50 protein-coding genes (1 of these 50 only partly in view) are annotated in these 56,856 nt (G+C 65.1%); 33 read left to right on the forward strand and 17 right to left on the reverse strand.

Annotation, left to right across the window (positions count from 1 at the left end):
* Window positions 1-461 precede the first annotated feature (461 nt).
* The 3 genes from hslV to AC13HB_RS07800 form a co-directional block, all read right to left on the reverse strand.
* A complete protein-coding gene (hslV, locus tag AC13HB_RS07790) occupies window positions 462-1,028 on the reverse strand; it encodes an ATP-dependent protease subunit HslV (RefSeq protein ID WP_482949182.1) in 567 nt (188 codons plus the stop codon).
* A 111-nt stretch (window positions 1,029-1,139) separates the two neighbouring features.
* Window positions 1,140-3,182, reverse strand: coding sequence for a putative bifunctional diguanylate cyclase/phosphodiesterase (locus AC13HB_RS07795; RefSeq protein WP_482949183.1), 2,043 nt, complete (start codon window positions 3,180-3,182; stop codon window positions 1,140-1,142).
* A gap of 216 nt (window positions 3,183-3,398) precedes the next feature.
* Complete coding sequence (locus AC13HB_RS07800; protein ID WP_482949184.1) at window positions 3,399-4,406, reverse strand: adenosine kinase; 1,008 nt, start codon at window positions 4,404-4,406, stop codon at window positions 3,399-3,401.
* A gap of 109 nt (window positions 4,407-4,515) precedes the next feature.
* Here AC13HB_RS07800 and AC13HB_RS07805 point away from each other — a divergent pair, with 109 nt between their 5' ends.
* Window positions 4,516-5,412, forward strand: a complete 897-nt coding sequence (locus AC13HB_RS07805; protein WP_482949185.1) for an ATP-grasp domain-containing protein — start codon at window positions 4,516-4,518, stop codon at window positions 5,410-5,412.
* Between the two features lie 3 nt (window positions 5,413-5,415).
* On the opposite strand, the gene nth is transcribed toward AC13HB_RS07805, so the two are convergent.
* Window positions 5,416-6,156 (reverse strand): endonuclease III, encoded by a 741-nt coding sequence (nth, locus tag AC13HB_RS07810; protein WP_482949186.1) that lies wholly within the window; start codon window positions 6,154-6,156, stop codon window positions 5,416-5,418.
* A gap of 116 nt (window positions 6,157-6,272) precedes the next feature.
* Between nth and AC13HB_RS07815 the strand changes: the two genes are divergently transcribed.
* From AC13HB_RS07815 to AC13HB_RS07830, 4 genes are read left to right on the forward strand one after another with little or no spacing between them, the layout of a single operon-like run.
* A complete protein-coding gene (locus AC13HB_RS07815) occupies window positions 6,273-6,824 on the forward strand; it encodes a DUF2244 domain-containing protein (RefSeq protein ID WP_482949187.1) in 552 nt (183 codons plus the stop codon).
* A 10-nt stretch (window positions 6,825-6,834) separates the two neighbouring features.
* Window positions 6,835-7,683 carry a methylated-DNA--[protein]-cysteine S-methyltransferase gene (locus AC13HB_RS07820; RefSeq protein ID WP_482949188.1) on the forward strand — a complete coding sequence of 283 codons (849 nt, stop codon included), beginning with the start codon at window positions 6,835-6,837 and terminating at the stop codon, window positions 7,681-7,683.
* A gap of 10 nt (window positions 7,684-7,693) precedes the next feature.
* Window positions 7,694-8,272 carry a hypothetical protein gene (locus AC13HB_RS07825; RefSeq protein WP_482949189.1) on the forward strand — a complete coding sequence of 193 codons (579 nt, stop codon included), beginning with the start codon at window positions 7,694-7,696 and terminating at the stop codon, window positions 8,270-8,272.
* A gap of 4 nt (window positions 8,273-8,276) precedes the next feature.
* Entirely contained in the window at window positions 8,277-8,741 is a 465-nt protein-coding gene (locus tag AC13HB_RS07830) for a VOC family protein (RefSeq protein ID WP_482949190.1), read from the forward strand.
* A gap of 15 nt (window positions 8,742-8,756) precedes the next feature.
* Here the strand turns inward: AC13HB_RS07830 and AC13HB_RS07835 are convergent, their stop codons facing one another.
* A complete protein-coding gene (locus AC13HB_RS07835) occupies window positions 8,757-9,431 on the reverse strand; it encodes a helix-turn-helix transcriptional regulator (RefSeq protein ID WP_482949191.1) in 675 nt (224 codons plus the stop codon).
* Window positions 9,432-9,632: 201 nt separating this feature from the next.
* Window positions 9,633-10,466, reverse strand: a complete 834-nt coding sequence (gene dapB, locus AC13HB_RS07840; RefSeq protein WP_482949192.1) for a 4-hydroxy-tetrahydrodipicolinate reductase — start codon at window positions 10,464-10,466, stop codon at window positions 9,633-9,635.
* A gap of 147 nt (window positions 10,467-10,613) precedes the next feature.
* Between dapB and AC13HB_RS07845 the strand changes: the two genes are divergently transcribed.
* Window positions 10,614-14,195, forward strand: a complete 3,582-nt coding sequence (locus tag AC13HB_RS07845) for a P-loop NTPase fold protein (protein ID WP_482949193.1) — start codon at window positions 10,614-10,616, stop codon at window positions 14,193-14,195.
* A 3-nt stretch (window positions 14,196-14,198) separates the two neighbouring features.
* On the opposite strand, the gene dnaJ is transcribed toward AC13HB_RS07845, so the two are convergent.
* The 3 genes from dnaJ to dnaK all read right to left on the reverse strand — a co-directional run bounded on the left by dnaJ (window position 14,199) and on the right by dnaK (window position 18,238).
* Window positions 14,199-15,389, reverse strand: a complete 1,191-nt coding sequence (gene dnaJ / locus AC13HB_RS07850) for a molecular chaperone DnaJ (RefSeq protein WP_482949194.1) — start codon at window positions 15,387-15,389, stop codon at window positions 14,199-14,201.
* On the reverse strand, window positions 15,386-16,258 hold the full coding sequence (locus tag AC13HB_RS07855) for an FkbM family methyltransferase (RefSeq protein ID WP_482949195.1): 873 nt from the start codon (window positions 16,256-16,258) through the stop codon (window positions 15,386-15,388). Before AC13HB_RS07855 ends, dnaJ begins: the two co-directional genes overlap by 4 nt.
* A 63-nt stretch (window positions 16,259-16,321) precedes the next feature.
* Window positions 16,322-18,238 (reverse strand): molecular chaperone DnaK, encoded by a 1,917-nt coding sequence (gene dnaK, locus AC13HB_RS07860; protein ID WP_482949196.1) that lies wholly within the window; start codon window positions 18,236-18,238, stop codon window positions 16,322-16,324.
* Between the two features lie 363 nt (window positions 18,239-18,601).
* On the opposite strand from dnaK, the gene AC13HB_RS07865 reads away from it, so the two are divergent.
* From AC13HB_RS07865 to AC13HB_RS07875, 3 genes are all read left to right on the forward strand, one after another.
* Window positions 18,602-19,222: an alpha-ketoglutarate-dependent dioxygenase AlkB gene (locus AC13HB_RS07865; RefSeq protein ID WP_482949197.1), complete on the forward strand. Its 621-nt coding sequence runs from the start codon at window positions 18,602-18,604 to the stop codon at window positions 19,220-19,222.
* Between the two features lie 151 nt (window positions 19,223-19,373).
* Entirely contained in the window at window positions 19,374-19,721 is a 348-nt protein-coding gene (locus AC13HB_RS07870; protein ID WP_482949198.1) for a hypothetical protein, read from the forward strand.
* Window positions 19,722-19,868: 147 nt separating this feature from the next.
* Window positions 19,869-20,333, forward strand: a complete 465-nt coding sequence (locus AC13HB_RS07875; RefSeq protein WP_482949199.1) for a hypothetical protein — start codon at window positions 19,869-19,871, stop codon at window positions 20,331-20,333.
* 27 nt (window positions 20,334-20,360) lie between these two features.
* Here AC13HB_RS07875 and AC13HB_RS07880 read toward each other — a convergent pair whose 3' ends face one another.
* The gene (locus tag AC13HB_RS07880; RefSeq protein ID WP_482949200.1) at window positions 20,361-21,878 is read right to left on the reverse strand and encodes an FMN-binding glutamate synthase family protein; all 1,518 of its coding nucleotides are present in this window, start codon (window positions 21,876-21,878) and stop codon (window positions 20,361-20,363) included.
* 314 nt (window positions 21,879-22,192) lie between these two features.
* On the opposite strand from AC13HB_RS07880, the gene AC13HB_RS07885 reads away from it, so the two are divergent.
* Complete coding sequence (locus AC13HB_RS07885; protein ID WP_482949201.1) at window positions 22,193-23,548, forward strand: serine hydrolase domain-containing protein; 1,356 nt, start codon at window positions 22,193-22,195, stop codon at window positions 23,546-23,548.
* Window positions 23,549-23,610: 62 nt separating this feature from the next.
* Here AC13HB_RS07885 and grpE read toward each other — a convergent pair whose 3' ends face one another.
* Together grpE and hrcA are read right to left on the reverse strand one after the other, a co-directional pair.
* Window positions 23,611-24,258: a nucleotide exchange factor GrpE gene (grpE, locus tag AC13HB_RS07890; protein WP_482949202.1), complete on the reverse strand. Its 648-nt coding sequence runs from the start codon at window positions 24,256-24,258 to the stop codon at window positions 23,611-23,613.
* 6 nt (window positions 24,259-24,264) lie between these two features.
* Entirely contained in the window at window positions 24,265-25,344 is a 1,080-nt protein-coding gene (gene hrcA / locus AC13HB_RS07895) for a heat-inducible transcriptional repressor HrcA (protein WP_482949203.1), read from the reverse strand.
* 117 nt (window positions 25,345-25,461) lie between these two features.
* On the opposite strand from hrcA, the gene rph reads away from it, so the two are divergent.
* Complete coding sequence (gene rph, locus AC13HB_RS07900) at window positions 25,462-26,178, forward strand: ribonuclease PH (protein WP_482949204.1); 717 nt, start codon at window positions 25,462-25,464, stop codon at window positions 26,176-26,178.
* 184 nt (window positions 26,179-26,362) lie between these two features.
* Here the strand turns inward: rph and AC13HB_RS07905 are convergent, their stop codons facing one another.
* Window positions 26,363-26,596: a helix-turn-helix domain-containing protein gene (locus AC13HB_RS07905; RefSeq protein ID WP_482949205.1), complete on the reverse strand. Its 234-nt coding sequence runs from the start codon at window positions 26,594-26,596 to the stop codon at window positions 26,363-26,365.
* Window positions 26,597-26,609: 13 nt separating this feature from the next.
* Window positions 26,610-27,158, reverse strand: coding sequence for a DUF2975 domain-containing protein (locus AC13HB_RS07910; RefSeq protein ID WP_482949206.1), 549 nt, complete (start codon window positions 27,156-27,158; stop codon window positions 26,610-26,612).
* Window positions 27,159-27,544: 386 nt separating this feature from the next.
* On the opposite strand from AC13HB_RS07910, the gene rdgB reads away from it, so the two are divergent.
* Window positions 27,545-28,144, forward strand: coding sequence for an RdgB/HAM1 family non-canonical purine NTP pyrophosphatase (gene rdgB, locus AC13HB_RS07915; protein WP_482949207.1), 600 nt, complete (start codon window positions 27,545-27,547; stop codon window positions 28,142-28,144).
* Entirely contained in the window at window positions 28,137-29,312 is a 1,176-nt protein-coding gene (gene hemW / locus AC13HB_RS07920) for a radical SAM family heme chaperone HemW (protein ID WP_482949208.1), read from the forward strand. Before rdgB ends, hemW begins: the two co-directional genes overlap by 8 nt.
* A 3-nt stretch (window positions 29,313-29,315) precedes the next feature.
* On the opposite strand, the gene AC13HB_RS07925 is transcribed toward hemW, so the two are convergent.
* Entirely contained in the window at window positions 29,316-30,752 is a 1,437-nt protein-coding gene (locus tag AC13HB_RS07925; RefSeq protein ID WP_482949209.1) for a penicillin-binding protein activator, read from the reverse strand.
* On the opposite strand from AC13HB_RS07925, the gene rsmI reads away from it, so the two are divergent.
* From rsmI to AC13HB_RS07960, 7 genes are all read left to right on the forward strand, one after another.
* Complete coding sequence (rsmI, locus tag AC13HB_RS07930; RefSeq protein WP_482949210.1) at window positions 30,751-31,647, forward strand: 16S rRNA (cytidine(1402)-2'-O)-methyltransferase; 897 nt, start codon at window positions 30,751-30,753, stop codon at window positions 31,645-31,647. The genes AC13HB_RS07925 and rsmI overlap by 2 nt on opposite strands.
* Window positions 31,644-32,027, forward strand: a complete 384-nt coding sequence (locus AC13HB_RS07935; RefSeq protein WP_482949211.1) for a YraN family protein — start codon at window positions 31,644-31,646, stop codon at window positions 32,025-32,027. Before rsmI ends, AC13HB_RS07935 begins: the two co-directional genes overlap by 4 nt.
* 70 nt (window positions 32,028-32,097) lie before the next feature.
* Complete coding sequence (locus tag AC13HB_RS07940) at window positions 32,098-32,775, forward strand: BON domain-containing protein (protein WP_482949212.1); 678 nt, start codon at window positions 32,098-32,100, stop codon at window positions 32,773-32,775.
* Window positions 32,772-33,725 carry a glutathione synthase gene (gshB, locus tag AC13HB_RS07945; RefSeq protein WP_482949213.1) on the forward strand — a complete coding sequence of 318 codons (954 nt, stop codon included), beginning with the start codon at window positions 32,772-32,774 and terminating at the stop codon, window positions 33,723-33,725. Before AC13HB_RS07940 ends, gshB begins: the two co-directional genes overlap by 4 nt.
* Window positions 33,726-33,959: 234 nt before the next feature.
* Complete coding sequence (locus AC13HB_RS07950; RefSeq protein ID WP_482949214.1) at window positions 33,960-35,498, forward strand: YifB family Mg chelatase-like AAA ATPase; 1,539 nt, start codon at window positions 33,960-33,962, stop codon at window positions 35,496-35,498.
* A gap of 179 nt (window positions 35,499-35,677) precedes the next feature.
* On the forward strand, window positions 35,678-37,561 hold the full coding sequence (locus AC13HB_RS07955) for an ATP-binding protein (RefSeq protein WP_482949215.1): 1,884 nt from the start codon (window positions 35,678-35,680) through the stop codon (window positions 37,559-37,561).
* Window positions 37,562-37,587: 26 nt separating this feature from the next.
* A complete protein-coding gene (locus AC13HB_RS07960; protein WP_482949216.1) occupies window positions 37,588-39,216 on the forward strand; it encodes an MFS transporter in 1,629 nt (542 codons plus the stop codon).
* A 9-nt stretch (window positions 39,217-39,225) separates the two neighbouring features.
* Here AC13HB_RS07960 and AC13HB_RS07965 read toward each other — a convergent pair whose 3' ends face one another.
* A complete protein-coding gene (locus AC13HB_RS07965) occupies window positions 39,226-41,511 on the reverse strand; it encodes an NADP-dependent malic enzyme (protein ID WP_482949217.1) in 2,286 nt (761 codons plus the stop codon).
* A gap of 98 nt (window positions 41,512-41,609) precedes the next feature.
* Here AC13HB_RS07965 and mutS point away from each other — a divergent pair, with 98 nt between their 5' ends.
* The 5 genes from mutS to AC13HB_RS07990 all read left to right on the forward strand — a co-directional run bounded on the left by mutS (window position 41,610) and on the right by AC13HB_RS07990 (window position 50,477).
* The gene (mutS, locus tag AC13HB_RS07970) at window positions 41,610-44,303 is read left to right on the forward strand and encodes a DNA mismatch repair protein MutS (RefSeq protein WP_482949218.1); all 2,694 of its coding nucleotides are present in this window, start codon (window positions 41,610-41,612) and stop codon (window positions 44,301-44,303) included.
* 35 nt (window positions 44,304-44,338) lie between these two features.
* Entirely contained in the window at window positions 44,339-47,149 is a 2,811-nt protein-coding gene (locus AC13HB_RS07975; RefSeq protein ID WP_482949219.1) for a [protein-PII] uridylyltransferase, read from the forward strand.
* A gap of 2 nt (window positions 47,150-47,151) precedes the next feature.
* Complete coding sequence (gene murJ / locus AC13HB_RS07980; protein ID WP_482949220.1) at window positions 47,152-48,696, forward strand: murein biosynthesis integral membrane protein MurJ; 1,545 nt, start codon at window positions 47,152-47,154, stop codon at window positions 48,694-48,696.
* 61 nt (window positions 48,697-48,757) lie between these two features.
* Window positions 48,758-49,798, forward strand: coding sequence for a tryptophan--tRNA ligase (gene trpS, locus AC13HB_RS07985; protein WP_482949221.1), 1,041 nt, complete (start codon window positions 48,758-48,760; stop codon window positions 49,796-49,798).
* Between the two features lie 103 nt (window positions 49,799-49,901).
* Complete coding sequence (locus AC13HB_RS07990; protein WP_482949222.1) at window positions 49,902-50,477, forward strand: copper chaperone PCu(A)C; 576 nt, start codon at window positions 49,902-49,904, stop codon at window positions 50,475-50,477.
* 13 nt (window positions 50,478-50,490) lie between these two features.
* Here AC13HB_RS07990 and AC13HB_RS07995 read toward each other — a convergent pair whose 3' ends face one another.
* Entirely contained in the window at window positions 50,491-51,054 is a 564-nt protein-coding gene (locus tag AC13HB_RS07995) for a hypothetical protein (protein WP_482949223.1), read from the reverse strand.
* Window positions 51,055-51,129: 75 nt separating this feature from the next.
* Here AC13HB_RS07995 and AC13HB_RS08000 point away from each other — a divergent pair, with 75 nt between their 5' ends.
* The 8 genes from AC13HB_RS08000 to AC13HB_RS08035 all read left to right on the forward strand — a co-directional run.
* A complete protein-coding gene (locus AC13HB_RS08000; protein WP_482949224.1) occupies window positions 51,130-51,606 on the forward strand; it encodes a universal stress protein in 477 nt (158 codons plus the stop codon).
* A gap of 66 nt (window positions 51,607-51,672) precedes the next feature.
* Window positions 51,673-52,236, forward strand: a complete 564-nt coding sequence (locus AC13HB_RS08005; RefSeq protein ID WP_482949225.1) for a NifU family protein — start codon at window positions 51,673-51,675, stop codon at window positions 52,234-52,236.
* A 61-nt stretch (window positions 52,237-52,297) separates the two neighbouring features.
* Window positions 52,298-52,948 (forward strand): tRNA (adenosine(37)-N6)-threonylcarbamoyltransferase complex dimerization subunit type 1 TsaB, encoded by a 651-nt coding sequence (gene tsaB / locus AC13HB_RS08010; protein WP_482949226.1) that lies wholly within the window; start codon window positions 52,298-52,300, stop codon window positions 52,946-52,948.
* Window positions 52,945-53,421, forward strand: a complete 477-nt coding sequence (locus AC13HB_RS08015; protein ID WP_482949227.1) for a GNAT family N-acetyltransferase — start codon at window positions 52,945-52,947, stop codon at window positions 53,419-53,421. Before tsaB ends, AC13HB_RS08015 begins: the two co-directional genes overlap by 4 nt.
* 38 nt (window positions 53,422-53,459) lie before the next feature.
* Window positions 53,460-53,879, forward strand: a complete 420-nt coding sequence (locus AC13HB_RS08020) for a Fur family transcriptional regulator (RefSeq protein WP_482949228.1) — start codon at window positions 53,460-53,462, stop codon at window positions 53,877-53,879.
* 36 nt (window positions 53,880-53,915) lie between these two features.
* The gene (locus AC13HB_RS08025; protein WP_482949229.1) at window positions 53,916-55,196 is read left to right on the forward strand and encodes a TCR/Tet family MFS transporter; all 1,281 of its coding nucleotides are present in this window, start codon (window positions 53,916-53,918) and stop codon (window positions 55,194-55,196) included.
* 141 nt (window positions 55,197-55,337) lie between these two features.
* Complete coding sequence (gene miaB / locus AC13HB_RS08030; protein WP_482949230.1) at window positions 55,338-56,708, forward strand: tRNA (N6-isopentenyl adenosine(37)-C2)-methylthiotransferase MiaB; 1,371 nt, start codon at window positions 55,338-55,340, stop codon at window positions 56,706-56,708.
* A 95-nt stretch (window positions 56,709-56,803) separates the two neighbouring features.
* Window positions 56,804-56,856: the beginning of a PhoH family protein gene (locus AC13HB_RS08035; RefSeq protein ID WP_482949345.1), read on the forward strand. 877 nt of this gene lie beyond the right edge of the window; 53 of the gene's 930 nt are visible here — the first part of the coding sequence; it begins with the start codon at window positions 56,804-56,806; its stop codon lies beyond the right edge, outside the window.

The following is a 56,856-nucleotide window of genomic DNA, read 5'->3' on the forward strand; positions in this document are numbered from 1 at the left end:
GGACAGACAGTCAGCGCTTTTGCTGCCTCTCCTTACCGATGGCCACCACCGGGCCCTGCTTTGGTCAGTCAGCAGGGACGGGCAGGCTCCGTACTCCCCACACCCCCGGCGAACCAGGCCGGGCCTCGAGCGGTGCGAGAACGGGGTGATTATGGCTCGGCCTTGAAGGGTGGGGATAAATCTCTTCTGCAGCCTCCAAACACCCTCATCACCCGGCTTGTCCGGGGGCCTCGTCACTCAGGCAGACAGGAGAGTTGAGGTCCCCCGGATGACCGCTGCGCGGCCACCGTGGGATGACGCTGAAAGGGATAAGGCGTGCTGCCGCCATCCCGCCCTATGAACCCGGACCGGCCGAACCGGAGACGCCGGATGAGCCCACCGAGGAAGAGGAGGATTGTATCTGGGGCAATCCGCCGGAAGGCTCGGACCGGGAATTCTGCGCCGAACAGGACCGCCTGGGCCTAGCTGCCCAGCGTTTCCACCGTCAGGTTCTCGTTCGTGTAGACGCAGATGCGCGCCGCGATGGCCATGGCCTTGCGGGCGATGACTTCCGGGTCGGCTTCGTATTCGAAGAGCGCGCGGGCAGCGGACAGGGCGAAATTGCCGCCGGAGCCGACCGCGACGACGCCGTCTTCCGGCTCCAGCACGTCGCCGGCTCCGGTGAGGAGATAGGTCGCGTCGGCGTCGCCGACGATGAGCATGGCTTCAAGGCGGCGCAGATAGCGGTCCGTGCGCCAGTCCTTGGCAAGTTCGACGCAGGCCCGGGCCAGCTGCGAGGGGTATTGTTCCAGCTTGGCCTCGAGACGCTCGAAGAGGGCAAAGGCGTCCGCGGTGGAACCCGCAAATCCTGCCACGACATTGCCGTCGGCCAGACGGCGGACCTTTTTGGCATTGCCTTTCATCACCGTCGGTCCGATCGAGACCTGTCCGTCGCCGGCGACGACGAGGCGTCCTTCCTTGCGCACGGCGATGATGGTCGTTCCGCGCCAGGCGGTGGCATCGGTAGGTGACGGGGTGGTCTGGCTCATCGCGCTCTCCCTTCGCTCGGCCCAGGGCGGGACCGGCATCAGGATGTGGCGGGTCCGGGCGCCGGGATCAAGCCTTCAAAGCCATATCGCTGCGCCCGGATGAGCGGCGATCTATTCGCCGACGGCGCGGTCGGCCTGGCTCTCGGTGGCGTATTCGATGAAATCCGTCGCATGCATCGGGCGGCCGAAGAGGAAGCCCTGGGCCAGGGTCGCCCCCTGTTTGCGCAGCATGTTCATCTGCTCGGCGGTCTCCACGCCTTCGGCGACGGTTTCCAGCTTCAGCGACTTGGCCATGGCCAGAATGGTCTCGACGACGATCTTGGCGTGCTCGTCCGTGGTCATGTCGCGCACGAAGCTCTGGTCGATCTTGAACACGTCGAACGGCATGCGTGTCAGATAGGACAGCGAGGAATGGCCGGTGCCGAAATCGTCGATGGCGAAGCTGACGCCACGATCGCGCAATGGCTGGACCTGTTCGATGACCCGCTCCGGGTTTTCCATCGCGATGGACTCGGTGAGTTCCAGCTCCAGCAGGTGCGGCGGGAGCTCGGCTTCCTCGAGCGCGTCGAGCACGCTGTCGGAGAAGCCGTCGCGATCGAACTGCATGGCCGAGACGTTCACGGCGACCGGAATTTCCAGGCCCTGGCGGCGCCATTCGGCAGCCTGGCGGCAGGCCTTGCGCAGCACCCAGTCGCCGATCTCGCCGATCAGGCCGCACTCTTCGGCGGCCTCGATGAAGGCGCCCGGCGCGAGCAGGCCTGCGGTCGGGTGCTGCCAGCGCACCAGTGCTTCGGCACCGGCAACGCCGCCATCCTGCATCTTCACCTTGGGCTGGAAGTAGACGACCAGCTGGTCCTTCTGCACCGCATCGCGCAGCTCGTTCTCCAGGACCAGGCGCTCGAAGGCGGACTGGTTCATGGTCGGTTCGAAGAATTGCGCTGCCGAGCCGCCGGCCCGCTTGGCGTGAGCCATGGCGAGATCGGCATGGCGCATCAGGGTTTCCGGATCCGCGCCGTCCTGCGGGAAGACGGCGACGCCGACGGATACGCCCAGGAAGACCTGGTGGCCGGAGATTTCGAAAGGCAGGCGGATGGCGTCGACCAGCTTGTTCGCGACACGGGCCGCGTCGGCGCTGTCCTCGACATGCGGCAGCAGCACGGTGAATTCGTCGCCCCCGAGACGGGCCACCATGGAGTGCTCGAGATTGCCCGCCGCGAGGTCGCAGCCACGGGTCACTTCGGTAAGACGGCGGCCGACCATTTCCAGCAGGCGGTCGCCCTCGCCGATGCCGAGACTGTCATTGACGCGCTTGAAGCGGTCCAGGTCGAGGAAGAGGACCGCACCCGACGTGCCGTCCTCCAGCGCCTTGCGCGCAACCCGTTCGGTCTCCTTGCGGAAACGCTCGCGATTGGGAAGTTCCGTCACGAGGTCCACATAGGCAAGACGGTGAATGCGTTTCAGATTGCCGTCGAGACGGGCGAACATGCGATTGAAGGCATTGGCGAGCACTTCGAGTTCGTCGCCGGTCTTCACATCGATGCGCATGTCGAGATTCTTGGATGATGCGAGGCGGGCCGCATCGGTAAGAGTCTGTACCGGACGCAGGGCACGGCCGACGGCGAGCGCAGCCAGCGGCAGGAAAATACCGAGCGCGAACAGGGCGATCAGGGTCTGGCGGCGGATGGCCGCATTGCGCGAACTGGCGAGCTCGACGAGTTGCTGGCGCGAATAGATCACGCCGACCAGGCGCCGTGATTCCGTGTAGACCGGGGCCGCGACCTGGAGCGATCCATCATCCAGGGAATAGCGCAGATCGCCGGCGCCGAGCGACATCACGGCGAGATCGGCGGCGCGCAGCTGGCCTTCGTTACGGTCGTCGGAATAGGCCTCGCCGAGCACTTCGCGGCGATTGTTGATGACGTACATCTCGCTGGCACCGATATTGGCCAGCAATTCCTCGAGATAGCTGTCTATATAGGTGGAGTCGTTGTTGGACGCTGCGGTCGCAAGCCGGGTCGCCGAGCTTTGCAGCTGGGCGGTCGACCGTTCGATCAGCAGATTGCGGGTTTCTCTCTGTGCCGAGATGTTTTCCAGCATCATCAGCATGAGAGTGGTCGCGAAAATGAGCGCGCCGGTGAGAAGCGTGAACTTCATCACCAGAGACCGCATTACCCGCGACACCGCTTTGCGGATGGGCGCCATGTTTACCCCTGCTCGCAACCCGGGACGGGTCGCGACTACTCCACCAAACACCGGGCAGGTAACGAAACCCGCCCGTACTCATGGGGCAGACTGGCAGCAAGTTTTTGAATTGTCGTTAAAACGCCGGAATTGTTTCGTTAATGTTTTGGCGTTCGCCCGGGTTCGCCTTTATTCAAAGGCAATGCCGGACTGTTCGGCGAGTGTTTTCAGGGGCTTTTCGGGGCGAGCGCCGAAGTGGGAGATGATTTCGGCGGCCGAAATCGCGCCCATTTTGCCCGCTTCCTCGAGCGGCCGGCCCTGGGCCAGGCCGAGCAGGAAACCGGCGGCGAAGAGATCGCCCGCACCGGTCGTGTCGACGAGCTGGCCGACCGGCTCGGCCGCGACCGCAACCGTCTGCTCTCCGGCGACGATGACCGCGCCCTTTTCCGACCGCGTCACGGCGGCGATTGCGACGTCCTTGCGGGCCATCTCGATGGCGGTGTCGAAATCCCCGGTCTCGTAGAGCGCGGTGATCTCGGCCTCATTGGCCAGCAGGATGTCGATATGGTTCGCCACCAGGTGGCGGAAGGCGTCGCGGTGACGCTCCACGCAGAACAGGTCGGACAGGGTCAGCGCCGTGCGGCGGTTGTTGGCTGCCGCCATCTCGGCCGCGTGGACATAGGCCCGCTTGGCCTCCTCGCGGTCGAAGAGATAGCCCTCGAGATAGACGATTTCCGAAGCCTTGAGCGCGTCGGCGCCGGCTTCGACGTCTTTTTCCGTGACCAGGGCGGCCGCGCCGAGGAAGGTGCTCATGGAGCGCGCGGCGTCCGGCGTGACATTGATCAGGCAGCGGGCCGTGGCCGGGCCGTCCTTCAGTGCCGGCGTGTCGAAATGCACGCCGATGGTGCGGATGTCGTGGGTGAAGATCTCGCCCAGCTGGTCCTGCGCGACCTTGCCGATATAGGCCGCCTTGCCGCCCAGAGAGGCGATACCGGCAACTGTGTTCGCCGCAGAGCCGCCCGAGGCTTCCTTGCCGGGCTGCATCGCATCGTAGAGCTCGTGGGCGCGCGCCTCGTCGATGAGCGTCATCGCATCCTTGGCGATGCCCTGGGAGGCCAGGAAGTCATCGGTCGCCGGGGAGAGGACGTCGACGATGGCATTGCCGACGGCGAGCACGTCGTAACGGGCAGCAGACATGGGATATCTCGTGAATGGCTGTAGGTCGAAAACTGGGCGCAGGGTTAAACGCAGCGGGTCTCGATAACAAGGCTTGCCGTCATGACCGGCCTTGCCTACCAGACCGGTCATGACCGAGTTCACGCACACAATCGCCTTTCTGAGCGCGTCCTGCATGCTCAGGGACCACCCCGACGTCCGCAAGGATTACTGGGAATACGACCTGGAGATCGGCGCACTGGAGCCGGCCTGCCGTGCGGCGGGCCTGCGGCTGGAAACGCGGATCTGGGACGATCCGGACTTCGATCCGGCGGACTATGACGCCGTCGTGATCGGCACGTGCTGGGACTATATGGAAAAGCCGGACGCCTTCGCCAAAGTCCTGGAACGGTGCGACTGGGACAGCCATCTCCTCAACCCGCTCGACATTGTGCGCTGGAATACGCGCAAGACCTATCTCAAGGATCTCGCCGAACGCGGGGCGCCCATGATCCCGACGCTCTGGGCCGATCATGCCGATGACGCGACGCTCCGCTCTGCCTTTGACGCGCTGGGCACGGACGATATCGTGGTGAAGCCGGTTCTGGGCGCCGGCGCCTGGCGCCAGGCGCGCTTGCGCCGCGGCGAAGCCCTGCCCCCGGCCCACAAACTGCCGCCGGCCGAATGCATGATCCAGCCCTTCCTGCCGGCCGTTGCCGAGGAGGGCGAATACGCCTTCCTCTTCTTCGGCCGCGAATTCTCCCATTGTGCCAGGAAGATACCGGCGAGCGGCGATTATAGAGTCCAGTCGGAATATGGCGGGCATGAAGAAGTCCATACGCCGAGCGAGGCCGAGCTCGCCCTGGCCCGGTCGGTCATCGACTGCATCCCCGGCGACCTCCTCTATGCCCGCGTCGACATGCTGCGCGGCCTGGACGGCCAGCTCGCCCTGATCGAGTGCGAGCTGATCGAACCCTATCTCTACCCGGAGCAGGGCCCGCAGATGGGCCGGGTTTTTGCGACCGCGCTCAAGGGGATGCTGGGCTAGGCCTTACTTGGCGGGAGCCGGCGTCTTTTCCTTGAAGCGGCACAGGTCGGCGATGGGGCAGCGCCAGCATTCCGGTTTGCGGGCCTTGCAGAGATAGCGCCCGTGCAGGATCAGCCAGTGATGGGCGCCCTGCTTGTAGTCCTCCGGAACGATCTTCTCGAGCCGCATCTCCACCTCGAAGGGCGTCTTTCCCGGCGCGAGGCCCGTTCGGTTGCCGACGCGGAAGATGTGGGTGTCGACAGCGATGGTGGGGACGCCGAAGGCTTCGTTAAGCACGACATTGGCGGTCTTGCGGCCGACGCCCGGAAGCGTTTCCAGCGCCTCGCGGTCGGACGGGACCTGGCCCCCATACCGTTCGACGAGGATTTTCGACATGGCGATCACATTCTTCGCCTTGTTGCGGAAGAGGCCGATCGTCTTGATCCGGTCTCGGACATGATCCTCGCCGAGGGTCAGCATTTTTTCCGGCGAATCGGCTTCCTCGAACAGTTTTTCGGTGGCCTTGTTCACCCCGACATCGGTCGCCTGGGCGGACAGGGCAACCGCGACAACCAGCGTATAGGGATTGGTATAGTTGAGCTCGGTGCGCGGAGCCGGACGGTCCTGGGCCAGGCGCGCGAAGAGGTCGTGCGCCTGTTCCCGGGTGAGGCCGCGCGGTCCGCGTTTTGCGGGCTTCTTCCGGGCCTTGGGCTTGGCGCTACGTTCGGGGGCGGGCTTCGCGGATTTGGGTGGCGTATCGGTCATGGCGGCAGATAAGCCGAGCCGGCGCGACCTGTCATCCCGTTTCCTGTGATCGCGCGTTTCGGACCACTTTGCGCCTCTGGGGTCCGCGCCCTATCTAGGTAGATATGAGACCGATCGTGGAAACCTGGCCGGCCGAAGCCGAGGGCGTGAACCGTCACGACGGGCCCGTCTTCATGGATGCGGAACTCGCGCCCAATCGCTCTTTGCGCAATCCGGCCTATATCGCGCTGATGGTCGCCATCGCGATCATCTCTTTCACGGCCGGCATCCTCTTCATTACCATCGGGGCCTGGCCCGTGACGCCCTTCTTCGGGCTCGACGCCTTGCTGGTCTGGTTGGCCTTCCGCATTTCCTATCGAGACGGACGGGCGCGCGAATGGGTACGCGTCGATGCGAGGGATATCGAGGTGGTGCGGCAATTGCCGACCGGCCATCGCCGCCGCTACCGGCTGCCCACCGCCTGGGTGCGGCTCGATCTCATAGATCCCGGAGCGCATCACGCCCAAGTGGCGCTGAGCGCACATGGCCGCGCCCTGGTGCTCGGAAGCTTCCTCAGCCCGCCCGAACGCAGCGCGTTTGCCGATGCGCTGGGGGCGGCGATCGACCGGGCTCGCCGCTCGGTGCGCGCACCGCAAGAACCGGGTGGAGCCGCGGCCGGCGAGGCGTAAACTGCGCCGCATGACCGTAACGACCGAATACCTCGACGCGTCCAGCCGCGATTATGACCGTATCGCCGATGCGCTCGCCTATCTCGGCGACAATTGGCGCGACCATCCCGATCTGGAAGCCGCGGCCGGGGCCGCAGGCCTGTCGCCGCACCATTTCCAGCGCGTCTTCACCCGCTGGGTCGGAATCAGTCCGAAGAAATATGTCGGCACGCTGGCTCACGACGCAGCGCGCGAGGCGCTCGAAGACGGCGCGAGCCTGCTCGATGCGAGTTTCGAGGCGGGCCTGTCCGGGCCCGGACGTCTGCACGACCTCTTCATCGCCCACGAAGCCGTGACGCCCGGCGATGCCAAGCGCCGGGGCAAGGGACTGTCCTTCGTCTGGGGGGCGGCGCCGACGCCCTTCGGCGAAGCCGTCTTCCTGATCGCGCCGCGCGGCCTGTCCGCTCTCGCCTTTGCCGATCCGGATGTGGAGGGTGGCTTCGGCGATCTCGAGGCGCGGTATCCGGCGGCGGACTATTCGCGCGACGATGCCGAGGCCCGGCGCTGGGCGGAACGCATCTTCTCGCCCGAAGAGACCAGTCCGATCCCGCTCGCTCTCTACGGGACGCCCTGGCAGCGTCAGGTCTGGCGCGCCCTGCTCGCCATTCCGCCGGGCGCGACGACGACCTACAAATCGATCGCCGAACAGGTCTGCACCGCCAGGGCCTCTCGGGCGGTCGGCGCGGCCGTCGGCGCCAATCCCGTCTCCTGGCTCATCCCCTGTCACCGCGTGCTCGCCAGCAATGGCAAGCTGACCGGTTATCACTGGGGTGTAGACCGCAAGCGTGCCATGCTCGCCTATGAGGCTGTGAGGCGTTAAAACACGGGACATGGATAGTCCCTTTGCCTATGCCGCCATCATCGCCCTGATCGCTGCGGCCGCCTTTTTCATCCGCTGGATCGCGTCTCGCCGCCGCCTCATGGAGGATGCGCGGATCGAATATGCGGAGCGTTGCGAGAGCAAGCCGAAGACGGTGAAGGGCGTGGACGCGGCGACCTTCGAGCGCATCTATGTGAGCGCGCATGAGCCGCGCTGGGCCCTCTATATCGCGGGGGCCCTGCTTCTTGCCATCCTGGTGACACCGCCGGCCGCTTTCGCGCTGGTCTGGCTGTGGCCTTTCATCGTCATGATGCTCGATGGCGGGCCCTGGTACGATGTCGGCTATTACCCGTGGATGTTCTACATCTTTTTCGGCATGTGCGCGATCTGGGCGCTGACCGGCGCCGTGGTGGCCCGTATCCACCATGCCCGCGCGCCGGAAGCCTTCAATCACGCGCTCGCCAGGGCCCGCGGCGAGCCGCTGGACGATGTTGTCATTCCGCGCAAACGCCCCAAATGGGCGGTGAAGGCGCGGCCGAACCCGGGCGGGTCCGCCGCCTCGAAACCGACCGAGACGAAAGAGGACTAGGCCGTTGCGTTATCTCCACACCATGCTTCGCATCAGCGATGTCGACGACAGTCTGCGCTTTTTCTGCGACGGGCTGGGTCTGAAGGAAATCAAGCGTTTCGACAGCGAGCCGGGGCGCTTCACCCTGATCTTCCTGGCCACGCCGGAAGATATCGAGGCCAGCGGCTGGACCGAGGCCGACGGCAAGCTGCCCGAGGGACTGCCCTGTGTGGAGCTGACCCATAACTGGGATCCGGAGGACTATTCCGGCGGCCGAAATTTCGGCCACCTCGCCTATCGCGTCGCCGATATCTACGCGCTCTGCGCCCATCTCGACGGCATGGGCTATCTCATCAACCGCCCGCCGCGCGACGGACACATGGCCTTCGTGCGCTCGCCGGACGGGATTTCCGTGGAACTCCTGCAGCGCGGCGATCCGCTCGAGCCGGCAGAACCGTGGGCCTCGATGGAGAATACGGGGAGCTGGTAATGGCTTGCCGGCGGCTTAGCCCGCCTGCCGGATGTCCTCGAAGCGCTTGCCGGGCTCGTCCTCGAAACTTTCCGCCAGCACGGTGAGGCGTTCGATACGGTCGGTGCGGAAATGGCGGAAGTCGTCGCGCAGTTCGCACCAGGCCGACAAGAGCCAGACATTGCCGAAACAGGTCAGCGCCAGCGGGCGCAAAATGCGTTTCGTGGTCTCGTCCGAAAGCGATTTGTAGACCACACGCAGCTTGCGGCGGTTGGCGATGGCATTGCGGACCGGGCCGAAGGCTTCCGGCCGCACGGTCTCCGCGAAAAAGGCCGCGAAGAGCGGCGTGGAGCGCAGGCGTTCGCGGTGCGTGTCCGGCAGGGCATGCTCGATCTTGGCCAGCGCCTCGCCCGCGGCCGAGGCGAGATCGCGATCGGCGGTCGCCTTCACCAGACGGGCGCCCAGCGCCAGTGCGTCGAGTTGTTCATAGCTGAAGGTCAGGGGCGGCAGGTCGAATCCGGGGCGCAGCACATAGCCGACGCCCGCTTCGCCGTCGATCGGCGCGCCCGAGGCGATGAGATGGGCGATATCGCGATAGATGGTGCGCTCGGACACGTCGAACCGGTCGCCCATTTCCTGGGCCGTGACCGCACCCGGCGCGGCTTCGCGCAGGGCCTGGACGATGCGGATGAGACGATCTGCGCGGCGCACTGACACCTCCTGAAGGTCGCGACGTCGCTTGGGAAGTCGCCTGTCCGGAAGGTGTCAGGGTTCGCTGTCTTAGGCAAGCATGGACCGTTAGCGCGTCTGTCCTGTGTTGCCAGCACGCATGGCGATCAATGTTTCACGTGCAACATTGCATATTTGGCAGGATGTGTCGGGAAATCGGAGGCTCGGTCCTGACATCAATTGTCAGCTCGATGTCGCGCCGACCACGTCATGCATGCTGTGCATCCCGGCCGGCCGGCCTTGCCCGTTATTATGCATCCAGATTGCCGCCGCCAGGGCGCCGCGTGCGAAGACGGCCCGGTCGAAAGCCCTGTGGGAAATGGTGATTTCCTCCATTTCCGAAATAAAGCGAACGCTGTGATCGCCGATAATGGAGCCGCCTCGTGTCACGGCAAAGCCGATCGAACCGCCCTCGCGCGGCCCGGTATGGCCTTCGCGGGCCCAGACGGCGACATCGCCCAGCGACTGGCCGCGCTTTTCCGCAGCCGCCCGGGCCAGCATCAGCGCCGTGCCGGAGGGCGCATCGGCCTTCATGCGATGATGCGCTTCCTCGATCTCGATATCCCAGACGTCGGCCGGAAGCGCAGCCGCTTGCCGGACCAGCGTCTCCGCCATTGCCACGCCAAGCGAGAAGTTTCCCGCCCAGAGCAGGGGCAGGCGCTGGGCCGCAGCATTCAGCCGCTCGTCCTGCGCCTCGGAAAAGCCGGTCACGCCCGTTACCAGGGGTGGTCCGCCTTTGCCGGCAAGGTATTCGGCGGCCTCGACCGTGGCGTCGGGCAGGCTGGCATCGATGACGATATCCGCGCTTTCGACGGCTTCGGACAGGCTGGATACGCTCGTTACGCCGACGGGATCGCGCCCGGCCAGAATGCCGATATCCTTGCCCACGGCATCTGAGGAGGCCCGCACCAGCGCTCCGGCCAGCTCGACGCCCTCGGAATCGATGATCTCCCGGCAGATCGCACCGCCCAGCCGGCCGGTTGGCCCCAAAACGCTGATCCTGACAATTTTTGTCACGGCGTGCTCCCTATCCTGCGGACCCGGAACCCTAATCCGCCCCGCCGCCCCTGTCACCAAGGCGGGGCCGATCCAGCCCCGACGCCCGCGCCTTGCTTTCCCGCACAGATGGCGCGATTTTACCCCTGCAGCGAAAGGATGTGATCCATGAGCGTTGCTTCAATCGTTCAGGACTGGCCCGAAACGCTGATCGCGCTGGGCAGCCGGCTCGCCGATCAGCTTGGGGCGCTCGATAGCGCCGTGTCCGAACTCATGATGGGAAAGATGGACCGGACCGACAGTTTCGACCCGGCTGCCATGAAATATGTTCATGAGGTATTGGACTCGGCTCATCAGGTTCCGGAGATGCCGCTGGCGGAATTCCGGAGCCGGGTCGAGGCCTTGAGCAAGCCGCTCGAAGACATTCGCGCAGCGCTCTATGATGACACCGACGCCCGCGCGGCCCGCGCCGGCAAGCTGGCGGGCGATGCGCTCAAGACATGCCGGAGCTTCCTCCAGGCGAGCCTGCCGGACGAGGTGTTGAAGCAGGCGCCGCGCGGAATGGAACCAGCGCCGGATGCGGGCGAGATAACAGACGACGAACCGGAGGAACCGGCAGACGTCGCCGCCGGGGACGGCCTGTTCGATACCGGCGACGCCGCGATCTGCCTTGGCGATCTGCTCCGGGCGAAGCGGGGCCGCGGTCTCGCCCTGTCGGGAACTCTGCGGGTGTGGCTGCAAAGGGCGGGATTCCTGGCTGCCGAGCGGCATCAGCGCCGCGATGTTCTGGCAGGTGGCGAGGAGAAAGAGGTTCACGCCGTCTCACCAGAGCACGTCCTGACCGCGATGCTCTGCGGTCGTCCGACGGAGAAGTCCCGAACGGCCATTGGTCCCTATATCGATATGTATGACGCGCTGTTGGCCTTTGTTCACACAGGCGTACCGAGCGGGTTCAAAGAGCGGGTTCTGGACGCAGTACTCGAAGTGCTGGAAGCAGCGGGTGCGGCGGGCAAGAAGCTTCAGCTCGACCGGCTCGAAGCGGTCCGGCCCCGGATCTATCTCACACCCGAGACGGTCGACATCCTGCGGGCGGCGGACCGCATTCGGGGACAGACCGTGCCAAACCAGCCACGGATCGACGCCCGCCATCTGGCCGCTGCGTTTCTGCTGGAGCCTGTTGCCTGGCAGGGTTTTTCAGATTTGACGAGGCGTGACCAGAATGCTCCGGCCTGGGAATTCTTCGCCAGTGCGATCGAGTCACAAATCATCGACAGTCTCTGGGAGGGCGAGGACGAGGATGCCTGGCGGCAGATCTTCCAGACGGTCGCCGGTAATGGGTCGCCGCTGATCGTCACGCCGCAAGGCGCCCCGGTTCCACGCTATTCCCGAGACAAGCCCTGGGTCGGCGACAAGGGGGAGCTTCAATCCGATCCGCTGGGCGTCGTGGCCGATGCCCGGGCCATGGCCGATCTCATCTTGTTGAAAGAACCCGGCCCGCCATTGGCGATCGGCCTGTTCGGCGATTGGGGGTCGGGCAAGTCGACCTTCATGGACATATTGCGGCGGGCCATCGACGAAAATGCGAGCCGGGCGCAGTCGATACGCGGACATGTTGAAGCCGCCAGGGCCGACCCCAATCTCGTACCTGTATATACGGAAGAATCCCTCCTGCCCTTCGTCGAGAACGTCGCCCATATCCGCTTCAATGCCTGGCATTATGCAGAAGCCAATCTTTGGGCGAGCCTGGCAGCCCAGATATTCCGCGAACTCCTGACCAGCACGGAAGCGTCCGAAGACGGCGCAATTCCGCCCTACCGGCGCGAGCAGATCGAGAATCTGATCGGCAAGCTGGGCGTGGCTGAGGACGCGGCCCGGACCGCCCGACAGGACCTCGATGAGGCCCGGCATGCAGCCAATCGGGCCCGGAAGAATCTCAGCCAGCGCCGCAAGGCGCGGGCCGAGGCCGAGGCGGAATTGTCCAAGACACGTCAGCCGGTCGGATGGGAATCGATCGAGCTCGATGTGCGCTCGCTCGAACCTGTCATGCAGGCGCTCGGGCTGGGCGATGCGGCTCCGGATGTCGAGGCCCTGGTCGAGCTGGCGGATGAATCCCGCGGCCTCGCCGGACATCTGCGATATCTGCTGACAGCGACCCTGGGCGGGCAGCGGCCCGATCGCGCTGTCGTCACGCGCGCCCTGGTCACTTTTGGCGGGATTGCGGGCGGCGGTGTCATCCTGGCCCTGCTGATCAACCTGTTCGCGCCCCAGATCGCGAATGTCGTGGCCTGGCTATCGGCGATGATCGGGGCTGCGGGCGGTGCCGGACGCTGGCTTGGTCCGCATATCCAGACGGTCAACGCACATATCGGGCGATTGCGTCAGGCGCGAGATGCGGCGGTCGAGCAAAAACGCGAGGCCGAGCGCCGGGCGCGGGCGGAAGAGCGGGCGGCTGCTGATGCGCTCGCGGTCGCCGAAAGCGCCGAGACCGCCGCGCGATTGTCTTACGAGGAAAAGCAGGACGCGTATGAACGCGCTGCGGACCTGCATCGGGGCGAGCGTCCCGGCGAGCTCTTTCTTCGTCTGATCGAGGAACGGGCCGGAGAGGACGGGTATCGCAAGCATCTTGGCCTCGTTTCCCAGTTACACGACGATTTCCAGCTGATGTCCGAACTCCTCGTGCGTCAGGCGGAGCGGCGCGAGACAGGCGCGAATGCGGATCCATCGGACGAGTTGCCGGCTATCGACAGGATCGTGCTCTATATCGACGACCTGGATCGATGCCCCGACGAGACCGTGGTGAAGGTGCTGGAAGCGGTTCATCTTCTCTTGGCCCTGCCTCTCTTTGTCGTAGTGGTCGGCGTGGATGCGCGCTGGCTGGAAGGGGCATTGGAGCGCCAATACGCGGCTCAACTCAGCTCGAACGAAATACGTCCGGAAGACTATCTCGAGAAGATTTTCCAGCTGCCCTATTGGCTTCGCCGTCTCGACACGCGCGAGAGCGGGAGTTTTCACAGTCTTACCGCCTCCCTTCTGACTCGCGAGGAAAAGGCAGCCTATCAAAGCTGGCGTGACAGACGCTCGAAACCGGAGACGCCCGATAGCCGTGAGGGCGAGCATGACGAGAGCCCGGACGAGGCGACCGATACGGACGGGGTTGCGTCAGCGCTTGGCCGGATACGGTTGAAGCCGGAGGAGCGGGAAACCATCGAGTCCGTGCGAGAGGCGGTCGCCCTGACGCCGGAGGAGGTCGCCGTCATCGGCGCGTTGGCGCCCCTGGTCGGCAAGTCGCCCCGGTCGACCAAGCGCTTCATGAATCTCTACCGGTTCGAAAAGGCGCGGCGCATGCAGAAGGAGGCAGGCCTCTTCATGGGTGAGGGCGATGAAACGCCGGAATACCTTTCTGTCATGGTCGTCCTGGCTCTGGCGGTGGGCTTCGACCCGGAGACTTTCGATATTCTGATGCGGCAGACAGGGCTCCTCGCTGCCGCGAAGCGTTCGGTCAATGCCGAAAAGGGCGATAGTAGCCGCGAAGACGCGCCGCCCTCATTCTATCGCCGACTGGCCGGAGGCGGCACAGACAAGGCCGATACGGCCTATATCCGCTTCAAACCAGTCGTCGAGAAAATAGCGGCGGCAGGCGATGGACTGGCCAAATTCAGGAAGGTCGAGGATATCGACCGTCAGATCGCGCAGCTCGCCCGGGCCGGGCGCTTGCCGCGCCTGACCTTCAAGCGGCCCTATCAGGCCTGAATCCTAATTCGCGTTCGGGCGGCCGTCATCGGTGGTGACGTCGTCCCAGAAGCGCTTGACCTTGTCGAAGAAGCCGTCGCTGTCCGGATTGCAACCCTCGCCGGAGAGCTCGCAGAACTCGGCCAGCAGCTCTTTCTGGCGGTCGCAGAGATTGCGCGGAGTCTCCACGAAGAGCTCGACGATCATGTCGCCGCGCGGGCCGCCGCGCAGGCGGGGCATGCCCTTGCCGCGCAGACGCATGCGACGGCCGGTCTGGGCGCCTTCGGCGATTTTCATCTCGGCCTTGCCGCCCTCGATCGTGGGCACCTGGATGGTGCAGCCGAGCGCAGCCTGCACCATGGAGGCCGGCGTGCGGCAATAGAGATTGGGGCCGTCGCGCTCGAAGATCTCGTGCGGCTTCACGGAGATGAAGATGTAGAGATCGCCGCGCGGTCCGCCGCGGGCGCCCGCCTCGCCTTCGCCGGCCAGGCGGATGCGGGTGCCGTCCTCGACGCCCGCCGGAACGGTGACGTTGAGCGTGCGGTTCTTGCGGACCCGGCCGACGCCGTCGCAATCCTGGCAAGGCGTCTTCACATACTGACCCCGGCCGCCGCACTGCGGGCAGGTCTGCTCCATGGTGAAGAAGCCCTGGGAGCGGCGGATCCGGCCTGCGCCGCCGCAGGTACCGCATGTTTCCAGCTCGGTGCCCGGTTCATTGCCCTGCCCGTCGCAGCGTTCGCATTGCAGCGCCGTCGGCACGGTGATGGTGGCGTCCTTGCCGTTGAAGGCGTCTTCCAGGGAAATCTCGAGATCGAAGCGCAGGTCTGCGCCCCGTGCCGGACCGCTGGACCGACCGCCGCCGCGGCGTCCGCCCATACCGCCCATATTGAAGGCGTCGCCGAACACCTGTTCGAAAATATCGGCAAAATCGGCTGCACCGGCTGCGCCACCGAACGGGCCCTGTCCGCCACCGCCGAAACCGCCGCCCTGTTCGAAAGCGGCATGACCCATACGGTCGTAAGCGGCCCGCTTGTCCGGGTCGGAGAGCACGGCATAGGCTTCGCCGACTTCCTTGAACTTCGCTTCGGCCTCGGCATCGCCGGGATTGCGGTCCGGGTGGTATTTCATCGCCTGCTTGCGATAGGCGCTCTTCAGCGCCTTTTCGTCGACGCCCTTCTCGACGCCGAGAACCTCGTAGAAATCGCGCTTGCTCATGACTTTTCACCTGTCGGCAGGACCAGCACCGCGTTCTGTCGCGTCTGGCGCGCTACCTCGTATCCGTGTTTCAGGCACAATCCGGCGGCGCCTTCGGTGATCGCCGCCTCGTGCCGGGTTTCCAGAAGGATCATCGCCGGCCACAGGGTTTGCGGCGCGCCGGCAAAAAAGGCACCCAGCACCACTTCCTCGAAGCCCTCGATGTCCATCTTCATGATGTCGACCCGGTCCGTGCCCGCCTCTTCCAGCGCGGCCCGGAGCGGGCGTAGTCTGATCGTCTCGCCCGTTTCGCCCTCGGCCTGGCCTATATGGACCTCGCCGCGATTGGTCGCCGACTGGATCAGCTCCGCCTGGCCCTCTTCGGCGCCGAGCGCATAGGGCAGAACCGTGACGTCCTGCGCGCCGGACGCTGCGAGATTGAATTCGAGGCGGCGGCGGTTCTCGATATCCGGTTCCACGGCGACCGCTTTCAGGGGGCGTTCGAGCGCTTTCGCGTCCGCGAGAACCGAAAGCGTGTAGAGGCCGGCATTGGCACCGGCATCGACGAAGACGAAGGGCCGGTCGTCGCCATGGGCAGCGATCGCATCGCGGATCGTGGCGCGTTCTTCGCGATCCCAGGTCTTCGATCCGGCGAAAACCCGCTTTTCGCAACGATTGTCGCGCAGGTGCACGCGGGCGAACTGGCCGGGAAAGACCTCGACATCGGCGATATCAAGACCGCCGGACATCAGGAGGCGGCGGACCACGCTTTCCGCCCCCCGGCGCAGGGCGTCACCCGGAAGCGCCATCGGCAGGCGCCGCAAACGTTCGGCCGGTGCCGAAAGTGCGAAGGCGCCGAAGGGCGCTGAGATGGGATCGGGCCGGGACATGGGTCTCGGAGAAAGCCGCGGGGCCGGACCGGGGCAGCCCTGGGGCCGCCCCGGATCCGCGCCTTACGCGTCTTTCTTGTTCTCGTCGTCGACCTCGGAGAATTCCGCGTCGACCACGTCGTCATCGGTGCTTTCCGCAGTGGCGTCTTCGCCGCCCTCGGCCGGCGCTTCGGATTGCTGGGCCGCATAGACGGCCTCGCCGAGCTTCATGGCCGCCTGGACCAGCGCCTGGGTCTTCTGCTGGATGGCTTCGAGATCTTCGCCATCCTTGACCTCTTTCAGCTCGGCAAGAGCGGCCTCGATGGCCTCCTTGTCGGCAGCCGGCACTTTCTCGCCGAACTCCTCGAGCTGGGACTCGGTCTGGTGGAGCAGGGCCTCGGCGCCATTCTTGGCCTCGACCAGCTCTTTCTTCTTCTTGTCCGCCTCGGCATTGGCCTCGGCGTCCTTGACCATTTGTTCGATGTCGTCGTCCGACAGACCGCCGGAGGCCTGGATGCGGATGGCCTGCTCCTTGCCGGTCGCCTTGTCCTTGGCGGAGACGTTGACGATGCCGTTGGCGTCGATGTCGAAGGTGACCTCGATCTGCGGCAGGCCGCGCGGAGCGGGCGGAATGCCGACCAGGTCGAACTGGCCGAGCAGCTTGTTGTCCGCCGCCATTTCACGCTCACCCTGCGAGACGCGGATGGTCACGGCCGTCTGGTTGTCGTCGGCGGTCGAGAAGGTCTGCGACTTCTTGGTCGGGATCGTCGTATTGCGCTCGATCAGGCGGGTGAAGACACCGCCCAGCGTCTCGATGCCCAGCGAGAGCGGGGTCACGTCGAGCAGGAGCACGTCCTTGACGTCGCCTTGCAGGACGCCGGCCTGGATGGCCGCGCCCATGGCGACGACCTCGTCCGGGTTCACGCCCTTGTGCGGATCCTTGCCGAAGAAGCCCTTCACGGCTTCCTGCACCTTCGGCATGCGGGTCATGCCGCCGACCAGGACGACGTCGTCAATGTCGGAAGCGGACAGGCCGGCATCCTTGAGGGCTTTCTTGCACGGCTCCAGCGTGCGCTTGACCAGATCCTCGACGAGGGCTTCCAGCTTGGCGCGCGACAGCTTGATGTTCAGGTGTTTCGGACCCGAGGCATCAGCCGTGATGAAGGGCAGGTTCACTTCGTAGGAGGTGGCCGAGGAGAGTTCCTTCTTGGCCTTCTCGGCTTCTTCCTTCAGGCGCTGGAGAGCCAGCTTGTCGGCCTTCAGGTCGATGCCGTTTTCCTTTTTGAACTCGTCCGCGAGGTATTCGACGATACGCAGGTCGAAGTCTTCACCGCCGAGGAAGGTGTCGCCATTGGTGGCCTTCACCTCGAACACGCCGTCGCCGATCTCCAGGATGGAAACGTCGAAGGTACCGCCGCCGAGGTCGAACACGGCGATCGTCTTGTTCTCGCCCTTGTCGAGACCGTAGGCGAGAGCGGCCGCGGTCGGCTCGTTGATGATGCGCAGCACTTCCAGGCCGGCGATCTTGCCGGCGTCCTTGGTGGCCTGGCGCTGGGCGTCGTCGAAATAGGCGGGAACCGTGATCACGGCCTGTTCGACATTCTGGCCGAGATAGGATTCCGCCGTTTCCTTCATTTTCTGAAGCGTGAAGGCGGAGATTTCCGACGGGGAATATTTCTTGTCGCGGCCCTGGATCCACGCGTCGTTATTGTCCGACGGCACGATCTTGTAGGGGACCATGTCGACGTCCTTCTTGACGGTCGGGTCGTCCATGGTGCGGCCGATGAGGCGCTTGATCGCGAAATAGGTGTGGTCCGGATTGGTGACCGCCTGGCGCTTGGCCGGCTGGCCGATGAGGCGCTCGCCGTCCTCGGTGAAAGCGACGACGGACGGGGTCGTCCGGGCGCCCTCGGAATTCTCGATGACCTTGGCCTGTCCGTTTTCCATAACGGCCACACAGGAGTTGGTAGTACCCAGGTCGATGCCGATGACCTTGCTCATTGATCGTCTCTCCGTTTTTCCAAGCGGGACCGGCGCTGCGAATGCTGACCTTGAAGACAAGCGCCGCGCATTCCGCTCTCCGTCCCCTTCGGGATCGTCATTGATAGGGCCGGTGTGCCGACACCGGCGTGGTTCAAATCAGGCGGGGCAATAACCCCGCGTCTGGTAGGCGATTTAGGGAGAGGGGCGGAGGAGTGCAAGGCCTCTCTCAGCTCTCCTGCATATGGGCGATACGCATATGATATGCGGAAAACCCGGGATTGCGGAGCCGGGCCTGCTGAATCTGTCCGTCCGTGTCCTGAAACGGGTGGAAACGGGCGGCGGTGCACCTCATCTTGCCGGGTTATGACACAGGCCTTTTCCATGCCGGACGGCTTTCGCCTCCTGCCCGGCTATTTCGACCGGGCGGCCCAGCAGGGGCTGATCGACTCTGTCGTTGCCGCCACGCGGACCGCCCCGTTCTGGCGGCCTTCCATGCCGCGGACGGGAAAGCCGCTCTCGGTGATGATGACCAATTTCGGTCCGTTGGGATGGGTCACAGACAAGGCGAAAGGCTATCGATACGAGCCGGCGCATCCGGAAACCGGCACGCCCTGGCCGGACATGCCGCCGGCCCTGCTCGATCTGTGGGAGGCTTTCGCCGCCTATCCCGAGCCGCCGGAAGCCTGTCTCGTCAACTGGTACGGCCCGGACAGCCGGATGGGCATGCATGTCGACCTCGACGAGGCGGCCACGGATGCGGCGGTGATCTCGGTCTCGCTGGGGGACAGGGCGCGTTTTCGCATCGGCGGACCGCAACGGGGCGGCAAGACGGCGTCGATGATCGTCTCCTCGGGCGATGTCGTGGTGCTCGGCGGCGCGGCGCGGCGCTGCTATCACGGCGTCGACCGGATCTATCCGGATACTTCCACCCTCCTGCCGCAGGATGTGTTTCCCGGGGGCGGACGCATCAATCTGACGCTCAGGCGGGTCAATCTGCCCTGACCGGAAGACGGAGCCGATCACCGGGGTGCGCGTTATTCCTTTGCCTTGCTCCCTTGCGGGAGCGGAGTCATCATACGTGCGGGGGCGAGGAGATTTTCGCAGGACCGCCGTCCGTTCGCGACGGTGTGTCCGGTAAGGGAGAGACCACGCCATGATCCGCAATTATCTGCTTGTTTCGCTTGCCGCGCTCGGCATTGCCGCCTGTAGCGCGACCACACAGGGCGCTGCCACAGGTGCTGCCATGGGCGCCGCAGCCGGTGCGATCATCGGTAACAACACCGGGTCCGGCGATGCGGAGACCGGCGCCATCATCGGCGGCGTGGTCGGTGGTGCGGCCGGGGCCTATGCCGGTTGCCGCTATGAAGGAGGTTGCCGCTGGAATCAGAGCAACAACAATCATTCCCAGCTCTATTACGACCGGGCAGCAGGCCGTGAATACTATTTCGACCAGCGTGACGGCTGCACCTATTGGCGGAACGGCCAGTTCCGGAGCTGTTAATCGTCTAACAGGGTCTGCCGCACCCGGGCGGGTGGCAGGCTTTTGTCTTGCAACTTGACCCGCTTGGGGTAGCTTCGCGGCGCCGTCGGCTACGGCCTGGCGGCGCCGTTTCCTGTTCAGCCTTGTTCGAGTCTCCAGGGGTATTTCATGAAATGTATTGTGTCGGCTGCGGTCCTGGCGCTGTGCGTGGCGGGTCCGTTTTCCGCATCTGCGCAGGCGCAATGCCTCGAGATCGATGCCGAGCGCGGCTGGCAGAGCGTGAATCTGGACGGTTCGCCGGTCGAGGTCCGAAGCGTGGTCGGTACCTGGACGGTGGACGATCGCAATTATGAGGCGGTCGACTGGCGCGGTCATATCGGGGAGGCCCGCGAACGCCTCGCACGGCACAACCGGTACAAGTTCGATGCCCGCTTCGATTTCGGCGTGCTCCTGGTTCGCGACGATCAAGGGCTCGTGCCCCAGCAGCGTGCCGTGCCGGGATTTGCGACGACTGCGCGCAAACTCTCCTTCCGGATCAATGACGCGGATCACGCCCTGGGCGACAATAGCGGCTGGATGACCGTCTGCATCCGGCCCTATAGCGGACCCGGCCTGGCTGCGCGACCGGACTGACGGCCCGGCACCTCGCTGTTGCGAGGGCTAGTCCGGAGCGCGGTTCCGCTCGCTTTCATCCGGCGGCATGAAATCCATCGCTGTCATCGGAATGGAGCGGCCGTGTGCCTGCACGATGCGGACATGCTTGCGCCGCAGGCGCCGCGGTTCGGCAACGCCGCAGGAATGGGCGATAATCTCGACATGCCGGCGTACGCGTTCGGCATAGCGCGCGACCATGTCCGACTTCTCGCGCACCACCAGCCCCCTCTGCAGGCGCTTGTTGTGCGTGGTGACTCCGGTCGGACAGGTATTGCGATTGCATTTGAGCGCCTGGATGCAGCCCAGCGCGAACATGAAGCCGCGGCCGCACTGGACGAAATCGGCACCTGTCGCCAGGGCCCAGGCAACGGCGCCGGGCGTCAGCAGCTTGCCGGAGGCGACGATGCGGACCCGGCCGCGCAGCCCGTAGCGATCGAGAATCTCCACGGCGATGGGCAGGCTTTCGCGGATCGGAAGGCCGACATTGTCCATCAGCGCCATCGGCGCGGCGCCGGTGCCGCCATCGCCGCTGTCGATCGTGAAAAAGTCCGGCGCGCTCTCCGGTCCACGCCGCGTGATTTCCTCGCACAGCTCCTCGATCCAGCCATAGGCGCCGATACAGGCCTTGAAGCCGACCGGCTTGCCCGTGACCTCGCGGATATGACCGATCATGTCGAGCAGGCCGCCGATATCGTCGAATTCGGGATGCCGGTTGGGCGAGATCGAGGCCTTGCCCACGGGAATGCCGCGAATTCTCGCGATGTCGCGGGTGACTTTCTCCGCCGGCAGTATGCCTCCCTTGCCGGGCTTGGCGCCCTGGGAGAGCTTCAGCTCGAACATGCGCACCTTGTCGATGGCGGCCAGGTCGCGCAGCCGGTCGTCGCTGAGTGCGCCGTTCTCGTCGCGCACGCCGTATTTCGCGGTGCCGATCTGGAAGACGATGTCGCAGCCGCCTTCCAGATGCATGGGCGACAGACCGCCCTCGCCCGTATTCATCCAGATGCCGGCCTTTGCCGCGCCTCGCGAAAGCGCGCGGACCGCGGGTTTGGACAGGGCGCCATAGCTCATGCCGGAAATATTGAAAAAGGACGGTGCCTCATAGGGCTGAGGGCAATGCGGCCCGACAGTCAGGGGGCGTGTGGCGGCGGCATCGTCGTCGAGCAGGGGAAAGGGGCAATTGACGAAGATCGGCGTACCGACCTTGTCGAGCGGTTTGGTCGAGCCGAAGGGGATGGTATCGCCTTCATCGCGCGCCGACCGGTAGACCCATTCGCGCTCGGCCCGGTTGAAGGGCAATTCCTCCCGGTCCATGGCAAAGAAATATTGCCGGAAGAACTCGCCCAGCTTCGTGAAGAGATTTCGGAAACGCCCGACCAGAGGGTAGTTGCGGCGCACCGCATCCTTCGTCTGGGAGATGTCCGCGAGATAAAAGATCAGCCCGACGAAAACGAGCAGGCCGAGCGCCAGGATGAAGACCTGAGTCAGCAAATTCATCGCCTGCATGGCCCATGGTGGCAATCCCATGCGTATATCCTCTCCGCTTGCTGGGCGCATGATGGCGGAGGGTGAGCCTGAAGGCGAGGGGGCTCGCGCCTGTATGGCGCTGATGTGAGACGGTGTGAACGCACGGACGGAATCAGGGCGCTCCCCCGGTGACCGGCCCGGATCGGGCGCAATGCCGAACATGAAACCGCTCGTAATGCAGCCGCAATGAAACCGAATTAAGAAATCTGTCTGCGTTGGCGGTATCCTGCTGATTTGACGTAATGAAAAAGACTTCATTTGTCCGGTTCTGGGCTCCCGATATTGTCCGCGCTTGAATAATCATGGGGATTTACATGAACAGATACCTTGTCGCCGGTCTGTGCGGTTTTGGCCTCCTCGCCAGTCCTGCGCTCGGCCAGACGTCCGACCTGGCAGCCGAGATCGATACGATGCGGCGCGCCTATGGCGTGTCGGGACTGGCGGTTGCGGCCGTTTCCGGCTCGGACGTCATCATGGCTGAAGGATTCGGCACGTTCGACAATGTCGAGGTTGGCGCGGACAGCGCGTGTACACTCTACTCCGCCACCAAGGCCCTGACCGCACTGACGCTCGCTTCGCTCGTTGAGGAGGGACAGGTCGATCTCGAAGCCCCGTTGGGCCGTTTGCTGGCGGCCAGTCCGGAAGACTGGACCGATATCCCGCTCTGGAGATTGTACAATCACACCAGCGGCATCGCGATGATCGTCAATCGCGATGAATTCCGCGAAATCTCGCAAGATCCCGAAGCGGGAAATGCGGCGATCTACGAGGTCGTACGCGACCTGCCGCTGGACTATGAGCCGGGGGCGCATTCGCGCTATCAGCAAAGCGGTTATGCGGTCGCGGAGATGATCGCCGAGCAGCAGCTGGACGCCAGCTGGCCGGAACTCGTGGCGCGTCATCTGACCGGACCGGCCCGCGCGGAGCGCACATTTCACGGAGAGATCGCCGACGGCACGAAAACGGTGCCCATGATCACATCGGCGGGTGAATACCGGACCACACCTGCAGACATGACGCGTATCTTTCTGGCGCTCAATGCCGGCCATGTCGCTGATCGCGAGTTTCTCGCCGAACTGCTTTTCGATCCCCGCTATATCCAGGATGGATACGGCCTGGGCGTCATTGTCGAGGAAACAGCCGGAGAAATGACCCTGGGTCACAGGGGCGGTGGTGCGCGCGCCAATATCCGTTACGCCCCGCAATCCGGGATCGGCGTGATGGCGTGCACGGACCAGGTCGCCAATCGTGCGTTGACCATTCACGTCAGTGACATGGTCATGAATGCCCTGATCTCCGGCGAGGCGCCGCGTCCGCACATCGCCAGTCTTCTATACGCCTCGAACGATCAGTCAGCGCAAGCGCTTGCGGCGTTGTTCGAGCGGGAAAGAAACGATCCCGATACGCGTTTTGGCTTCGGGGGTGCTGAAGGGGTCATCAATGCACTGGGTTATGACGCGCTCGATGAGACACCCGGTGAAGCCCGCATCCTCTTCGAACTGAATACGCGCATGTATCCGGCCTCCGCCAATGCGTGGGATTCCCTGGCGGATGCGCAGCTGGCGCTGGGCGATTCAAGTGCGGCGCTTGCAAGCATGCGGCGTGCTCTCTCGCTGCAACCCGAAAACCCCTACTTTCAGTCGAGAGTGGCAGAACACGCGCCGGACTAGAGGCTCCACGTGAAACGGATCAGGCGGCAGCGCTGACGCGCTTGCCGCCTGAACGGTCTCCGTCAGGCCTTCACATCGACATTGCCGCCCGTGCTGCCGCCAGCTTCACCACCGCCGCTCGGCGAACCGGCGGAGACGGCGACCATGGCAGCGCGCAGGGTGCGGTCGCCGATCACGTATCCGGTCTGCATGACCGAGGCGATCTTGCCGGCCGGCTGGTCGGACGGGATCTGGGCGACGGCCTGGTGGCGGTGCGGGTCGAAGGCTTCGCCGGGCTGCGGGTCGACCTTCTTCACGCCGTGACGCTCCATCTTGGAGAGCAGCGCTTTTTCGGTCATGGCCACGCCCTCCACGAGATTCTTGATCGCATCGGAGGCCTCGTCGATCGCCGACTGTTCGACGGCGGCGACGGCGCGGGAGAGATTGTCGGCCACGTCCAGCATGTCCTTGGCGAAGGAAGACACGGCGTAGTCGCGAGTGTCCTTCACCTCTTTTTCCGAGCGGCGGCGCGTATTCTCGGCCTCGGCCAGGGCGCGCAGCAGCTTGTCGCGCATGGAGTCGAGTTCGCCGTTCAGCTGGGCGATGGTTTCCTCTGGCGTCACCTCGCCTGCCGGATGCGCCTCGGCCCCTTCGGCCGAACCGGTGTCGGCAGCGCCCTCCGGAGCTTCGGTTTCAGCTTCGGTCTGCGGGTTGTTTTCGGTCTCGTTCATTCCGTCTCACTCTCGCGATCGCGTGCCGTCCAGAATCTGGCCGACCACGCGGGCCGTGTAGTCCACCAGGGGAATAACACGCGCATAGTTCAAACGCGTCGGGCCAATTACACCCAGCGCGCCGATGATTTCCTGTTCCGAGTTCATATAGGGAGCCACGATCACGCTTGAACCCGACAGGCTGAAAAGGGGGTTTTCCGCGCCGATGAAGAGGCGGACCCCGTCGGCGTCGTGCGCCTTGTCGAGCAGGGTGATCAGCTCTTCCTTGCGTTCGAGATCCTCGAACAGCATGCGAATGCGCTCGAGGTCGCTCGCCGCCTCGACGCTTTCCAGCAGGCGGGCCTGGCCGCGTACGATCAGGGCCCGGTCGTCGCCGCGACCGCCCGCCCAGTCGGCCAGCCCCTGCTGGACGAGTTCCTCGGCCGCCCGGTCGAGCTGGGACTTGCGCTCGGCGATTTCCTGTTCGATGCCCGAACGCGCCTCTCCGAGGCTGCGGCCCTTGAGGCGAGTGGACAGGTAGTTGCCGGCTTCGACAAGCGCCGCCGGCGGAAGCCCTTCGGGCGCGCGCATGAGCCGGTTCTCGACCGAACCGTCCTCGAAGACCAGCACCGCCAGCGCCTCGGAGGCGGAGAGCGGGACGAATTCGACATGGCGCAAGGGCGCCTCGCGCTTGGGCGAGAGCACCAGGCCGGCCCCGCCCGACAGACCGCCGAGCAGATTGGAGGCCTCGTTGAGCAGATCCCGGGTCGATCGCCCCGAAGCGCCGACCTGGCCCTCGATCGCCTTGCGCTCGTCCGCGCTCAGCTCGCCGATCTGCAGCAGGCCGTCGACGAAAAGGCGCAAGCCCGCATGTGTCGGCATGCGCCCGGCGCTGGAATGCGGGGCGGTCAGCAGGCCCATCGCGGCCAGGTCTGCCATCGTATTGCGGATCGAGGCGGGCGAGAGGGTGAGATTGCCGGTCTGCGACAGGGTTCGCGAGCCGACCGGTTCGCCGGAGCGCAGATAGGTCTCCACGATTTCCCGGAAAATCGTGCGCATGCGTTCGTCGAGCGCGGCGAGGCCGGAGATGGAGCTGGGTTCGGACATGTCCCATCAATTAGTCGCAGCGTGCCGAGGGTTCAATTCCGTTTCGCCGCCGCTTCTCCTTGAAGCGGGCGGCGAGGAGGGCTAGACGCGGCGGGACCATAAATCAGGAGACCGCCGATGAGACCCCATGGACGTGCCCGCGACGCGATGCGTGAAATCAGCCTGGAGGCCGGGGTGTCGGTCTATGCGGAAGGCTCCTGCATGGCGCGCTTCGGGGGCACGCACGTGCTCTGCACGGCGAGCATCGAGAATTCCGTCCCGCCCTGGCTGCGCGGTGGGGGCAAAGGCTGGGTGACGGCGGAATACGGCATGCTGCCGCGCGCCACGCACACGCGGGGCCGGCGCGAGGCGGCGGCGGGCAAACAGTCCGGCCGGACCCAGGAAATCCAGCGCCTGATCGGGCGTTCCCTGCGCGCCGTGATCGATCTGAAGGCGCTCGGCGAACGCCAGATTACCATCGATTGCGACGTCATTCAGGCGGATGGCGGTACCCGGACGGCGGCGATCACCGGCGCCTGGGTCGCGCTGAAACAGGCGACCGCCTATCTCATGGAAGAGGGTCTGCTGGAGAATGATCCGGTGCACGGCCAGCTGGCGGCGATTTCCTGCGGCGTGATCGAGGGGGAAACCCGTCTCGACCTGGAATACGAGGAAGACCGCGACGCCGGGGCCGATGCGAACTTTGTTCTGACGGATAAAGGCGGTATCGTCGAAATCCAGGCGACAGCGGAAGACCGTCCGATCCCGGAAACGGCCTTCGACGAGCTGTTCGCACTTGCCAAGGCCGGTGTTGCTGATCTGTGTGAGAAGCAGCTGGCGGCGCTGAAGCGCTGAGGCCAGTGGTGTTCCGGCTTTCTGGCCGGAGAAGAAAGACAGACGGCGGGAGCGCGCTGGGGGGCTGAAATCGGCCCGCTCGGACACTCTTGGAAGGGGCTACCGTGCAGGCCCGCCCCCGCCGTCTGTCCCACCCATTTCCCCGGAAGGCCGGGTTCGGGCGGGCTGTTTGACCCGTTCGCGCCTATTCGGCTGCGTCGCGGGCATCGTCCTCCTCATCATCGAAACTCAGCAGGTCGCCGGGCTGGCAACCGAGTTCGCGGCAGAGCGCTTCAAGGGTGGAGAAGCGTACGGCCTTGGCCTTGCCTGTCTTGAGGATGGACAGGTTGGCCATGGTGATGCCGACACGGTCGCAGAGTTCGGTCAGCGACATGCGGCGCTCCAGGAGCATACGGTCGAGGGTGACGCGAATGGGCATGATTGGCGCCTCCCTAAATCGTCAGTTTTTGTTCTTGGCGCATGCGTGCACCTTCGCGGAAAACTTCCGCAAGCACCAGAAGCGCAGCCACCGCGAACCAGGCGCCGAGATCGATATTGGCAGTGACCGTCAGCTCCAGTCCGCCCATGACCGGGCGGTCCATCATGGTCAGCAGCATGGCCACGGCGCCCTGGGTTACATGGCGCAGGATCTGGAAAGCGGCGATGGCCAGCGCGATAACCCGGAGATGCCCGGCGTTTTCCGGCACGAAGGGGTCACCCGCGATGAGCGTCGAAAAGATGCGGCGCAGACGGTCTATGACCACCATGACGGCGACGATCTCTGCAACGAAGATCGGGAAGATCCAGCCGTAATCCCTCACCGAGGACAGCAATTCGGACACGATTCCGGGCGAATAGCCCAGGAAATCCATGATGAGGGTCGCCGCTGTTGCCAGCAGGACGAAGGCGGCAATCGCCAGCAGTGCCCAGCTGAGATACCAGACGCCGTCCAGGACGATCTTTATGATGGATGCGAGCGATCCGCGGCCGAGTGTTTTCATGCCTGCCCCTTCCAAGAACGACGTAGGCCATTTCGACTGAGGCCCGTGGACGTTATCGCCGTCCTTCGGGCCTCAACCGTATTTCGCCATCATGCGGCAACCGGTGCAATGGCATAAAACGTTCCGGCTGCGACGGAAATGAGCAGTACGAGATTGATGGCAATGGAACCCATCATACGCATGCTCGAATTGTCGGACCTGACCATTTTCCTGTTTCCTTCGTGTTGAATGTGACCAACTACCGTTGTCTTTCGTGTTACTCGGACAGTGTTTCCCGTCCTTGTTGTTTATCGATAAACCCATCATTGGCGGGACGCAAGCAAAAAATATCGTTTTTCGATATGAATTTTTTGAAAGGCGATAAATAGGAGGTCGAATCCGGACCCATGACGCATACCGAGACCTGGGTGTTGGCCAGTCACAATACAGGCAAAATCAACGAGTTGCGTGCACTTCTGGAGCCGCGAGGGATCGCGCTGAAGAGTGCTGCCGATCTTGATCTGCCCGAGCCGGAAGAGACCGAGACCAGCTTTCGCGGCAATGCGGAATTGAAGGCTCGCGCGGCCTGCCTCGCGACGGGACTGGTCTGTCTGGCCGATGACAGTGGCCTCGCGGTCGATGCGCTGGACGGCGACCCCGGCGTCCATTCAGCCCGTTGGGCCGGCGAGCCGCGCGACTTCTCCCGGGCCATGGAAAAGGTGGAAAGCGGGCTGAGGAATAGTGGCAATGCGGACCGCACCGCCCGTTTCATCTGCGCCATTGCCCTCGCGCGGCCGGACGGACGCGTCAGTCACTACCAGGGCGAAGTGGCCGGCGAGATCGTCTGGCCGCCGCGTGGCGAGGGCGGTTTCGGCTATGATCCCGTCTTCCGGCCGCACGGCCATGAGCGCGTCTTTGCCGAGATGAGCCGCGAAGAGAAACAGTCGATGAGCCATCGCGGCCGCGCCCTGGCGGCGTTGATCGCGGCGGAGTTTCCCGATGGCTGATCCCGCCGGAGGGGGCGAGCAGGGCGACGCGCTGGGGCTTTACGTCCACTGGCCCTATTGTGCCCGCATCTGCCCCTATTGCGATTTCAACGTCTACCGGCCCAAGGGCGACCAGGGGGCCTTGCTCTCCGCCATACTCGACGATCTCGCCGGCTGGCGCGAACGGACCGGACCGCGCCCCCTCGCCAGCCTGCATTTCGGCGGCGGCACCCCCTCCCTGATGACACCTGCCCAGCTCGAGGCGGTTATCGGTACGGCCGAGCGGCTCTGGGGCTTCGCGCCGGACGTGGAAATCGGCCTGGAAGCCAACCCCAATGATGCCGGCGGTTTTGCCGGCATGGCCTCGGCCGGGATCAACCGGCTCTCGCTGGGTGTGCAGAGTTTCGACGATGCTGCGCTGGTCGCCCTCGGCCGCGATCACGACGCTGCCGGGGCCGAACGCTCGATCGCCGCGGCACTGACGCATTTTCCCCGGGTCTCGCTCGATCTCATCTATGCGCGCGCCGGCCAGGACGCGGATGCCTGGGCGGGGGAGCTGCGCAAGGCGCTCGCGACGGGCGCCGGGCACATCTCGCCCTATCAGCTCACCATCGAAAGCAATACCGCGTTCGGCAAACGCACGGAGCGCGGCGAAAGGCTGGCCGCGCCGCCGGACTTCGCGGCCGATCTCTACGAGCTGACCAACGAGATCTGCGCGGGTGCAGGTTTTGAGGGCTACGAGATTTCCAATCATGCCCGCTCGGCCGCAGACCAGTCGGTGCACAACCGCATCTACTGGGCGGGCGGCGACTGGATCGGGGCCGGACCCGGCGCTCATGGCCGGCTCGGAACGCATCGGACGGGCGGGCGTATCGCGACGGCGGCTGCCCGGCGTCCGGCGGATTACATACGCACGGTGTCCGAAAAGGGCTGGGGCGTGGACGAAACGGAGACGCTGAGCGCGGCAGACGAGGCCGCCGAACGGATCCTCATGGGACTGCGCCTCGCCGAAGGGCTCGATCCCGCCCGGCTGGAGCGGGCGACGGGTCTGAGCGTCGACGCAGCGGGGCTTGCCGAGATGACGGAGATGGGTCTGATGGAAACCGCCGGCACGCGCATCCGGCTCACCCCGGCGGGCCGCTTGCTGGCCGACGGGGCATCGGGGCGGCTTGTACCTGACGCCGGCTAGCGCCTAGTCCTGCAGGGCGGTTCCCGACGGCGCGGTTCCGAAGGGCGAGCGTGTCGTCGGAGCCGTACCGTAGGGATCGGTATCGTACGGGTCGGTGTCGAACACGTCCGCCTCGAAACTCGTCGGCGCCGGCTCGATCTCGAAGAAGCCGCGCGAGCGCATTTCGTAGATGGCGAGGCCACGTTCGATCATGCCGGTTTCATCGAAACGGAAGAGACCATCCGCGCCGAAGAAGCCCTGCTCGTTCTCGATCGCATCGCGCGAAAAGCCGGCTTCTCCGCCTTCCAGATGCGCGGCCAGGGCCATGGCATCATAGGCCAGGCTGGCGATGCGGGACGGCTCGCTGCCATAGGTCTCCTCGAAGCCGGTTTCGAAGGCTTCGCGGGCGGTCAGGTCCGGACCGGCAAACCAGCCGCCCCGCAGGGCGGGCTCGCGCAACAAGTCCGGGTCGTTCCAGAGGCCGGTGCCGAGGAAGCGCACGACCAGCGGGTCGACGGCCTGGCTGATCAGCAGCGGACCGAGCGCGCGCAGCTTGGTGCCCCCTTCGGGCAGGATGACGGCCTGGAAGGGCGCTTCCGGATCGGGAGCCCATTCCTGCTGACGCAACTCGTCGGCGTCTTCCGGGGTGAGCGGTTCGAACACGCCTTCCGCAAGGCGGGCCGAGGCACGCGACATGGCTTCCACATCGCCGGTGTAGAAGGATTCCGCCGCGACGAAGCCGCCGTGGCGTGCGGTATTGTCCTGCAGCGCGGAATAGACGGCCATGCCGTAGCGGTCCTGCGGGCCGAGATAGGCATATCGCTCAATGCCCTGCGACGCCGCATATTCGACAATCCGCTCGACCTCGATGCGTGGCGGGAAGCTGAGCAGGTAGACGCCGTCGCCGGCCGTCGTCGTATCGGTCGTAAACGCGATCATCGGGATATCGTTCGAGCGCGCGACGTCGCCAGCGGCCCGTACGGCGGGTCCGAACAGCGGTCCGATGATGATGTCCGCCCCGTCCTCGACGGCCGCCTGGGCAGCCGAGCGGGCGCCGTCTGGCGTGCCCTGCGTATCCTTGGGGATCATCAGCAGGTTGCCGCCGGCGCGGTCGAAGAGCGCCATCTCCGCGGCGCGCAGCATGCGCAGGGCCTCGCCGCGCGCGGCGGCGCTGTCGCTGGAGAAGGGCAGCAAGACGGCGACGCGGGCAATGTCGCGGTCTTCCATGTGCGGCGGGATCAGTCCGGTGCGTTCGGGCTCTTCCACCGGATCCGGCTTCGGCTCGACCACCGGCTCCACCACGGGTGGCGGGGCGACGGGCTCGGGCCGCGGCTGGGGCGTTGGCTGGCTGGCGCAGGCCGCAAGGCTGGCCGCACCGATGACGGCGAGGACGCGCGCGGCGGATTTTTGTGTCAGGTTGGCGAGAACCGACGAAACGCGTGAAACAAAGACTGCAAGCATGACCGAAACACCCAGCGAAATTCAGGCCGAAGCTATCCGCCAGGGGCGGAAGGGGCAAGCGCTCGGGCCGGGTCTTTATCTTGTGGCGACGCCGATCGGCAATCTGCGCGACATCACTTTGCGGGCCCTCGACGTGCTCGGCGCTGCCGATACGGTGCTGGCCGAGGATACGCGGGTCACACGGCGCCTGCTCGACGCCTACGATATCCGCGCGAAGTTGCAGGCCTATCACGATCATAATGGCGAGAAGGTCCGTCCCCGTATCATCGAGGCGCTGGAGGGCGGTGCGCGGATTGCCCTGGTCAGCGATGCGGGCACGCCGCTGGTATCGGACCCGGGTTACAAGCTGGCCCGTGCGGCGATCGAGGCCGGCATCGACGTGGTCGCGATTCCGGGAGCTTCGGCAGTCCTGACCGCGCTGACGATCGCAGGTCTGCCGACCGACTGCTTTACCTTCGCCGGTTTCCCGCCGCCCAAGGCCGGACCACGCGAGGCCTGGCTGGAAACCTATCGTCACGTTCCGGGCAGTCTGGTGATCTATGAGGGCGCCTCGCGTCTGCCCGCCTCCCTGGCCAGCATGGCGAAGCTCTTTGGCCCCCGACCGGCCGCAGTCTGCCGCGAGCTTACTAAGATGCACGAGGAGGCGCGGCGCGGCACGCTGGATACGCTCGCCGCGCACTATGCCGAAGCCGGTCCGCCGCGCGGCGAGGTGGTTGTGGTGATCGGCCCGCCGCCCGCGGACGACTGGGACGAGGCACGGATCGATGCGGCGCTCCGGGCCGCGCTCGAGGACATGCGCGTAAAGGACGCGGCCAGCCGCGTCGCGGAAGCGTCCGGCTGGGCACGGCGAGACGTCTATGCCCGCGCGCTGGCGCTGAAGGATGGCGCGGGATGAGCGTTCGCCGCCGCCGGGCCGAGGCGCGCGGCCGCTGGGCGGAGCGCCTGGCCATGGTCTGGCTGGTGCTGAAAGGCTATCGCCTGCTCGATCATCGGGCGCGCACCGCTGCCGGGGAAATCGATCTCGTGGCCCGCAAGGGAGAGTATCTCGTCTTCGTGGAAGTGAAGGCGCGCGGCGATGCCGAAACGGCGCGTGCGTCCATCGGGACGCGACAGCGCCGGCGGATCGAGCGGGCTGCCATGCTCTGGAAGGCCCGCAACCGGGCTTTCTCGAGCCTGTTTCCGCGCTACGATCTGATCCTTGTCGTGCCCGGCCGCTGGCCCGTTCACGAGCGCGCGGCCTGGGTCCCTCCCGACGCCTCCCTTGATTATCTTTAAGCCAAGCGGGGCGTGGCGCAACCGGCGAGATCGCGTAGTGTGAGCGGCATCGATTCGTCAGGAGTCCTGCATGCCCCGCCCGATTTCCGCTCTCTGCGCCCTGTCCGTGATCCTGCCTGCGATTGCGGCCTGTTCCACTGTCCAGGAGGAACGGTCGATCGGGCGTCAGGTCGATGACACGAACGCCTCCGTTGCCATCAAGTCCGCCATGCTGCGCAGCGAAGGGTTCGCGCTCGGTGGAGTCGATGTCGAGGTGACTGAGGGGATCGCGCTTCTGACCGGCGTCGTACCGCGAGAGGACGATCGCCGCATGGCCGAATGCCTCGCCTGGTCCTCGGTGGCGGTGCGCAATGTCGCCAACGAGGTGCGCGTCGGTCCCGGCGACGGCTTCCGCGATCGTACGCGGGACGCCGAAATCACGGCGCGGATCAATACGCGCCTGATCTCCGACCGCAATGTGCGGTCCATCAATTTCAATGTCGAAACCCGCAACGGGGTCGTCTACCTGCTCGGCGTGGCCCGCAATCGCGGCGAGCTCGACCGCGCTTCCGCGCACGCGTCTCTCGTCGACGGCGTGACCGAGGTGATCTCCTATGTCCGTGTCGCCGGCGTGCCGAGCGATCTTCCGGCACGTGGCGAGCGCCGCGCGGAGGCTTGTGCGGGCGAGCCCGTCCCCGGACTTGATCCGGAGGAGGAAGTGACTAACTCCGGTCCGCAACTGCTTGGTGGCCCGGAGACCTCCCGATGACGATGCGCGTAGCGGTCCAGATGGACCCGATGGACACGGTGAATGTCGATGGCGACACGACGTTCGCCTTGATGGAGGAGGCCCAGGCGCGCGGTGCCGAAATGTGGGTCTACCAGCCGGAAAACCTGGCCTGGAATGCCGGCCGCGTGGAAGCGCGCGCCCGTCCGGTTCGCGTGAAGCGCGTCCAGGGCGAACATGCCGAACTGGGCGAACCGGTCCTGCTCGATCTCGCCCGCGATGCCGATGTCGTGCTGATGCGCCAGGACCCGCCCTTCGACATGGCCTATCAGACCGCGGCGCACGTGCTCGAGCAGCTGAAGGGGCAGACCCTCGTCCTCAACGACCCGTTCTGGGTCCGCTCCAGCCCGGAAAAAATTCTGCCGCTCATCTTTCCCGAGCTGATTCCGCCGACTCTGATCACGCGCGATATCGACGCGCTGACAGCGTTCCGGGACGAGCACCAGGACCTCATCATCAAGCCGCTTTACGGCAATGGCGGCGCGGGTGTTTTCCGGATGACGCCCGGTGACGGGAATTTCTCCTCCCTGCTGGAAATGTTCCTGACCAGCTCGCGCGAGCCGGTCATCGCTCAGGCCTTCCTGCGCGAGGTTGAAAAGGGCGACAAGCGCGTCCTCCTGATCGATGGCGAGCCGGTCGGTGCCATCAACCGCGTGCCCCAGAAGGGCGAGACTCGGTCCAACATGCATGTCGGCGGACGCGCCGAGGCGTCCGGCCTCGATGCGCATGACCGGCGGATCTGCGACGCGATCGGACCGCTCCTGAAAGAGCGGGGCCTGGTGCTCGTCGGAATCGATGTGATTGGCGGAAAGCTGACCGAAATCAACGTCACATCTCCGACCGGCGTGCAGGAACTCAAGCGCTTTTCCGGTGTCGATACTTGCGCCCTCTTCTGGGATTGCGTCGCGGGAAAGCTGGCGTCCCGATCCTGATTTCGCGATGAATGCGCGGTTGCACGCTTGACGTGCACGCATTTTTGTTCAATCTTCGTTCCCGTTTTGATCCAGCAGCTCTGCGAGTTGTGGAAAACTGTGTCGCCACAGACGGTTAGTCGGCGTCAAAAATCAGCACGCTGACTGGTGTCATTCAAGGACCAGGCGTGCGGAACACGCAGTTCATGCACCGGTCCGGTGATTCAAAATCCCGGTACGAAGAAGGGAAATACCATGGCTGCAAGGACTTCCTCGGTCGCCTTCGAGGGTGCAGAAGCCCGTCATGTCGACGTTCAAGTCCAGGTTGCAGGTGGTGCGCAACCTATTTTCTCGATCGTCGGCCTGGCGGACAAGGCTGTGGCCGAAAGCCGCGAACGCGTCAGGGCGGCTTTCGCGGCGCTGGGCCTGGCACTGCCCTCGCAACGCCTGATCGTCAATCTCGCACCGGCCGACCGCCCCAAGGAGGGGTCTCACTTCGATCTGCCGATCGCGATCAGCGTGCTGGCCGAACTCAATATCATACCGCGTGACGCCGCCGAGGAGCATCTTGCGTTCGGTGAACTTGGTGCCGATGCGCGCATTCGTTCGGCGCCCGGCGCCCTGCCTGCCGCCGTCGCCGCCAACGCGACAGGACTCAAGCTGATCTGCCCGGAGGCCTGTGGCCCTGAAGCCGCCTGGGCGGGCGGGGACCTGCCCATCCTTGCCCCGGCCACGCTCATCCAGCTCATCAATCATTTCAAGGGCAGCCAGGTTCTATCCCGGCCGGTTCCCGGAGAGCTCGTGGAACCGGATCGTGCGGTCGACCTGCGGCAGGTCAAGGGTCAGGAGGGCGCCAAACGGGCGCTCGAGATCGCGGCGGCCGGGCATCACAATCTCCTAATGGTCGGTCCGCCGGGGTCCGGCAAATCAATGCTGGCCGAACGCCTGCCCGGCCTCCTGCCCGCACTCTCGGCCGAAGAATTGCTGGACGTCTCCATGATCCATTCGGTTGCGGGGCTCGTCGAGCGCGGCCGACTCACGCGGACCCGCCCCTTTCGCGCGCCGCATCACTCGGCCTCCATGGCGGCCATGGTCGGCGGCGGCAGCCGCGCCCGTCCCGGAGAAGCCTCGCTGGCTCATCGCGGCGTTCTCTTTCTCGACGAATTGCCGGAATTCCATCCCCAGGTGCTCGACAGTCTGCGCCAGCCGCTGGAGACGGGTTCGATCTCCGTTGCCCGCGCCAATGCTCATGTGTCCTATCCCGCGCGCTTCCAGCTCATCGCCGCGATGAATCCCTGCCGCTGTGGCGGCGGGGGCGATGACGGCGTGAGTTGCCGGCGCGGACCACGTTGCGCCATCGACTACCAGGCTCGTATTTCCGGCCCCATGCTTGACCGGATTGATCTGCAGATCGCCGTTCCGGCAGTGACACCGGCGGATCTCGCCCTGCCCGCGCCGAGCGAGGGCAGCGCCGAGGCCGCGCGCCGCGTGGCGGCTGCGCGGGACGCCCAGGCCGATCGCGGTTGTCTCAATGCACATCTGCCGACAGACCAGCTTGAGCATGTTGCCGAGCCGGACCGGTCCGGCGAGGTCCTGCTCCAGACCGCCGCCACGCAGCAGAACTTGACTGCGCGGTCCTATCACCGGGTCTTGCGTGTGGCCCGTACGATCGCCGATCTCGACGGGCAGGATGCGGTCCGGCGCGTGCATATCGCAGAGGCGTTGGCCTGCCGCCGCGGACTCGCCAAGCCTAACACGGCCGGATCCGGGCAGCCCCGCCGCGCCTCCGCCTGAGACCTGTCTGCAGAGGGCTATCCGGATCGGCAGAGCCGGCGGGAGGGCAGGGCAGTCCTGCTGTCATTTCCCCGCTTGCCGGTCGAGGCAAGTGGAGCAGGTCGTGCCGACGCTTCATTAACCTCGATTTGCTAGGGAATTGTCCTGCAGGACCGAGTGGAAGGCATGCCGGGACAGGAATGAGCGACGACGATCAGGATCAGGGCAGCCATGCGCGCCCGGCGCCCGACTGGCTCACGGGGGCGCGCAGCGAGGCCAGCGGCGTGGACAGCCTGCTGGAAACCGCGCTCGACGTTGCGGGCGAACTCGTTCTCGTGCGCGGATCGAGCGGTCGCGTGCTTTACGTCAATACAGCCTTCACCCGGGCCTTCGGCGGGAGCCGGACGGACTGGGTCGGCCGCTGGTTTACCGTCGCACCGCCGGCATCGGCCAAGGACAGCCGCCGCTACGACATGCTGATGCGCACGCGATCCGGTGCCCGCTGGATCGAATGGGACGAGCGTCTCCTGCCAGATGGCGGCGTGGTCTCGATGGGCCGCGACATCACCAGCCGACGCGAGGCGCACGCCGATCTCGAGGCGTCGCAGCACGCCAAATCCCTCTTCTTCGCTGCCGTGACTCATGAATTGCGCACGCCGCTGGCCGGCGCGCTGGGTATGGCGCGCCTGCTCGATGCGACACCGCTACGCCCCGACCAGGCCGATTACGTCCGCTCGATCGCCGCGTCCGCCGATCATGCTCTGGCCATGGTCGACGACATTCTCGACCTGTCGCGGCTTGAGGCCGGAAAGCTGGAATTGCGTCCCGAGCCCATCGATGTCGATCAGCTGGTCCGCGAAACGGTCGAACTCGCAGCGCCGCGCGCCCATGAGAAGGGGCTGGAAATCGGCGTCGTTTTCGCCGCCGATGCGCCGAATGTCGTCGAGGGCGACGCGGCGCGGCTCAAACAGATCCTGTTCAATCTCATAGGCAATGCGGTGAAGTTCACTGACACGGGCGGCGTGCGCATCGATGTCAGCAATGCGCCGGACAATGAGGGAAGGCCGCGCCTCGCCCTCTCCGTCTCCGATACCGGTCCAGGGATTTCCGAAGCCGATCAGGCCCATCTGTTCGAACATTTCGAACGTGGTGCGGCCGAGCGCAATGGCGCCGAGGGCGGTGCCGGGCTCGGTCTCGCCATGGTGCGCCGTCTCGTCGAGGCGATGGAAAGCGCCATGGGCGTGGAGAGCGAGCTCGGCGAGGGCGCCAAATTCTGGGTATTGTTCGAACTGCCGGTGCAGAGTTTGCGCAATGGCGAACCTCTTTCCGGGCAGCGCCTGGCCATTGCCGGCCCCAGCGCGGTGCTGCGCGAGACGCTGGCCGATCAGCTAGCAGCGCTGGGGGCCGAGATCGTCGTCATTGACCATCCGTCGCGACTGGCGGCGGCGTCCGGCCTCGACATTCTGGTCGATCCGGCCTGGGCCGGGCCGGCGCGCGAGGCCGGAGCGCAGCGGATCTGGCAATTGGTGGCGCCAGCGGAGAAGGATGCCGTGATTGCCGGTGCGGGCACTGCGGGAGACGGCTGGTTCGTCAAGCCGATCCGGGCGGCCAGCCTGGTCGATCGACTGCTCGGCGGAAGCGGGGAGGACGCAGTGCCGGAAGGCCCGGATGGCCTGTCCGGTGCCGAGGCCGTGGATCTTTCCTCCCTTTCGCTGCTCGTGGCCGAGGACGACCCGGTCAATGCGATGATCGCGCGAAAATGTCTGGAGCGGATCGGCATTGATGTCACCCTCGTCGGAGACGGGGCCAGCGCCGTGGATGCGGCGCTCGGCGGCCGGTTCGACGCGGCCCTGCTCGATCAGCGCATGCCCGCACTCGACGGGCCCGACGTGGCCCGCGCCATCCGCGCCGCCGGTCTCGACCTGCCCCTGATTGCCCTGACCGCCAATGCCTCGGAAGCCGACCGCTCGCTATGCCTTGAAGCCGGGATGGACGAATTCCTGACCAAGCCGCTCGACCCGGAAAAGCTCGGCACCGCCCTCTCCCGCTTGTGCCGGACCGAGAAGCGCGCCAGCATGCGCTGACCCCAGCCCATGCGGAGTTCAGTCTGATGGCCAACACGCCTGCCGATGCCGGCACACCGTCCACGAGCACGACCTGGCTCAAGACGCTCACCGTCTACGGTACGCCGGTCATGCTCTCCATGCTGGTACTCGGCTTCGCGTCAGGCCTGCCGCTCTACATGGTCTTCCAGAAACTGTCCTACTGGCTACGCGATGCCGGTATCGACCGTTCGACCATCGGCTTCTTCTACTTCGTCACCCTGTCCTACACGCTCAAATTTCTCTGGGCGCCGCTGGTCGACCGGGTGAAAATCCCCTTTCTCAACAAGCTGCTCGGTGCGCGGCGATCCTGGATATTCACGGCGATAGCCGGAACCGTCATCGCCCTTGTCCTGATCGCCTTTTCCGACCCGACCGGCGCGTCCTACCGGCGCGACGAGACCGGGACGCGTTTCGCCGAGATCAGCCTCGAAGAGTACGCGGTCCTTTCCGACTCCCTGCAGCTGGCCGTGGACAGTGAGAATGAGCGCGTCTCGGTCGAGGAGGCTGCGCAGCTCCGTGAGGGCGTCCGGACCGTCTCCGGAGAGGACGGCGCTGAGATCGTGCTTGTGCCGGCCGAGGATTACCGGAGGCTGCTGGAAATCGTGCAGAGCGACGATCATTTCGAACGCCTCGCCGAGATGAGAACGCTCTGGAGTCTGTTCCCGGTGGTGATCGCCGCCCTTCTGCTCGCCTATTCCGGTGCCACGCTTGATGTCTCGATCGATGCCTGGCGGATTGAATCCGCTCCGAACGACATGCAGGCCAACATGGCCGCTGCCTACTCCTTCGGCTACCGCATCGCCTACATGACCTCCGGTCTGGGCCTTGCCATTTCGGAATGGGCAAACTGGAACCTGTCCTTCCTGACCATGGCAGCTGCCATGGCCCTGTCAGCCGCGCTCGTCTTCCTGATGAAGGAGCCCAAAGCGGGCGTGGGCAAGCGTGAGCTTGAGGGCAGTTTCGGCCTCAAAGTGGTTCGGGCTGTCTGGGAGCCTTTCAAGGCCTTCTTTGACCGGCTGGGCTGGTGGATCATCGTCGTGATCGCGCTGATCTCGCTCTACCGGATCAGCGATTTCACCATGGGCGTCATGGCCGCGCCGCTCTATTCGGACCTCGAATTCGACCGTGCGGTGGTTGGCGGTATCCAGAGCGGCCCGGGTCTCGCGGCAACCATGTTCGGGCTGTTCGTTGGAGGCATCGTCGCTTACCGCATCGGCTTGATGAAGGCGCTCGTCATCGGTCTTTTGATCACGCTGATCACCAATGGTGCCTTTGCCTGGCTGGCCGCAACGGCCCAGCCGGACGAAGTGTGGAAGCTCACCGTTGCTATCGTGGGCGACAATCTAGCGGGCGGTTTCGTCACAACCGTCTTCATCGCGTATCTGTCGAGCCTGGTCGATCCGGCGAATGCGGCGACGCAATATGCGCTCGTCAGTTCCTTCTACGCGCTTTTCGCGAAATTCCTGTCCGGCTTCTCCGGCGTGCTCGCGGACGCGGTCGGTTGGGTGACCTTCTTCGTGGTCACAGCGGGCTGGACGATCCCGGCTGCGATCGTCCTGCTCGTCGTTGCGCGCTACGGCCCACCGGGTGCCCGAGGCGAGGAGAAATTCGCCGAGCGCGAAACCGTCGACTAGCAGTTTCGCTTACTCCGCCAGGCCCGTATCCACGTCGTGCTTTTCCGGATCGTAGGCGGCGAGGGCGGCAAGCGTTGTGATCTCGCTGACCGAGGCGCCGAGGCGGGCGATCTGGACGGGTTTCTCTACGCCGAGCAGCATCGGGCCGATCACGGTCGCGCCACCGGCCACGCGCAGGAGCTTGGTCGCAATGGAGGCGGAGTGGATGGCCGGCATGACCAGCACGTTCGCCGGCCCCTTCAGGCGCGAGAAGGGGTAGAGGAAGCGGTGTGACGGATCGAGCGCCACATCGACATTCATCTCGCCTTCGTATTCGAAATCCACATCGCGCCCGTCGAGCAGCTTTACCGCTTCCTGCAGCTTGTCCGAACGGTCGCCGGACGGATTGCCGAAGGTGGAATAGGACAGGAAGGCCACGCGGGGCGTGAAGCCGAAGCCGCGGGCGGCGGCCGCCGTCTCGCAGGCGATATCGGCCAGGGCGTGCTCGTCCGGGAATTCGGCCACGTTCGTGTCGGCGATGAAGAGGGTGCGCCCCTTGGCGAGCGCGATCGACATGCCCATCACCCGCTGTCCCTCGATCGGGTCCAGCACGAGGCGGATGTCGCGCAGGGCCGCGTCATAGGCACGGGTTGTGCCCGTTACCATGCCGTCCGCATCGCCCAGTTTCACCATGCAGGCGGAGAAGACATTGCGGTCGTTATTGACCAGACGCTGCACATCGCGGCGCAGATAGCCCTGGCGCTGAAGGCGCGCGTAGAGGAAGTCGGCATAGTCGGAATTATGATCCGAAAGCCGCGCATTGACGATCTCGATGGCGTCTTCCGGCACGCCGACCTGACGCATGTTGGCACGCGCGACTTCCTCGCGGCCGACGAGGATGGCCTTGCCCAATTCCTGATTCTGGAAAGCGTAGGCGGCGCGGATAACCGAGGGCTCCTCGCCTTCGGCAAAGACGATGCGGCGGCCATGCCCCATCACGGCGCCCTGGATGCGCTGCAGCAGGGCGGCAGTCGGGTCGAGGCGGCGGGCCAGAGAGGCGCGATAGGCCTGCATGTCCGGGACCGGCTTGCGGGCCACGCCGGAATCCATCGCAGCCTGGGCCACATAGGGCGGCACGTAGGAGATCAGGCGCGGGTCGAAAGGCGATGGAATGATGTAGTCCTTGCCGAATTTCGGGCGTGCGCCGTGATAGGCCGCAGCGACCTCGTCCGGTACGTCTTCCTTGGCCAGGGCGGCGATCGCCTGGGCCGCGGCGATCTTCATTTCCTCATTGATGGTCCGGGCGCGCGCATCGAGCGCACCGCGGAAGATGTAGGGAAAACCAAGGACATTGTTGACCTGGTTGGGATAGTCCGAACGGCCGGTTGCCATGATGGCATCGTCGCGAACCGCGGCGACATCCTCCGGCGTGATCTCCGGATCCGGATTGGCCATGGCGAAGATGATCGGTTCGTCGGCCATGGACTTGACCATGTCCTGGCTGACGGCACCGGCGACGGAGAGGCCGAGGAAGCAGTCGGCGCCCTCCAGCGCATCGGCGAGCGAGCGCTTGTCGGTGTCGGCGGCGTGGGCGGCCTTCCACTGGTTGAGATTGTCGCGGTCCTTGTGGATCACGCCCTTGGAATCGCACAGGAGCGCATTCTCCGATCGTACACCCATGGCCTTGAGCAGTTCCAGCACGGCAATGCCCGCGGCGCCGGCGCCGTTGACGACGACCTTGAGGTCCTCGATCCGGCGATTGGTCAGGTGACAGGCGTTGAGAATGCCGGCGGCGGAGATGATGGCCGTGCCGTGCTGGTCGTCATGGAAGACCGGAATGTCGAGCAGTTCGCGCAGGCGCTGTTCGACGATGAAGCTCTCCGGCGCCTTGATGTCTTCCAGATTGATGCCGCCGAACGTATTGCCGATGCGCTTGACGCATTCGATGAAGGCGTCCGCATCGTTCTCCTCGACCTCGATGTCGATGGCGTCGATGTCGGCGAAGCGCTTGAACAGCACCGCCTTGCCTTCCATTACCGGCTTGGAGGCCATGGCGCCGAGATCGCCTAGCCCGAGAATGGCCGTGCCGTTGGAGATCACGGCGACCATATTCCCCTTCGAGGTGTAGTCGTAGATCTTGTCCGCATCCTCGGCGATCGCCTTCACAGGCGCAGCGACGCCGGGGCTATAGGCCAGCGACAGGTCGCGCTGTGTGGCCATCGGCTTGGTCGGAGACAGGGCGAGCTTGCCCGGAACGGGCTCGCGGTGAAAGGCGAGCGCTTCGTCGTCCTCAACATGGCTCGTTCTGTCGTTCATCGCCGATGTCCTTGTTTCCAGATTATTCCCCGACTAGAAGCGCTCTAGCCGCTTCCGGCCCTTGCACGCAAGGTGAAACCTCGCCACCGTCCGCACCGATGAACGCACATTCCACCCTTCCTGTCCCGATCAATCGCAGCTTTCCCTCGGCGGAGGGCGCGACGCCCATGATGGAGCAGTATCTGGCCCTGCGTGCCTCGGCACCGGGCGATGCGCTGCTGTTCTACCGGATGGGGGATTTCTACGAACTCTTCTTCGACGACGCCGTGCGGGCCGCGGCGGCGCTCGATATCGCGCTGACCAAGCGCGGCGAGCATCAGGGCGAGCCCATTCCGATGTGCGGCGTTCCTGCGGCGACCGCTGAAGCCTATCTCGCCCGTCTCATCAAGGCGGGCTTCAAGGTCGCGGTCGGCGAGCAGACCGAGGACCCAAAGGCGGCCAAGGCGCGCGGTGGTTCCAAGGCCGTCGTGCGCCGGGAAATCACGCGCGTCGTGACGCCCGGCACACTGACCGAGGACTCGCTTCTGGATCCGCGGTCCGCCAACCGGATCGCGGCCCTCGCGCGCCATGCCAGCGGCGAGGCGGCGATCGCCTGGGCGGATGTCTCGACCGGCGAGTTCGTGGTCAGTGGGGTGACGCCGGCCGCCATTGCCGCCGAGCTGGCCGCGATGAACCCCGCCGAGCTTCTGGTCGAGGAGACCGGTTTCGGCGAAGCGGCGGGCCTCGCACCGCGGGCGACGCTGACACCGCTGCCGCGCGCGAAGTTCGACGTGAATTCCGCCGAGCGGCAGCTCAAGGAGCAGTTCAGGGTCCAGGAGCTCACCGCATTCGGCGACTTCTCCAGGGCCGAACGCTCGGCACTGGGCGCTTTGCTCGACTATCTGGCGCTGTCCCAGGCCGGTGCGCCGGCCAAGCTGTCGCCGCCGCGCCAGGCGAGAGAGGGCAGTGTGCTCTCCATCGATCCGGCGACGCGGGCGAGCCTGGAAATCGAGCGCACCCTGTCCGGACAGCGACAGGGCTCGCTGCTCGACGCGATCGACCGCACGGTCACGGCGCCCGGGGCGCGCTGTCTGGCCGACCGGCTGGCGCGTCCGCTGACCGATCCCGATCAGATCGAGCGCCGTCTCGACGCCATCGCCTTCTTCGAGCAGGCCGCGGATATCAGGCGCGAGCTGCGCGACCGGCTCAAGCCTGCCGGAGATGCCGAACGCGCCCTGTCGCGTCTGCTTTTGGGGCGGGGCGGTCCGCGCGACCTCAAATCCCTGTCTGCCGCCCTGCAGGAGGGCGAGCTCATCGCGGCGCGTCTGCACCGCGAAGCGATCGACAGCCCGCCCGCCCTGATCGCCGAAGGCCTGACGGCACTCACACTGGCCGACAAGACCGAGTTGTCGGCGCTCGTTTCGGATCTCGAGCGGGCGATCGTAGACGAGCCGCCCCTGATGGCGCGCGATGGTGGTTTCGTGGCGGAGGGCTGGCAGGCCGAACTCGACGAAGCCCGCAAGCTGCGCGACGAGTCCCGCCGGGTCGTGGCCGGTCTGCAGCAGACCTATGCCGAGGCGACGGGCGTCAATGCCCTCAAGGTCAAGCACAACAATGTGCTCGGATATTTCGTCGAGGTGACGGCGAAGAATGCCGATGCGCTGATGGGCGACGAGCAATTCATCCATCGCCAGACCATGGCAAATGCCGTGCGCTTTACCACGACCGAGCTGGCCGATCTGGAAGCGAGGATCGCCAGTGCGGGCGAACGTGCCCTGGCTATGGAGCTGGAGACTTTCGCCGCGCTGCGCGAGCGGGTCGAGGCGCAGGCCGACGCGATCCGTGAGGCGACGCGGGCCCTGGCTGAGTTCGACGTCTCCGCGGCGCTGGCCGAATGGGCCGAGGAGACGCAGGCCTGCCGCCCGCAGATCGAGGCGAGCACGGTGTTCACGGTCGATGGGGGCCGGCATCCGGTGGTCGAGCGGGCTCTACAGCGCAGCGGCGAGGGCCGTTTTACGCCCAATGACTGCCAGCTGGACGGGTCCGGGTCCAAGGCCGCACGCCTGACCTTCGTCACCGGTCCGAACATGGCCGGTAAATCGACCTTCCTGCGCCAGAACGCCCTCATTCTCATGCTGGCCCAGGCCGGCTGCTACGTGCCGGCGCGATCGGCCTGTATCGGAATTGCCGACCGGCTTTATTCGCGTGTCGGTGCCGCCGACGATCTGGCGCGCGGGCGCTCGACCTTCATGGCGGAGATGATCGAGACCGCGGCCATCCTGAACCAGTCGACCGGGCGCAGTTTCGTCATTCTCGACGAGATCGGCCGGGGCACGGCCACGTTCGACGGTCTCTCCATCGCCTGGGCTGCCGCCGAACACCTGCACGAGGTCAATGGCTGCCGGGCGCTGTTCGCGACGCATTATCACGAGCTGACGCGGCTGGCCGACGATCTGGATGCCGCCGGAAACGTGTCCCTGAAGGCGAAGGAGTGGAAGGGCGAGCTGGTCTTCCTGCACGAGGTCGGCCCCGGTGCGGCCGACCGGTCCTACGGGATCGAGGTCGCTCGCCGCGCCGGCCTGCCCGGCGTTGCGATCAAGCGTGCGCAGTCTATCCTGGAGCGTCTCGAATCTGACGGCGCACCGGCGGCCGCCCTCGCCGAACTGCCCCTTTTCGCGACTGTCGAACCGGAACCCGTCATGGCAGTCTCGGAGGTCGAGACGCGCCTCTCGGAGATCGATCCGGACGGTCTGACCCCGCGCGAGGCGCTCGATCTCGTCTATGCACTCCGTGGCATGGTCAAGAAGACGTGACGCACCTTGCCGCCCTGCTCTAAGCTGGCCCCATCATGAGCCCGTCCGTCCTGCCCGCCACGCTCGATGCCCTCAAACTGCGCGCCCAGCTTGCCGCTGCGGTGGCGCAGGAAGGCTGGGGCTCGCCGTCGGCCCGGGCCGCGGGTCTCGCCGAGGTGAAGGCCGCCCTCGATCGATTTCGCGAGCATGCCGTGGACGAGCTGTCCGGTGCCGGGGGCGGTGCCCTGGCCGCGAAGACGCTCGCCGACGGCGTCAGCGTCTGCCTGCACGCGCTTTTCGACTCAATGGCGTCGGACGACCCGGACGGAGCCGGGGGCATCGCGCTGTGTGCCCAGGGTGGATTCGGTGCGGGGGAGCTCGCACCGGCCTCGGATGTCGACCTCATGCTGATCCGTCCCGACGGGACAGGCGAGGCCTGCGACGACTTCCTGCAACGGTTTCTGTATGCGCTCTGGGATCTCAAGATCGATGTCGGCGGCGGGGCTTGCCGGACGATCCAGGAAACCCTGGACCTGGCGGGGGAAGACCCTTCCGAACGCACGGCCTTGCTGAGTCTGCGTCACCTGGCGGGCGACGAGACCGTGACCACCCTGCTCGCGCAGCGCTTTCGCGACGAAGTGGTGTCAATCGACCTGCCGGGATTCGTCGAGGCCAAGCTGCGCGAACGCGATGCCCGTATCGAGAAGGCGGGCCGCTCGCGCTATACGGTCGAGCCCAATCTCAAATCCGGCAAGGGCGGCCTTCGCGACCTTCAGCTGATCCGCTGGCTGGCGCAATTTCTCTACGGCGCCGACGCGTTCGAGCGCTGGGTCGGGACGCGCCTGCTCTCGGTCGAGGATGTGAGCCGCTACGTCCAGGCCGATGATTTCCTGTGGACAGTCCGCTTCCACCTGCACGAACTGGCGGGGGGCAAGGACGAGCGTCTGACCTTCGATCTGCAGCCGGAAATCGCGGCGCGCATGGGGTTCGAGGACGAAGAGACGGAAAGCGGCGTCGAGCTTTTCATGCGGCACTATTTCCGCACCGCCATGGATGTGGGCGCGTTGACCCGCCTGGTCTGCGCCAAGCTGGAAGCCGATGCCTGGAAGTCCAAGCCGAAAGGGCTGGCGCGTTTCCTGCCGCCGGGCATGGAATCCGAAGAAGATGCCGATGTCGGCGAATTCATTGTCCGCGAGGGCCGGCTCGATTTCGCCCATGCCACGCAGATCCGCGAGGAGCCGATCCGGCTTATGCGTTTCTTCCATGTCGCGGCGTCGCGGCGGCTGGACCTGCATCCCGAGGCCGTGGCGCGGATCGGCCGGACGCTGCACCTGATCGACGATGATTTCCGGCGCGACCCGCGGGCCGCGCGCGCCTTTTTCGCGGTGCTGCTGGACAGTCCGGCGCCGATGGCGGTGCTGCGCATGATGACCGAGGCCGGTGTGCTGGGCCGCTATATCCCCGAATTCGGCGATATCGTCGCGCGCACCCAGTTCAACATGTATCACCGCTATACGGTCGACGAGCATACGCTGCAGGCGCTGGGGCTGTTGCGCGAGATCGAGGACGGTCTGCACCCGGTGGATCACCCGCTTTCCAGCCGCGTCGTGCACGAAATCCAGAATCGCCGCGCCCTGCACCTTGCCGTCCTGCTCCACGATACGGGCAAGGGCGCCGGCGATCAGTGCATCGAGGGCGGGCAGCGTGCGCGGTCGGCCTGTGACCGGCTCGGTCTTGGAGAGGACGAGCGGGAACTGGTGGCCTGGCTGATCGAGAACCACCTTCTCATGAGCGATACGGCGCAGCGGCGCGACCTGTCGGATCCGCGTACCGTCGTCGATTTCGCCAATGCGATCGGCACCATCGAGCGCCTGCGTCTTCTGACCGTGCTGACCGTGGTCGATATCCGCGCGGTCGGTCCGGGCGTGTGGAATGGCTGGAAGGGCCAGCTCATGCGCGATCTCTACGGCGCCACGGAGCGCGTGCTCGCCGAGGAAGGCGATACGCTGCAGGCGGCCCAGAAGACCCTGGCCGATCGTGCCGAACTGGCCCGTGAGGATCTGCGCGGTTCGCTGGAGCGTCTCAATGCCGAGTTCGCCGACTGGTGGACAGCCGAACACAGCGACAGCTATTGGGTCACCTTTTCACGTGAGGATCGTATTCGCCATGCCGCCTTCGTGCGTCATGCCTGGGAGGCCGGCGAAACCACCTCGGCTTCGGTGCGGGTCGACCGGCGGCGCTCGGCGACGGAGGTGATGATCTGGTCGCCCGACCGTGACCGGGTCTTCGCCGATATCGTGGCGGCGTTTGCGGAGATGCGGGCCGATGTCGTGGGCGCGACGATCAACACGACCCGGTCCGGCCAGGTCTTCGACATTTTCTACATCCAGGATGCGGCAGGACAGCCCTACGGCATTCACGACGCCCGCCAGCGCCAGGCGCTGGTCGCCTATCTGCGCGAAGTGGCGACCGGCGAGATCACGGTGCGCCGGCGCAGCCCGGCGGCGCTCAAGCGCCGCGATGCGGCCTTCCGCGTGACGCCGGCCGTGACGATTTCCAACCAGATCGCCGAACAGGCCACGGTGGTCGAGGCGTCCGGACGCGACCGGCCCGGCCTCCTGGCTGATCTCGCCGATGTGCTCGCGGATGAGGGACTGGCTCTTACTTCGGCCCAGATCGACGGCTATGGCGAACGGGCGACGGACGTGTTCTACGTGACCTGCAATGGCAGAAAGCTCGATGACGAGGCACTGACCGAGCGCCTGCGGACGGGCCTCCTGGCCGTGTTCAGCGAGAGCGAGACGGCCTTCGACAAGAAAGCGGCCCAGCGCGGCATCGCCCGCGCTCGCGCCAGTGTTTTGAGGTAGGTATGCGGCTATTGCGCTCCACGGCCGTCGTCGGTCTTCTCACCATGGCGAGCCGTGTTCTCGGGCTGGTCCGGGACCGAATGCTCGCACAAGCGCTCGGCGCCGGGCCTATAACGGACGCCTATCTCACCGCGTTCCAATTCCCCAATTTGTTTCGGCGCATCTTCGCTGAGGGAGCGTTCAATTCGGCGTTTGTGCCGCTTTATGCTGGCAAGCTTGAGGGAAATGGCCTGACTGAGGCGCAACGCTTCGCGCGACAAGTCGTTTCCGTCCTGATGACCGCCATGTTCATCCTGGTCCTTGCGGCACAGCTGGGCATGCCCTGGCTTATGTATCTACTTGCGCCAGGCTTCGTGGACGACCCCGGCTTATTTGAGTTGGCAGTGCTGCTGACCCAGATCACAATGCCTTATCTGTTGATGATGTCGCTGACCGCTATGCTCAGCGGTGTTCTCAATTCTCACGGCAAATTCGCCGTGGCATCCGCTGCGCCCGTTTTGCTCAATGTCACGCTGATCTCGATATTGGCGCTGTCGCCGGAGGGCGGCCGCGATCTGGCTCTGCATTTGTCCATCGGTATTACGGTGTCCGGCTTAATGCAGCTGGTCTGGCTTTTTGCGGCCTGCCAAACACTTGGAATTCGCCTCAGCCTTCAACTCCCGCGGCTAACGCCAGATGTACGGCGTCTCATCGTGCTGGGCGTACCCGGTGCGCTGGCGGCCGGTGTGACTCAAATCAACATCCTCGTGACCTCGGCGATCGCTACGATCGAAATTGGCGCCCGGTCATGGCTTTATTACGCTGATCGATTGTATCAGTTGCCGCTGGGCGTTATCGGGATTGCCATTGGTGTCGTGCTGCTCCCCACCCTGTCGGCGCGCTTGCGGGCTGGCGATTTGCCAGCAGCGTCCAATGCTATGAATCGCGCATTGGAAATTTCCATGGCGCTAACTCTGCCTGCGGCAGCGGCGTTGATCGCGATTCCGAATTTTATCGTGATGGGAATTTATGAGGGCGATGAATTTACACCCAATGACGTGATCATGGTGAGCGAAGCGCTGGTTCCATTCGCGATAGGTTTGCCGGCGTTTGTCCTCATCAAGGTGCTGTCGCCGGGATTCTTTGCCCGCGAGGACACTGTGACGCCGATGAAGTTTGCGACCGCGGGCGTCGTGATCAATTTGTTGCTCGGTATTGGTTTATTTTTCGGGCCACTCGGCTTCGTCGGGCTCGCAATCGCAACTTCGGTGGCCGGTTGGGTAAATGCTGGCCTCTTGGCCGCGACGCTGGCGAGACGAGGTCTCTTCAAGCCCGACGCACGCGTCCTGTCGAAGCTTCCGAGAATCCTGCTCGCCTGCGGTTTTATGGTTGCGTTCCTAATCTACGCTGATCGGCATGCAGGGCGCGTTATCGATTTTGCGTTCGGCTATCCATTGCTCGGCCTCCTCGTTATCTGCGCTGCCGGCGCCGGCGTTTACGGTCTCGGCGCCCTCGTGACCGGCGCGCTTCGCATCAGCGAGGTGCGCCAGGCGCTCAAGCGCTCTTGAGCAGGGCTGGCGGCGGGGCTAAGACCGCTGGCGAGTTTCCTATCGCTTCAAAGGCTTTCCCATGAGTGACACGCCCACCGACTACAAGGGTCCGAAACGCGTCCTGTCCGGCATGCAGCCGACCGGTCAGCTTCATCTCGGCAATTATCTCGGTGCGCTGAAGAACTGGGTGGGCCTGCAGGACGATCCCGAGCGCGAGTGCTTCTATTGCGTGGTCGACATGCACGCCACGACCATGCCGCACGACCCCAAAGCTTTGCCCGACGCCGTGCGGGCGGTTTCCGCGGCCTATATCGCCGCCGGGATCGATCCGGAAAAGAGCGCGCTCTTCGCCCAGTCTGCCGTGCCTGCGCACGCGGAACTCGCCTGGGTCTTCAATTGCGTCGCCCGTCTGGGCTGGCTCGAGCGCATGACCCAGTTCAAGGACAAGTCCGGCAAGGACAAGGAGCGGGTGTCGGTCGGCTTGCTGACCTATCCCGTGCTGATGGCGGCCGACATCCTCGTCTACAAGGCGACCGAAGTGCCGGTGGGCGAAGATCAGAAACAGCATCTGGAGCTGAGCCGCGATATCGCAGCCCGGTTCAATCGCGATTACGGCGATGGCGAAGCGCTTTTCCCGGTCCCCGATCCCATCATCCAGGGGCCGGGCGCTCGCATCATGAGCCTGCGCGACGGGACGTCGAAAATGTCGAAATCGGACGTGTCGGACAATTCCCGCATCAATATCGAGGATGATGCCGACAAGATCGCGCGCAAGATCAAGAAGGCCAAGACGGACCCGGAACCGCTGCCCGAGAGCGTCGCCGAGTTGGACAGCCGCCCGGAGGCGTCGAACCTCGTCGGTATCTATGCTGCGCTCACCGAGACCACGAAAGAGGCGGTGCTTGGCGAATTCGGAGGTCAGGGCTTCGGCGTTTTCAAGCCGGCTCTGGCCGAGGTGGCCGTGCAGTATCTCGCCCCGATCTCGGACGAGTACCGCCGCCTGCTGACCGACAAGGCCGAAATCGACCGCATTCTCGAAAAAGGCGCCGAGCGCGCCCGGGAAGTGGCTGCACCGGTGGTGGCGGAAGCGAAGCGCGCTATCGGCTATTGGGGGCATTAGGCGCGCCGAGCCGCTGCGCCCACGGTGCTGGCCGGACGATTGGTCGCGCTGACCGTGTCCAGGCCATGGGCTATGCCTTCATGCCTTGCCAGGGAGAATTCCGATGCGTGCCTTTCTTGCCGGACTGTCCATCCTTGCTCTAGCCGCCTGCGGCCAGCCGCAGGATGGCGAAGCCGAATACGACATGGATGCGACCTCGATGGATGGCCGGGAGATGGCGGACCACGCCATGCCCGGACATGCCATGACGGATGCCGAAGACGCAGCACCCCTCCCCGATGACGGCGTGATTCCGGTCGTTTCGGTTCCTGTCGCGTGGATGCGCCCGCACCCGGAAGGCCGCGACGTCACGGCCGCCTATTTCTTCGCCATGCTGGAAGACGGCACTGCCGACAATCTCGTCGCGGCGCGTATCGAGGGCGCCGAACGTGTCGAGCTGCACGGTCATGTCATGGCCGAAAACGGCATGATGCAGATGCGCCCGGTCGGGCCGCAGCGCATCGACAGTACGCTCCCGCTGGTTTTCGCGCCCGGCGGACTGCACCTCATGGTGTTCGGCCTGGCGCCGGTCGCCGAGGGTAGCAGGGTCGAAGGTGTGCTGGTCTTCGAGCGAGCAGGCGAGATTCCGGTCCGTTTTACCGTGACGGCAACGCCCCTGCCCATGCCGATGGATCACTGAGGGGCGTGTCCCCTCAGCTGGCCGGTTCGCGCGTGTAGAATTCCGGGTCGTAGGCCTTCGGGCCCTTGGGCCAGAAAATCCGCATCAGCGCCCCGCCCACGAAAACGCCGAGCAGAAGCGCCAGCCCGTAGGCATTTTCCCGCATGAGGAAGATGTAGACGAAGGCCAGGGCGCTGATCACGGCGATCGCCGTACCGGTCGCGAACATGACGAGCATGAACATCACCGTCTGCCCCTCCACAAAGCGGATGCGCTCGCGATGCGGGAGCAGCGCCTGGTGCAGGGCACGCAGGAAGGGCTGGAAGGTGTCGATCGTCGAGTCGTATCGGCCCGGCCCTTTCCAGAACATGGAGCCGAAGGCCAGTTCATGGCCTTCATTGTCCTTGATGCGGCAGACGACCTGGCTCGTCTGACCGGCGAGTTCGACCGCAAGCCGGACTTCGCCGACATGGTCGAGCTGAATTTCACCGATGCGTTCGCCGCTCTCGTCGAAGCGTTCGACGGCGCGCTCGGTGAGACGGAAAACTCCGGCCCGCGTACCGGCATGGCGACGGTCCCTGTGCTCGGCTAAATCCATGATTTCCCCCTTCGAACCCGTGCGTTGCAAGCATTTGCTGGACGTGCCGGGCGGAACCGGCCAAACTCCGCGCGCATGCCGAACAGCAATCGCAAATTTCTCGTCGTCGCCGACGATACTATCGAATGCCGCACCGCGCTCTACTTTGCTGCGCGCCGTGCGCAGGCGACCGGTGCGCACGTTACCATACTGGCCAGTCACGAGCCCGGCGATTTCAATCACTGGATCGGCGTCGCCGAGACCGCCAAGCGCGAGGCGGAGGCGGCCTCCGAGGCCTTGCTGGAATCCATGGCGGAAGATGCCGAAGCCGTAACCGGAGAGCGTCCGGAGCTGCTGCTGCGCGAAGGCGAGCGGCGCGAGGTCCTGGCCCGCGTGCTTGAGGAAGACCCGCTGATATCACTGCTCATTCTCGGGGCGTCTCCCTCGTCGGAAGGCCCCGGGCCGCTGGTGTCGGCGCTGGCGCGCGGCAAGGGGTTGTTCAATGGCCGGACGGTCCCTGTCACCGTGGTTCCCGGCGATATGGACAAGTCGGAAATCGACGCCCTGATCTGACATCCCTACTGCCAGCATGGTTGAACGCGGGCCAAAAGAACGCCAACTGAGGGGCAGGAGGCCGTCATGTTCATCCAGACCGAAGCAACACCAAACCCGAACACGCTGAAATTCCTGCCCGGGCGCGAGATATCGCCAGCCGGTCCACGTGAATTCGAGAACGAGCAGGACGCACAGGTCTCGCCGCTGGCCTCGGATCTTTTCCTGGTCGACGGCGTGAGCACGGTCTTCTTCGGTGAGGATTTCATCGCGATCACCAAGACCGATGCCAGTGACTGGGATCACATCAAGCCCTTCCTGCTTGGTGCGATCATGGACGGTCTGCAGTCCGGCCGCCCCATCCTGGGCGAGGCCGAGCTCGATTCCGGCCATGCGGCCTATGAGGGCGAGAGCGAAGGCCTGGTGAAGGAAATCATCGAGCTGATCGATACGCGCGTGCGCCCGGCCGTGGCTCAGGACGGCGGTGATATCCTCTTCCATTCCTTCATTGCGGACAGTGGAACCGTGCGCCTGAAAATGCGCGGTGCCTGCTCCGGCTGCCCGTCCTCCACGATGACGCTGAAGGCCGGCATCGAGAACCTGCTCAAGCACTATATTCCCGAAGTCCAGGCCGTCGAGGCGGTTGAATAGGTTCGGTCTCATTTCTCGCGCGGGCTTCGACCTGGCGCGGAAAACCGGCTAAACCGCCCGCATGACGATTCTCGCCATCGATACCACCGGCAGCAACTGTTCCGTTGCCTTGCGCCTGACCGGCCGGGACGATGCCGTACGCATCGATCCGATCGGCCGTGGCCATGCCGAGCGCCTGGCGCCGATGGTCGCCGACCTGCTGGCCGATGAAGAGGTGAAAGTTGCCGATCTGGACCGGATCGGGGTGACGGTCGGGCCGGGCAGCTTCGCCGGGACGCGTGTGGGTGTCGCCTTTGCGCGCGGGCTCGCCCTGGCCTGCGGTGCGGACATCGTCGGGATCTCCAATCTGGCGGTCTTCGTGCGCGCCAGCGCAGCGTCCGGGCCGGTGGCGGCCATCCATGATGCAAGGCGCGGCGAAGCCATCCTCCAGTTCTGGGCAAGTCCCGATGCTCCGGGCGAAACGCAGCGTCTCCCCCAGGGTGAAATCGCCGATCGTCTCGGTGTGCTGGGGGGTCCGGATGCGCTGGCCGTCACAGGGCCCGGCGCTCATCTGGCCCGTTCTGCCGGTTACCATCAGGTCGGACCGGAGGCGCTCGACATCTCGGCCCTGCTCGATCTCGTCGCGGTGGCCGATCCGGCCGAAGACCTGCCCTCGCCCTTCTATGCCCGCCCGCCGGACGCGAAGCTGCCCGGCGGCGTCGAGCCGGCATGAGTCGCGCAAAGACCGGTGCCGCGGCAGAGGCGGTGACAGCCCAGTCGGCGGCGGCGCTGGCCGATCTTCACGATCGCTGTTTCGCCACCGGGTGGGGCGAATCCGAATTTGCCGCCATGTTGCAATTGCCGGGGATGACAGGCCTGGTCACCGGGCCGCCGACCGCGCCCACCGGCCTCATTCTGGTCCGTGCGGCCGCAGACGAAGCGGAAGTCCTGACCGTCTGCGTCGATCCCGATGCGCGCGGGCAGGGGTTGGGGCACTGCTTGTTGCAGGGTGCGGAAACACGTCTCGAATCCGCAGGGATTGTCCGTCTATTCCTGGAGGTTTCCACGGAAAACATGCGGGCACGCAGGCTGTATGACCAAGCAGGTTACTCGGAGATAGGGCGGCGGCGGCGCTACTACGCCGACGGGGCGGATGCCTGCGTACTCGAAAAATGGCTGTCCGGAGATGGACATCACCCTGCCTGAGCGCCTATTTCTCGAATGACCGACCAGGGAAATCGCCAATGCCGGATCGAATCGAAAAACTCTGCATCGACAAGGGCCTTCGTATGACGGACCAGCGACGCGTGATTGCGCGCGTGCTGTCCGAGTCTGACGACCACCCCGACGCCGAGGAATTGCACCGCCGCGCCGCGGCGGAGGATCCGCGCATTTCGCTCGCGACGGTCTACCGGACTGTCCGCCTGTTCGAGGAAGCCGGCATTATCGAGCGGCACGATTTCCGCGACGGAAGGTCGCGCTATGAGGAAGTCGGCGACGAGCATCACGACCATCTGATCGACCTCAAGTCCGGTGAAGTCGTGGAATTCGTCAATGAAGAGATCGAGCAGTTGCAGGAAGCGATCGCCCGCAAGCTGGGCTACAAGCTTGTGGATCACCGCCTCGAGCTTTACGGCGTGCCTCTGAAGGGTACCGACGACTAGGTCCCTGCCTCGTCCGCGTCCGACCAGGGAAACGCGATGTCCGTGCGCCCGACCGGCAAGCATGCCGTCATCTTCATCTTCATTACCGTCCTGATCGACATGATCGGCTTCGGCCTGATCATCCCCGTCATGCCGGAACTGATCGAGGAGCTGACCGGGCTTCGCGCCAATAACGCCGCCGTGCTGGGCGCCTGGTTGATGGTGACCTATGCCGGCATGCAATTCGTCTTCGCGCCGATCGTGGGCGGTCTGTCCGACCGTTTCGGCCGCAAGCCGGTCCTGCTGGCTGCGCTTGGCGGTTTCACGATCGATTATCTGATCATGGGTTTTGCGCCGGTCTTCTGGCTGCTCCTCGTGGGCCGCCTGCTGGCTGGCGTTTTCGGGGCGAGCTATTCCACCGCCAATGCCTTCATCGCCGACATCACCCCGCCGGAAGAACGCGCCGCGCGCTTCGGCCTGATCGGCGCCGCCTTCGGCGTCGGCTTCACGCTCGGACCGGCCATCGGCGGTTTACTCGGCGATAATTTCGGGCCGCGCGCACCCTTCTTCGCGGCGGCGATGCTGGCGGGCGCCAATTTCGTCTACGGGCTGATCGTCCTGCCCGAGACGCTGAAGCCGGAAAACCGGCGTCCCTTCGATATCCGCCGGGCCAATCCGCTGGGCTCGCTGATCCAGATCCGCAAATATCCGGCCGTGCTGGTCCTGATGAGCGCGATCTTCCTGATGCTGCTGGGGCATGCCGTCTATCCGGCGATCTGGGCCTATTACTCCGACTTCAAGTTCGGCTGGGGCCCGAAGGAGATCGGCCTCTCGCTCATGGCGGTCGGTCTGACCTCGGCTATCGTGCAGGGCGGGCTGACGCGCATTCTCGTTCCCAAACTGGGCGAGTGGCGGGCGATCACTATCTCGCTCATTCTCGCCGTCCTGGCCTATGCTGCGTACGGCTTCGCGACGCAGGGCTGGATGGTCTACGCCATTATCGCGCTCGCCGCACTGGGCGGGATCGGGCAGCCGGCGCTCCAGGGCGTGATGTCGCGCATCATTCCGCCCAACGCCCAGGGCGAGCTGCAGGGGGCGATGACCTCGCTTCAGAGCCTGTCCATGATCATCGGGCCTCTCGTCATGTCGCGCATGTTCTCGCATTTCTCGTCCGACGAGGCAGTCGTGACCTTTGCCGGCGCGCCCTTCCTGCTCGCCTCGGGCCTGACCCTGATCGCGCTTGTCATCGGGCTGAGTGCCCGCCGGCACGATCCGGGCCCGCACGCGCGCCAGGTTTCGCTGAGCGAGCAGCGCGAAGCCGCTGGTCCGGCGGAGTAGCTGCGGCGCGAGGCGTGATCGACTGGCAGGCCTTGCGTTCAGCCCCCATATCCATCATAACGCGCGGCTTCCCGGACCTGCAGATCCGCAGGTCCCGGCCGCAGTAGGATACGCGCCTGAGACCCAGGCGATGCAGGTTTCATGAGCACGACGCGCAAACGCCTTTTCATCAAGACCTATGGCTGCCAGATGAATGTCTATGATTCCGAGAGGATGAAGGATGTTCTGACCCCGCTCGGCTATGAGCCGGCCGAGGAGCCGGACGGGGCGGATCTGGTCATTCTCAATACCTGCCATATCCGTGAGAAGGCGGCCGAGAAGGTCTATTCCGAGCTGGGCCGGCTGCGTCCGCTGAAGGAAGAAAAGGCCGCCGCGGGCGGTATGACCATCGCCGTGGCCGGCTGCGTGGCCCAGGCCGAGGGCGCGGAGATCATGAAGCGCGCACCGGTCGTCGATCTCGTCGTCGGACCGCAGACCTATCACAAGCTTCCCGAACTGATCGCCCAGGCGCACCGAGCCAAGGGCGAGGCGCTGGATACCGAGTTCGAGGTCGAGGACAAGTTCGACACGCTGGGCAATGAGCGCCAGGTGGAGGGTTACACCGCTTTCGTCACCGTGCAGGAGGGTTGCGACAAATTCTGTACCTTCTGCGTGGTGCCCTATACCCGCGGTGCCGAATGGTCCCGGCCGGTCGACCAGATCGTCGCCGAGGTCCGGGCTCTGGCCGCCAAGGGCGTGCGCGAGGTCACGCTGCTTGGTCAGAACGTCAATGCCTTCCACGGCGAACCGCCGGCCGGGTCCGAGGCCGACGGCCCCTGGGGGCTGGGCCAGCTGGTCCGCCACCTTGCCCTGATCGGCGGCATCGAGCGTATCCGCTTCACCACTTCGCACCCGCGCGACATGGATGACGATCTCATCAATGCCTTCGCGGATACGCCGAAGCTGATGCCCTATTTCCACCTGCCGGTTCAGGCGGGTTCGGACAAGATCCTCAAGGCCATGAACCGCCAGCATACGGCGGAGGACTATCTCGCCACGATCGAACGCCTGCGCGCAGCGCGGCCGGACATCGCCATTTCCGGCGACATGATCGTCGGCTTCCCGGGCGAGACGGACGCGGATTTCGAGGCAACGCTCGATCTGGTGCGTCAGGTCAATTACGCTTCCTGTTTCTCGTTCAAGTATTCCAAGCGCCCGGGCACGCCCGGTGCGGCCATGTTCAACCAGGTCGACGAAGCGGTGAAAACCGAGCGCCTGGCGGTGCTGCAGGACCTGCTCAATCGGCAGCAGGTCGCTTTCAATGAGAGCCAGATCGGCCGCACCCTGCCGGTGCTTTTCGAAAAGGCGGGACGTCTCGAGGGCCAGCTTCATGGCCGCAGCCCCTATCTGCAGTCGGTTCATGTCGATGCGCCAGCCGAGCTGCTCGGAAAGATCGCCGATGTCGAGATCGAGGCCGCGTCGCGCAATGCGCTGACCGGACGTCTCGTCGGCGGCGAACGGAGTGCTGCGTGACCGCGGACCGCTCCTCCACGCGCAAGCGCGCCACCAAGCCGCGACGCGAACCGACCGACAGCCTGCATTTCGAGGATGGCGAGCGGCTGCGCGGCATGGCCGGCGCCGGCGATCGTTTCTTCATGATCGTCGAGCAGGAACTCGGCGT

Source organism: Maricaulis sp. B-26 (assembly GCF_056857855.1).

Excerpts from the sequence above, each read along its gene's own strand:
- hslV (WP_482949182.1), bottom strand. The coding sequence starts at position 1,028 with ATGAGCCAGACCACCCCGTCACCTACCGATGCCACCGCCTGGCGCGGA.
- AC13HB_RS07795 (WP_482949183.1), bottom strand. The coding sequence starts at position 3,182 with ATGAAGTTCACGCTTCTCACCGGCGCGCTCATTTTCGCGACCACTCTC.
- AC13HB_RS07800 (WP_482949184.1), bottom strand. The coding sequence starts at position 4,406 with ATGTCTGCTGCCCGTTACGACGTGCTCGCCGTCGGCAATGCCATCGTC.
- AC13HB_RS07805 (WP_482949185.1), top strand. The coding sequence starts at position 4,516 with ATGACCGAGTTCACGCACACAATCGCCTTTCTGAGCGCGTCCTGCATG.
- nth (WP_482949186.1), bottom strand. The coding sequence starts at position 6,156 with ATGACCGATACGCCACCCAAATCCGCGAAGCCCGCCCCCGAACGTAGC.
- AC13HB_RS07820 (WP_482949188.1), top strand. The coding sequence starts at position 6,835 with ATGACCGTAACGACCGAATACCTCGACGCGTCCAGCCGCGATTATGAC.
- AC13HB_RS07825 (WP_482949189.1), top strand. The coding sequence starts at position 7,694 with ATGGATAGTCCCTTTGCCTATGCCGCCATCATCGCCCTGATCGCTGCG.
- AC13HB_RS07845 (WP_482949193.1), top strand. The coding sequence starts at position 10,614 with ATGAGCGTTGCTTCAATCGTTCAGGACTGGCCCGAAACGCTGATCGCG.
- dnaJ (WP_482949194.1), bottom strand. The coding sequence starts at position 15,389 with ATGAGCAAGCGCGATTTCTACGAGGTTCTCGGCGTCGAGAAGGGCGTC.
- AC13HB_RS07855 (WP_482949195.1), bottom strand. The coding sequence starts at position 16,258 with ATGTCCCGGCCCGATCCCATCTCAGCGCCCTTCGGCGCCTTCGCACTT.
- dnaK (WP_482949196.1), bottom strand. The coding sequence starts at position 18,238 with ATGAGCAAGGTCATCGGCATCGACCTGGGTACTACCAACTCCTGTGTG.
- AC13HB_RS07865 (WP_482949197.1), top strand. The coding sequence starts at position 18,602 with ATGCCGGACGGCTTTCGCCTCCTGCCCGGCTATTTCGACCGGGCGGCC.
- AC13HB_RS07870 (WP_482949198.1), top strand. The coding sequence starts at position 19,374 with ATGATCCGCAATTATCTGCTTGTTTCGCTTGCCGCGCTCGGCATTGCC.
- AC13HB_RS07875 (WP_482949199.1), top strand. The coding sequence starts at position 19,869 with ATGAAATGTATTGTGTCGGCTGCGGTCCTGGCGCTGTGCGTGGCGGGT.
- AC13HB_RS07880 (WP_482949200.1), bottom strand. The coding sequence starts at position 21,878 with ATGGGATTGCCACCATGGGCCATGCAGGCGATGAATTTGCTGACTCAG.
- AC13HB_RS07885 (WP_482949201.1), top strand. The coding sequence starts at position 22,193 with ATGAACAGATACCTTGTCGCCGGTCTGTGCGGTTTTGGCCTCCTCGCC.
- grpE (WP_482949202.1), bottom strand. The coding sequence starts at position 24,258 with ATGAACGAGACCGAAAACAACCCGCAGACCGAAGCTGAAACCGAAGCT.
- hrcA (WP_482949203.1), bottom strand. The coding sequence starts at position 25,344 with ATGTCCGAACCCAGCTCCATCTCCGGCCTCGCCGCGCTCGACGAACGC.
- rph (WP_482949204.1), top strand. The coding sequence starts at position 25,462 with ATGAGACCCCATGGACGTGCCCGCGACGCGATGCGTGAAATCAGCCTG.
- AC13HB_RS07905 (WP_482949205.1), bottom strand. The coding sequence starts at position 26,596 with ATGCCCATTCGCGTCACCCTCGACCGTATGCTCCTGGAGCGCCGCATG.
- AC13HB_RS07910 (WP_482949206.1), bottom strand. The coding sequence starts at position 27,158 with ATGAAAACACTCGGCCGCGGATCGCTCGCATCCATCATAAAGATCGTC.
- rdgB (WP_482949207.1), top strand. The coding sequence starts at position 27,545 with ATGACGCATACCGAGACCTGGGTGTTGGCCAGTCACAATACAGGCAAA.
- hemW (WP_482949208.1), top strand. The coding sequence starts at position 28,137 with ATGGCTGATCCCGCCGGAGGGGGCGAGCAGGGCGACGCGCTGGGGCTT.
- rsmI (WP_482949210.1), top strand. The coding sequence starts at position 30,751 with ATGACCGAAACACCCAGCGAAATTCAGGCCGAAGCTATCCGCCAGGGG.
- AC13HB_RS07925 (WP_482949209.1), bottom strand. The coding sequence starts at position 30,752 with ATGCTTGCAGTCTTTGTTTCACGCGTTTCGTCGGTTCTCGCCAACCTG.
- AC13HB_RS07935 (WP_482949211.1), top strand. The coding sequence starts at position 31,644 with ATGAGCGTTCGCCGCCGCCGGGCCGAGGCGCGCGGCCGCTGGGCGGAG.
- AC13HB_RS07940 (WP_482949212.1), top strand. The coding sequence starts at position 32,098 with ATGCCCCGCCCGATTTCCGCTCTCTGCGCCCTGTCCGTGATCCTGCCT.
- gshB (WP_482949213.1), top strand. The coding sequence starts at position 32,772 with ATGACGATGCGCGTAGCGGTCCAGATGGACCCGATGGACACGGTGAAT.
- AC13HB_RS07950 (WP_482949214.1), top strand. The coding sequence starts at position 33,960 with ATGGCTGCAAGGACTTCCTCGGTCGCCTTCGAGGGTGCAGAAGCCCGT.
- AC13HB_RS07955 (WP_482949215.1), top strand. The coding sequence starts at position 35,678 with ATGAGCGACGACGATCAGGATCAGGGCAGCCATGCGCGCCCGGCGCCC.
- AC13HB_RS07960 (WP_482949216.1), top strand. The coding sequence starts at position 37,588 with ATGGCCAACACGCCTGCCGATGCCGGCACACCGTCCACGAGCACGACC.
- AC13HB_RS07965 (WP_482949217.1), bottom strand. The coding sequence starts at position 41,511 with ATGAACGACAGAACGAGCCATGTTGAGGACGACGAAGCGCTCGCCTTT.
- mutS (WP_482949218.1), top strand. The coding sequence starts at position 41,610 with ATGAACGCACATTCCACCCTTCCTGTCCCGATCAATCGCAGCTTTCCC.
- AC13HB_RS07975 (WP_482949219.1), top strand. The coding sequence starts at position 44,339 with ATGAGCCCGTCCGTCCTGCCCGCCACGCTCGATGCCCTCAAACTGCGC.
- murJ (WP_482949220.1), top strand. The coding sequence starts at position 47,152 with ATGCGGCTATTGCGCTCCACGGCCGTCGTCGGTCTTCTCACCATGGCG.
- trpS (WP_482949221.1), top strand. The coding sequence starts at position 48,758 with ATGAGTGACACGCCCACCGACTACAAGGGTCCGAAACGCGTCCTGTCC.
- AC13HB_RS07990 (WP_482949222.1), top strand. The coding sequence starts at position 49,902 with ATGCGTGCCTTTCTTGCCGGACTGTCCATCCTTGCTCTAGCCGCCTGC.
- AC13HB_RS07995 (WP_482949223.1), bottom strand. The coding sequence starts at position 51,054 with ATGGATTTAGCCGAGCACAGGGACCGTCGCCATGCCGGTACGCGGGCC.
- AC13HB_RS08000 (WP_482949224.1), top strand. The coding sequence starts at position 51,130 with ATGCCGAACAGCAATCGCAAATTTCTCGTCGTCGCCGACGATACTATC.
- AC13HB_RS08005 (WP_482949225.1), top strand. The coding sequence starts at position 51,673 with ATGTTCATCCAGACCGAAGCAACACCAAACCCGAACACGCTGAAATTC.
- tsaB (WP_482949226.1), top strand. The coding sequence starts at position 52,298 with ATGACGATTCTCGCCATCGATACCACCGGCAGCAACTGTTCCGTTGCC.
- AC13HB_RS08015 (WP_482949227.1), top strand. The coding sequence starts at position 52,945 with ATGAGTCGCGCAAAGACCGGTGCCGCGGCAGAGGCGGTGACAGCCCAG.
- AC13HB_RS08020 (WP_482949228.1), top strand. The coding sequence starts at position 53,460 with ATGCCGGATCGAATCGAAAAACTCTGCATCGACAAGGGCCTTCGTATG.
- AC13HB_RS08025 (WP_482949229.1), top strand. The coding sequence starts at position 53,916 with ATGTCCGTGCGCCCGACCGGCAAGCATGCCGTCATCTTCATCTTCATT.
- miaB (WP_482949230.1), top strand. The coding sequence starts at position 55,338 with ATGAGCACGACGCGCAAACGCCTTTTCATCAAGACCTATGGCTGCCAG.